At 44.0% G+C, this 57,671-nt stretch carries 59 protein-coding genes and 1 other annotated feature (2 of these 60 running past the window's edge); of the genes, 53 read left to right on the forward strand and 6 right to left on the reverse strand.

Features of this window, described 5'->3' with window-relative positions; genetic code table 11:
* The 8 genes from KYJ26_RS07730 to KYJ26_RS07765 form a co-directional block, all read left to right on the forward strand.
* Positions 1-139, forward strand: partial view of a pyridoxamine 5'-phosphate oxidase family protein gene (locus KYJ26_RS07730; protein WP_219166703.1) — the 3' portion only. The gene continues 305 nt to the left of window position 1, outside the view; the window shows 139 of its 444 coding nt (coding positions 306-444); the start codon falls outside the window, past its left edge; the stop codon is at positions 137-139.
* Positions 140-172: 33 nt separating this feature from the next.
* Positions 173-700 carry a chloramphenicol phosphotransferase CPT family protein gene (locus KYJ26_RS07735; protein ID WP_219166704.1) on the forward strand — a complete coding sequence of 176 codons (528 nt, stop codon included), beginning with the start codon at positions 173-175 and terminating at the stop codon, positions 698-700.
* Between the two features lie 22 nt (positions 701-722).
* Entirely contained in the window at positions 723-1,058 is a 336-nt protein-coding gene (locus KYJ26_RS07740; RefSeq protein ID WP_219166705.1) for a hypothetical protein, read from the forward strand.
* 32 nt (positions 1,059-1,090) lie between these two features.
* Positions 1,091-1,276, forward strand: a complete 186-nt coding sequence (locus KYJ26_RS07745) for a hypothetical protein (RefSeq protein ID WP_219166706.1) — start codon at positions 1,091-1,093, stop codon at positions 1,274-1,276.
* A gap of 138 nt (positions 1,277-1,414) precedes the next feature.
* Complete coding sequence (locus KYJ26_RS07750; protein ID WP_219166707.1) at positions 1,415-1,927, forward strand: hypothetical protein; 513 nt, start codon at positions 1,415-1,417, stop codon at positions 1,925-1,927.
* Positions 1,928-1,937: 10 nt separating this feature from the next.
* Positions 1,938-2,480: a sigma-70 family RNA polymerase sigma factor gene (locus KYJ26_RS07755; RefSeq protein ID WP_219166708.1), complete on the forward strand. Its 543-nt coding sequence runs from the start codon at positions 1,938-1,940 to the stop codon at positions 2,478-2,480.
* Positions 2,467-3,159, forward strand: coding sequence for a hypothetical protein (locus tag KYJ26_RS07760; RefSeq protein WP_219166709.1), 693 nt, complete (start codon positions 2,467-2,469; stop codon positions 3,157-3,159). Before KYJ26_RS07755 ends, KYJ26_RS07760 begins: the two co-directional genes overlap by 14 nt.
* A gap of 266 nt (positions 3,160-3,425) precedes the next feature.
* Complete coding sequence (locus KYJ26_RS07765; protein ID WP_219166710.1) at positions 3,426-3,878, forward strand: GNAT family N-acetyltransferase; 453 nt, start codon at positions 3,426-3,428, stop codon at positions 3,876-3,878.
* 43 nt (positions 3,879-3,921) lie between these two features.
* On the opposite strand, the gene KYJ26_RS07770 is transcribed toward KYJ26_RS07765, so the two are convergent.
* Positions 3,922-4,887 carry a quinone oxidoreductase family protein gene (locus tag KYJ26_RS07770; protein WP_219166913.1) on the reverse strand — a complete coding sequence of 322 codons (966 nt, stop codon included), beginning with the start codon at positions 4,885-4,887 and terminating at the stop codon, positions 3,922-3,924.
* 368 nt (positions 4,888-5,255) lie between these two features.
* Here KYJ26_RS07770 and KYJ26_RS07775 point away from each other — a divergent pair, with 368 nt between their 5' ends.
* From KYJ26_RS07775 to KYJ26_RS07825, 11 genes are all read left to right on the forward strand, one after another.
* A complete protein-coding gene (locus tag KYJ26_RS07775) occupies positions 5,256-6,461 on the forward strand; it encodes an MFS transporter (protein ID WP_219166711.1) in 1,206 nt (401 codons plus the stop codon).
* A gap of 13 nt (positions 6,462-6,474) precedes the next feature.
* Positions 6,475-6,642, forward strand: a complete 168-nt coding sequence (locus KYJ26_RS07780) for a hypothetical protein (protein ID WP_219166712.1) — start codon at positions 6,475-6,477, stop codon at positions 6,640-6,642.
* On the forward strand, positions 6,611-7,576 hold the full coding sequence (locus KYJ26_RS07785; RefSeq protein WP_219166713.1) for an LLM class oxidoreductase: 966 nt from the start codon (positions 6,611-6,613) through the stop codon (positions 7,574-7,576). Before KYJ26_RS07780 ends, KYJ26_RS07785 begins: the two co-directional genes overlap by 32 nt.
* A 152-nt stretch (positions 7,577-7,728) precedes the next feature.
* Positions 7,729-8,130, forward strand: a complete 402-nt coding sequence (locus KYJ26_RS07790) for a cytidine deaminase (protein WP_219166714.1) — start codon at positions 7,729-7,731, stop codon at positions 8,128-8,130.
* 85 nt (positions 8,131-8,215) lie between these two features.
* A complete protein-coding gene (locus KYJ26_RS07795) occupies positions 8,216-9,031 on the forward strand; it encodes a lipid II flippase Amj family protein (protein ID WP_219166715.1) in 816 nt (271 codons plus the stop codon).
* Between the two features lie 64 nt (positions 9,032-9,095).
* Entirely contained in the window at positions 9,096-10,142 is a 1,047-nt protein-coding gene (locus KYJ26_RS07800; protein ID WP_219166716.1) for a DUF4362 domain-containing protein, read from the forward strand.
* A 247-nt stretch (positions 10,143-10,389) separates the two neighbouring features.
* Positions 10,390-11,604 (forward strand): MFS transporter, encoded by a 1,215-nt coding sequence (locus KYJ26_RS07805; RefSeq protein WP_219166717.1) that lies wholly within the window; start codon positions 10,390-10,392, stop codon positions 11,602-11,604.
* A gap of 56 nt (positions 11,605-11,660) precedes the next feature.
* Positions 11,661-12,536 carry an alpha/beta fold hydrolase gene (locus KYJ26_RS07810; RefSeq protein ID WP_219166718.1) on the forward strand — a complete coding sequence of 292 codons (876 nt, stop codon included), beginning with the start codon at positions 11,661-11,663 and terminating at the stop codon, positions 12,534-12,536.
* Entirely contained in the window at positions 12,520-13,368 is an 849-nt protein-coding gene (locus tag KYJ26_RS07815; protein ID WP_219166719.1) for a phosphotransferase family protein, read from the forward strand. Before KYJ26_RS07810 ends, KYJ26_RS07815 begins: the two co-directional genes overlap by 17 nt.
* Positions 13,369-13,461: 93 nt before the next feature.
* Complete coding sequence (locus KYJ26_RS07820; protein ID WP_219166720.1) at positions 13,462-13,875, forward strand: GNAT family N-acetyltransferase; 414 nt, start codon at positions 13,462-13,464, stop codon at positions 13,873-13,875.
* 2 nt (positions 13,876-13,877) lie between these two features.
* Positions 13,878-14,720 carry an alpha/beta fold hydrolase gene (locus tag KYJ26_RS07825; RefSeq protein WP_219166721.1) on the forward strand — a complete coding sequence of 281 codons (843 nt, stop codon included), beginning with the start codon at positions 13,878-13,880 and terminating at the stop codon, positions 14,718-14,720.
* A 47-nt stretch (positions 14,721-14,767) separates the two neighbouring features.
* Here the strand turns inward: KYJ26_RS07825 and KYJ26_RS07830 are convergent, their stop codons facing one another.
* The 4 genes from KYJ26_RS07830 to ytrH all read right to left on the reverse strand — a co-directional run bounded on the left by KYJ26_RS07830 (position 14,768) and on the right by ytrH (position 17,556).
* On the reverse strand, positions 14,768-15,784 hold the full coding sequence (locus tag KYJ26_RS07830) for a DUF4179 domain-containing protein (protein WP_219166722.1): 1,017 nt from the start codon (positions 15,782-15,784) through the stop codon (positions 14,768-14,770).
* On the reverse strand, positions 15,781-16,344 hold the full coding sequence (locus KYJ26_RS07835; RefSeq protein ID WP_219166723.1) for a sigma-70 family RNA polymerase sigma factor: 564 nt from the start codon (positions 16,342-16,344) through the stop codon (positions 15,781-15,783). Before KYJ26_RS07835 ends, KYJ26_RS07830 begins: the two co-directional genes overlap by 4 nt.
* 373 nt (positions 16,345-16,717) lie before the next feature.
* Positions 16,718-17,224: a sporulation membrane protein YtrI gene (gene ytrI, locus KYJ26_RS07840; protein ID WP_219166724.1), complete on the reverse strand. Its 507-nt coding sequence runs from the start codon at positions 17,222-17,224 to the stop codon at positions 16,718-16,720.
* A complete protein-coding gene (gene ytrH, locus KYJ26_RS07845) occupies positions 17,221-17,556 on the reverse strand; it encodes a sporulation membrane protein YtrH (protein ID WP_034756917.1) in 336 nt (111 codons plus the stop codon). The genes ytrI and ytrH overlap by 4 nt, the downstream gene beginning before the upstream one ends.
* A gap of 137 nt (positions 17,557-17,693) precedes the next feature.
* On the opposite strand from ytrH, the gene dnaE reads away from it, so the two are divergent.
* The 8 genes from dnaE (at position 17,694) to KYJ26_RS07885 (ending at position 28,865) form a co-directional block, all read left to right on the forward strand.
* A complete protein-coding gene (gene dnaE / locus KYJ26_RS07850; protein WP_219166725.1) occupies positions 17,694-21,044 on the forward strand; it encodes a DNA polymerase III subunit alpha in 3,351 nt (1,116 codons plus the stop codon).
* 161 nt (positions 21,045-21,205) lie between these two features.
* The gene (gene ystJ, locus KYJ26_RS07855) at positions 21,206-22,444 is read left to right on the forward strand and encodes an NADP-dependent malic enzyme (RefSeq protein WP_219166726.1); all 1,239 of its coding nucleotides are present in this window, start codon (positions 21,206-21,208) and stop codon (positions 22,442-22,444) included.
* On the forward strand, positions 22,441-23,100 hold the full coding sequence (locus KYJ26_RS07860; RefSeq protein WP_219166727.1) for a FadR/GntR family transcriptional regulator: 660 nt from the start codon (positions 22,441-22,443) through the stop codon (positions 23,098-23,100). The genes ystJ and KYJ26_RS07860 overlap by 4 nt, the downstream gene beginning before the upstream one ends.
* Before the next feature lie 134 nt (positions 23,101-23,234).
* Positions 23,235-24,104 carry an acetyl-CoA carboxylase, carboxyltransferase subunit beta gene (accD, locus tag KYJ26_RS07865; protein ID WP_219166728.1) on the forward strand — a complete coding sequence of 290 codons (870 nt, stop codon included), beginning with the start codon at positions 23,235-23,237 and terminating at the stop codon, positions 24,102-24,104.
* Positions 24,098-25,078 (forward strand): acetyl-CoA carboxylase carboxyl transferase subunit alpha, encoded by a 981-nt coding sequence (gene accA, locus KYJ26_RS07870; protein WP_219166729.1) that lies wholly within the window; start codon positions 24,098-24,100, stop codon positions 25,076-25,078. Before accD ends, accA begins: the two co-directional genes overlap by 7 nt.
* 326 nt (positions 25,079-25,404) lie before the next feature.
* Positions 25,405-26,364: a 6-phosphofructokinase gene (pfkA, locus tag KYJ26_RS07875; RefSeq protein ID WP_219166730.1), complete on the forward strand. Its 960-nt coding sequence runs from the start codon at positions 25,405-25,407 to the stop codon at positions 26,362-26,364.
* Between the two features lie 30 nt (positions 26,365-26,394).
* Complete coding sequence (gene pyk / locus KYJ26_RS07880) at positions 26,395-28,155, forward strand: pyruvate kinase (protein ID WP_219166731.1); 1,761 nt, start codon at positions 26,395-26,397, stop codon at positions 28,153-28,155.
* A 323-nt stretch (positions 28,156-28,478) separates the two neighbouring features.
* Entirely contained in the window at positions 28,479-28,865 is a 387-nt protein-coding gene (locus KYJ26_RS07885) for an FxsA family protein (protein WP_219166732.1), read from the forward strand.
* A gap of 466 nt (positions 28,866-29,331) precedes the next feature.
* Here KYJ26_RS07885 and ytvI read toward each other — a convergent pair whose 3' ends face one another.
* Positions 29,332-30,438, reverse strand: coding sequence for a sporulation integral membrane protein YtvI (ytvI, locus tag KYJ26_RS07890; protein WP_219166733.1), 1,107 nt, complete (start codon positions 30,436-30,438; stop codon positions 29,332-29,334).
* Positions 30,439-30,596: 158 nt separating this feature from the next.
* On the opposite strand from ytvI, the gene KYJ26_RS07895 reads away from it, so the two are divergent.
* From KYJ26_RS07895 to KYJ26_RS08020, 26 genes are all read left to right on the forward strand, one after another.
* A complete protein-coding gene (locus KYJ26_RS07895; RefSeq protein ID WP_219166914.1) occupies positions 30,597-31,055 on the forward strand; it encodes a DUF441 domain-containing protein in 459 nt (152 codons plus the stop codon).
* A gap of 325 nt (positions 31,056-31,380) precedes the next feature.
* Positions 31,381-32,499: a citrate synthase gene (gene citZ / locus KYJ26_RS07900; RefSeq protein ID WP_219166734.1), complete on the forward strand. Its 1,119-nt coding sequence runs from the start codon at positions 31,381-31,383 to the stop codon at positions 32,497-32,499.
* 116 nt (positions 32,500-32,615) lie between these two features.
* Positions 32,616-33,890, forward strand: coding sequence for an NADP-dependent isocitrate dehydrogenase (icd, locus tag KYJ26_RS07905; protein ID WP_219166735.1), 1,275 nt, complete (start codon positions 32,616-32,618; stop codon positions 33,888-33,890).
* Positions 33,891-33,968: 78 nt separating this feature from the next.
* Entirely contained in the window at positions 33,969-34,907 is a 939-nt protein-coding gene (gene mdh, locus KYJ26_RS07910) for a malate dehydrogenase (protein ID WP_219166915.1), read from the forward strand.
* Between the two features lie 575 nt (positions 34,908-35,482).
* A complete protein-coding gene (locus KYJ26_RS07915; RefSeq protein ID WP_219166736.1) occupies positions 35,483-35,959 on the forward strand; it encodes a MaoC family dehydratase in 477 nt (158 codons plus the stop codon).
* Positions 35,960-36,169: 210 nt separating this feature from the next.
* Complete coding sequence (locus KYJ26_RS07920; protein ID WP_219166737.1) at positions 36,170-36,889, forward strand: response regulator transcription factor; 720 nt, start codon at positions 36,170-36,172, stop codon at positions 36,887-36,889.
* The gene (gene pnpS / locus KYJ26_RS07925) at positions 36,886-38,655 is read left to right on the forward strand and encodes a two-component system histidine kinase PnpS (RefSeq protein WP_219166738.1); all 1,770 of its coding nucleotides are present in this window, start codon (positions 36,886-36,888) and stop codon (positions 38,653-38,655) included. The genes KYJ26_RS07920 and pnpS overlap by 4 nt, the downstream gene beginning before the upstream one ends.
* Before the next feature lie 302 nt (positions 38,656-38,957).
* Positions 38,958-39,920, forward strand: a complete 963-nt coding sequence (gene hflK, locus KYJ26_RS07930; RefSeq protein WP_219166739.1) for an FtsH protease activity modulator HflK — start codon at positions 38,958-38,960, stop codon at positions 39,918-39,920.
* Positions 39,913-40,848 (forward strand): protease modulator HflC, encoded by a 936-nt coding sequence (gene hflC / locus KYJ26_RS07935; protein WP_219166740.1) that lies wholly within the window; start codon positions 39,913-39,915, stop codon positions 40,846-40,848. The genes hflK and hflC overlap by 8 nt, the downstream gene beginning before the upstream one ends.
* Before the next feature lie 352 nt (positions 40,849-41,200).
* Positions 41,201-43,831 (forward strand): DNA polymerase I, encoded by a 2,631-nt coding sequence (gene polA, locus KYJ26_RS07940; RefSeq protein ID WP_219166741.1) that lies wholly within the window; start codon positions 41,201-41,203, stop codon positions 43,829-43,831.
* 24 nt (positions 43,832-43,855) lie between these two features.
* Positions 43,856-44,680 (forward strand): DNA-formamidopyrimidine glycosylase, encoded by an 825-nt coding sequence (mutM, locus tag KYJ26_RS07945; protein ID WP_219166742.1) that lies wholly within the window; start codon positions 43,856-43,858, stop codon positions 44,678-44,680.
* 68 nt (positions 44,681-44,748) lie between these two features.
* Positions 44,749-45,381: a sporulation membrane protein YtaF gene (gene ytaF / locus KYJ26_RS07950; protein WP_219166743.1), complete on the forward strand. Its 633-nt coding sequence runs from the start codon at positions 44,749-44,751 to the stop codon at positions 45,379-45,381.
* Between the two features lie 24 nt (positions 45,382-45,405).
* Positions 45,406-46,011: a dephospho-CoA kinase gene (coaE, locus tag KYJ26_RS07955; protein WP_219166744.1), complete on the forward strand. Its 606-nt coding sequence runs from the start codon at positions 45,406-45,408 to the stop codon at positions 46,009-46,011.
* Positions 46,012-46,458: 447 nt separating this feature from the next.
* Positions 46,459-47,487 carry a glyceraldehyde-3-phosphate dehydrogenase gene (locus KYJ26_RS07960; RefSeq protein WP_219166745.1) on the forward strand — a complete coding sequence of 343 codons (1,029 nt, stop codon included), beginning with the start codon at positions 46,459-46,461 and terminating at the stop codon, positions 47,485-47,487.
* Positions 47,488-47,989: 502 nt separating this feature from the next.
* On the forward strand, positions 47,990-48,370 hold the full coding sequence (speD, locus tag KYJ26_RS07965; protein ID WP_034756998.1) for an adenosylmethionine decarboxylase: 381 nt from the start codon (positions 47,990-47,992) through the stop codon (positions 48,368-48,370).
* A gap of 133 nt (positions 48,371-48,503) precedes the next feature.
* On the forward strand, positions 48,504-48,884 hold the full coding sequence (locus KYJ26_RS07970; RefSeq protein WP_219166746.1) for a cytosolic protein: 381 nt from the start codon (positions 48,504-48,506) through the stop codon (positions 48,882-48,884).
* A gap of 82 nt (positions 48,885-48,966) precedes the next feature.
* Positions 48,967-49,422 carry a transcriptional regulator NrdR gene (nrdR, locus tag KYJ26_RS07975; RefSeq protein WP_219166747.1) on the forward strand — a complete coding sequence of 152 codons (456 nt, stop codon included), beginning with the start codon at positions 48,967-48,969 and terminating at the stop codon, positions 49,420-49,422.
* A 70-nt stretch (positions 49,423-49,492) separates the two neighbouring features.
* Complete coding sequence (locus KYJ26_RS07980; RefSeq protein ID WP_219166916.1) at positions 49,493-50,878, forward strand: replication initiation and membrane attachment family protein; 1,386 nt, start codon at positions 49,493-49,495, stop codon at positions 50,876-50,878.
* Between the two features lie 12 nt (positions 50,879-50,890).
* On the forward strand, positions 50,891-51,823 hold the full coding sequence (gene dnaI, locus KYJ26_RS07985; protein WP_219166748.1) for a primosomal protein DnaI: 933 nt from the start codon (positions 50,891-50,893) through the stop codon (positions 51,821-51,823).
* A gap of 480 nt (positions 51,824-52,303) precedes the next feature.
* Positions 52,304-53,170, forward strand: coding sequence for a sporulation protein YtxC (gene ytxC, locus KYJ26_RS07990; RefSeq protein ID WP_219166749.1), 867 nt, complete (start codon positions 52,304-52,306; stop codon positions 53,168-53,170).
* Positions 53,171-53,535: 365 nt separating this feature from the next.
* Positions 53,536-55,467, forward strand: a complete 1,932-nt coding sequence (thrS, locus tag KYJ26_RS07995; RefSeq protein WP_219166750.1) for a threonine--tRNA ligase — start codon at positions 53,536-53,538, stop codon at positions 55,465-55,467.
* 206 nt (positions 55,468-55,673) lie between these two features.
* Positions 55,674-55,813: a sequence feature (ribosomal protein L20 leader region), on the forward strand.
* A 73-nt stretch (positions 55,814-55,886) separates the two neighbouring features.
* Positions 55,887-56,405, forward strand: a complete 519-nt coding sequence (gene infC / locus KYJ26_RS08000) for a translation initiation factor IF-3 (RefSeq protein ID WP_167562127.1) — start codon at positions 55,887-55,889, stop codon at positions 56,403-56,405.
* 23 nt (positions 56,406-56,428) lie between these two features.
* A complete protein-coding gene (rpmI, locus tag KYJ26_RS08005; RefSeq protein WP_032087387.1) occupies positions 56,429-56,629 on the forward strand; it encodes a 50S ribosomal protein L35 in 201 nt (66 codons plus the stop codon).
* Positions 56,630-56,657: 28 nt separating this feature from the next.
* A complete protein-coding gene (rplT, locus tag KYJ26_RS08010; protein WP_034757014.1) occupies positions 56,658-57,017 on the forward strand; it encodes a 50S ribosomal protein L20 in 360 nt (119 codons plus the stop codon).
* 88 nt (positions 57,018-57,105) lie between these two features.
* On the forward strand, positions 57,106-57,384 hold the full coding sequence (locus KYJ26_RS08015; RefSeq protein WP_308807551.1) for a DUF1294 domain-containing protein: 279 nt from the start codon (positions 57,106-57,108) through the stop codon (positions 57,382-57,384).
* A 95-nt stretch (positions 57,385-57,479) separates the two neighbouring features.
* On the forward strand, positions 57,480-57,671 hold the beginning of the coding sequence (locus KYJ26_RS08020) for a TVP38/TMEM64 family protein (protein WP_219166751.1). 378 nt of this gene lie beyond the right edge of the window; the window shows 192 of its 570 coding nt (coding positions 1-192); its start codon is at positions 57,480-57,482; the stop codon falls past the right edge of the window.

The following is a 57,671-nucleotide window of genomic DNA, read 5'->3' on the forward strand; positions in this document are numbered from 1 at the left end:
ATTGCTTGAACGTTACCTAGGACCGGATGAAGAAAGATGGGATTCGAGATTTCAAGGTTTGGGGAACAGTAATGTCCTGATTAAATTCGTTCCTGAGACAGTGGTGGTCAGGGATCAGTCTTTTGCACCGAGTATTTGACTTTGGCTCTGCTACTTGAAAGGGGGAATACCCATGACCAACATCATCATCCTAAATGGAGGCTCAAGCTCCGGCAAAACAACGCTGGCGAAATATCTGCAAAAGGCCTTATCCGATCCATGGCTGCGATTCAGCATCGATGATCTAATCCAATCTATGCCTGAATCGATGTTAAAGAAAGACAGCGGTATCAAGTTCGATGAAGACGGCTCGGTCACTCCGGGTACGGAATTTCAAGAACTGGAGACTGCCTGGATGCACGGTATCGGAGAAATGGCCCGAAGAGGTGCCCGCATCATCATTGACGATGTTTTCTTAAGCGGAGTGAAAGGGCGTCAAAAATGGGAGACTGCCCTGGAAGGAACGCAGGTGTTCTGGGTCGGTGTATTCTGTGATCCGACCGTCGCGGCTGCCCGTGAGAAAGAACGGAGGGACCGTATTGGAGGAATGGCTTTATCACAGGCTGCGATTGTGCATGAAGGGATGAATTATGACGTGAAGGTAGATACATCCAGTTCAACGGCTGAAGGATGTATCCAATTGATTATTCAAAACATGTAAGCTGATTAAAGGTGGAATGGTGTTGTCAAAAAAGAGAATGGTTGTTTTAGGAATTATAGTATTCATCCTATTATTTGCTGTCATGGATTATACTTCTCCCACTAGTGAAGAAATGGAACAATGGATGTTGGATGAAAATGACATAGTTTGTACAAAAGATGGAGGGGTTAATTACTGTGAAAAAGACAATCAAGCCGTCTGGAGACGGTCCGGCCATTTTAGAAACGTTGGATTTTTTTCTTCATACGAAAGGAATTATGAGTATGATACGGGAGAACAACTGATCTATAGAACTTTTGGCTTTTTGGGCAAGATCATCCCGATGGAAGATGGTCGGGTTTGGAAAATAGTTAATTAACCTAAGATTAATATACTTCTGGAGGAAAAATCATGAACTATGTATCTAAAGGTATCCTATTTGTATTGGGAGGAGTTATCTTCTTGCTTTTATCATTTATTCTGCCTCTCCCGACGCCACTGTGGGCTGTCATCCTGAGTGCAAGCATTGTGCTAAACTGCACGGGGACAGTGTTTCTGGTCAGATTCGTTAAGAGTTCTGATGGAGAGAAAGATTAGGAATGGAAGAGATTCATTAAGAGCTTCACCCTTTTCATAGAGTGAGGCTCTTTATTTTTGAAAAAAATGGAATGATCATCGAACCCTTTTGTTCGTTTGCTGGTAATAGTAGTGAACGATAAAAAAGGGGGGATAGAGATGATTCATAATAGGGTTCTAGTGTTACTTGGATTACTGACCTTGATTCTTAGTGGCTGTGCAGCCTCAAAAAAAGACAGAGAAATTGCAGGGGATGTGAAGACGGTCGGCAATACGGTTTCAGTTAATGGCATCAGCACATTAGAAGAAGGTTCAGAGATTAAGGTAGAGTTGAGGGACATTGAAACGGATTCCGTTCTCGAGGAAACCATTGTAAAAGTGAATGGGGACCATACTTACGGTGCGAATTTTTCAAGGGATAAGAGGGAAGAGGATCAAAAATTAGTTGTGACGTTTAATCCAGAAGAACAACCTGCCGATATACAACAGATATACGGACGTAAAGGTGAAAATATCCGAGACGGTTCTCCGGGTTTGGTGAAAGACGGGGAATTTAACCGCATTCAAATGTTCGATTTTATTTATAAAGTTGTAAAAGGGAGTGTAGGGCAAAGGACCATTCTGCTCGATTCCTTTCATATCCCGAGCGATATCAATAGTGGAGGGGAGTGAAGTTTGTCCATTGTTTATTGAAGAGTCAAAAGCAGAAGAGATTTTTAGAAAGTATAGGGATTATGTGTATCGAACAGCTTTGCTATTAACGAAATCAAGAAGTTTAGCCGATGATATCACCCAAGAGACGTTCATTCGATTGTACAGCCATTATGACAGATTCGACGATTCAAGACCAATGAAACCATGGATTTACACCATTACCATGAATGTGACGAAGACGTTCATGAAGAAACAAAGAATTGTCAACTGTTTTTCGTTCTTTTCGGATGACATTGCCAATGATCAGGTCAATTCAGTAGAACAGAGCTTCTTGAAATCAAATGAGTTGATGGAATTGTGGAAGGCCGTTCACTCTCTTTCATGGAAAAGCAAGGAGATCATTGTTTTACACTTTTACTCAGAGTTCACGTTGAGAGAATGTTCCCAGATTCTAGGGATTCCTTTGGGCACAGCGAAATCCAGGTTAAATACGGCTCTTAAGCAATTAAGACATCTTGAATTGCAGGGGGAATTTGACTTAACGAAGGCGGGATTATATGAAGAAGGATAAGGTGAAGAAGTTATTTGATCATGTAGTGGATAATGAACAATCGGCGGTGGAATTCCAAACGGTATGGAGAAAGGCAAATAAAAGGAACTGGACAAGACGACTCTTCCAATCAGCCGGACCTAATGTAGCAATACTCATGATTATATTGGTTCTCACCCCACTTGCAGGCTTTTATTTCATCAATTCTGAGCACTCTTCACATTCAGCTCAGTCAACGTCCAAACTGAGTGATGGTGATTATGACATATCTGGGAAAGTGTACAATTTCCCTAACCAAATCGTCATAAAGGGGGAAACTGGATTACCGGAAGGGGCCATACTCACGATTGAGCATTTTATGAGAGATGGACAAACGCTGATCAGTAAAGATAAAGTGACAACGAATTCAGATGGGTATTTCCAATATGCGACTGACCGTCTTGAAAGAGATAAGGAATATATCGTCAAAGTCATGCTCTATCCCCATTTACAAAACGATTCGATTAAAGAACAAATTGGCAGCAAGGGAGAGAATTTGAAAAAGATAGAGAAAGAAGAACATATCTTTCAATACCATCGTAAACAAGATAAGTATACAGGTTTAAGGTTGATGGGGCTTGTGAACAAAACAGAGGATACGACGCAACAAGTATCAGCGGAATTTCTAATAAGCGAGCAAGAGTTTGAGGCTGTTCATTGACCCGGTTCCACACTTGTTGGTTTAAAGGTTGCCACCTTAATCCATTAGATGATTTTCAACAAAAAAATAGCTTACCCACAAAACAGGTAAGCCCAAAAAGGAATTTTTCAATTTACTAAGGGGTCCTAGCTTAAACCACTATCTTCAAGATGAAGAATATATACTTAGTATACTATGTAATTTAGGCGAGTAAAGGGGTTATGCTTAGATGAATATTTTTTCTTCCCCTGTTGTGGTGCCAACCATATATTTAAGGAGGTATAGATATGATTATCAGAAAACAAAATCCAGATGAAACACTTCCAATGGAGCTACTTCTTTTGGCAGATCCTTCAGAGAAGATTGTAAAGGAATACACTTCAAGGGGAGAATGCTATGTAGCCGAGCATGATCAGCGCATTATAGGAGTATATGTACTGCTCCCAACAAGACCTGAAACCATCGAGCTCGTGAATGTGGCTGTGGCAGAAGAGAGGCATGGCCAGGGAATTGGGAAACAGCTGGTCATGGATGCAGTGAAGGTGGCCAGTGAGAGAGGGTACAAAACCATCGAAGTGGGCACCGGTAACTCCGGCGTCGGTCAATTGGCCCTTTATCAGAAGTGTGGATTCAGGATTGTTGGGGTTGATGTGGACTTTTTCGTGAGGCATTATCCTGAAGAAATCTTTGAGAATGGGATCCAGTGCAGGGATATGATTCGGTTGGCACAGGATTTATAAAAGACCCAATCCCGTTTAGGGACTGGGTCTTTTATTGATTCCATTAAGGAATTAATAATATCTTTCCGGTACTCTTTCTGCTTTCCAAATACTCATGTGCTTTTGCACCCTCGCTTAAAGAAAAGACCGTCGGTTCAGACACCTTCAATTTTCCTTCCTGAATCCATCCGAATAATTCTTGTGAGCGGTTCACCCGTTCTTCGTGGGACGTCAATACATTCCATAAGTCCCCGCCTGTCAGGGTTTTTGAAGTGTCCATCAGCATCCTTGGATCAACAGAAACAGGATCTCCTCCCGCCATACCGAAGAAGACGACCGTCCCTCCGATGCGGGTTGATTCGAACGTGTCCATCAACGTTGAACCAACCGATTCGTATGCGACGTCCACGCCTTTACCATCTGTTACATTCTGTACGTTCTGTTTCCAATCTTCACTGTATAAAAACATGTGGTCAGCTCCCACCGCAAGTGCGGACTGCCTTTTTTCTTCCGAAGACGTTAATCCGATGACGGTGCCGCCCAATATCTTGATGATTTGGACAAGGAGCTGTCCGACCCCGCCTGCTGCAGCATGGACCAAAACAGTATCGCCTGCTTTTATGCTGTAACTGTCTTTCGTTAAGTAATGGGCCGTCAAGCCCTGCAGTAGAAGGGAGGCAGCTGTTTCAAACGAAATATCGTCTGGAAGAGATATGGCTTTCTCTTTAGGTACGGCCACAAGTTCAGCATTTGCATAAGGTACATCGGCAAAAGCGATGCGGTCGCCAGGCTCAATTCCTGTGACATTGCTTCCGGCACGTTTGACAATCCCAGTCCCTTCATAACCGCATATGTATGGCGGGTTTCCTGCTAAGTGATAATTTCCTTTTCTTCTATATACATCGGCGAAATTCAGGCCGATTGCCTTCATTTCAACTAAAACGTCATCCGGTCCGATTTCGGGAGCTTCAATCTCCTGAACATGCAGGACATCCGGTCCACCGAATGTTTCAAATACAAGTGCTTTCATCATCTACTCTCCTCTATCACATCATTGCTTTTTTAGTGTAACCACTTCCTCATCATTTGACTAGGAAAGAGCTTACCATTCATAGGTACTTCCAGGTGCCTATGCCACTTCAAAGTGCGTTCTTCCCAAAAAGTTAGCGATCCTTCATAATTCAGTTTAGCTTTTCAAACAGTACCTGCCGAATTTCGCAGAAGGGGTTTGAAAGGAATATAGGCACTTAGGAGTCCCTAGGTTACAAAAAAGTACCTACATGACTTTAAAGTGCGTACTTCTCATGACTAGTTGTACCCATTATCATAATGTGTACAGAGGAACGGAAGGCGCCTTCGTTTCTCAAATCACAAACATTTTAAGGAGGAAGTTTCGTTATGAGTTCAACTTCAGCTACTATAGATCAGTCAAAAACGAAAGGTGGCACACCGGCGTTACTTGCCCTTGCCATCAGTGCTTTTGGAATCGGGACGACAGAATTTGTTCCCGTTGGATTATTATCATCGATTGCTGATGATTTATCGATATCGATCACACTTGCAGGATTATTGATTTCAGGTTATGCCATTGGAGTCGCCATCGGAGCACCGGTGTTGACGGCATTGACCAGTAAGATAAGCCGAAAGTCGCTGCTTATGTCCTTGATGCTCTTATTCATTGTCGGAAACTCGGTTGCGGCCATGTCCACTAGCTTTGGATTATTACTTGTTGCCCGTTTTATCACAGCATTTTCACACGGGATTTTCTTCTCGATCGGATCGACGATTGCGGCCGATCTCGTGCCTGCTCATAAACGGGCCAGTGCGATTGCCTTCATGTTCACAGGATTGACGGTTGCGACCGTGACAGGGGTACCACTTGGAACATTCATCGGACAAGCTTTTGGATGGAGAGCAACCTTCTGGGGAGTTGCCCTCCTTGGTATTGTCGGAATCATTGCCAGTTCCATCCTTGTGCCGAAGAACTTGAAAAAAGCACCACCAGCCAAGTTCAGTGAACAATTGAAAATTTTAACGAATGGTCGATTATTACTAGCCTTTGCCATCACAGCCCTTGGGTATGGCGGAACGTTCGTCGCGTTCACATATTTAACACCGTTATTACAAGACGTAACAGGATTCAGTGCGAAATGGGTAAGTATCATCCTACTTGTATACGGAATTGCCGTTGCCATCGGAAATGTGGTCGGGGGGAAAGCATCCGACAAAAATCCGTTAAAAGCGTTATTCTGGATGTTTGTTATGCAAGCCATCATTCTGTTAGCTCTTACATTCGCAGCGCCATTCAAAGTGGCAGGACTTATCGCCATCTTCTTAATGGGGTTATTCGCCTTCATGAATGTGCCGGGACTGCAGATCCTGGTGGTAAACCTGGCTGAGAAATATGTCCCTTCAGCAGTCAATGTCGCATCTGCCCTGAACATCGCCGCATTCAACGTAGGGATTGCCATCGGTTCATTCGTAGGAGGACTCATCGTGGATGGAATCGGTTTGATTCATACCCCGTGGATCGGAGCCATCATGGTAGCAGGAGCTGTGCTATTAACAGCGTGGCTGCGAGGCATCGAACGAAAGTCAGCCTAAAGGAGACGGTAGAATGGTTCAGGTTTGGAAGGAAAGAGCGAATCAACGCAAGAAACATCGAGCTATTGAAAAAGGTGTTGTCATTACGATCTTGACCGGGGCGGCACTATTCGCCGTCTCCCGTCAAATGAAGAAAGGGAGAGGGAGAGATGAATCCATTTGCACATCACAAGTCGTATAACCGTATGTACAAAGAGGGAGAATTGACGCTGGGTCTTCACATCCCCCTCGAAAATTATCAGTTCGACACACCGACGATGGAAAAACAGGTCGAACTTGCCCAACTGTCAGAAAAACTTGGTTTCACCAGCCTGTGGTTCAGGGATGTTCTCCTGGAGGATCCAAACTTCGGAGATCCTGCTGTCGGACAGATTTATGACATGATGATTTACTTGACCTACCTTGCCAGTCAAACCAAGGATATTGCCCTCGGAACGGCTGCCGCGGTACTGCCGCTTCGACATCCGCTTCGGGTGGCAAAGGAAATCGCCACGATTGATCAACTGTTCCCGGGCAGGGTCCTTCTTGGGGTATCATCCGGCGATCGCCGGGCAGACTTTGCCGCAATGGGGGCATCTCATCCGGACCGTGGTCAGAAGTTCGTGGAAGCTTATCACTATCTGCAAGAAGCTCTGTACAAGGAGTTCCCTCACATAGAGTCATCGAGGGGGAATATCCGGGATGCCAATCTTGTACCAAAACCGACGACGCGCATCCCAACCTTCATCACAGGATATGCCCAGCAGGACATGAAGTGGTTTGCCGAACACGGGGATGGCTGGATGTACTATCCACGCAGTCCTCATGACCAGGAAGTGACGATCCAGCGTTGGAGAAGCCTGGTAGAGGAGTATCATCCAGGTGTCTTCAAACCATTCAGCCAGCCGATGCATCTGGACCTTGACCTTGCAGAGGATCCGAATGAAATCCCAAGACCGATCCGTCTGGGATTCCGGATCGGCCGGAACTATCTGATTGAATTATTGAATATCTACAAGCAGGCCGGAGTCAATCACCTCTTTTTTGCCCTGTTTGACAGTCAGCGACCGGCTGATGAAGTCATTCAGGAGCTGGGGGAGGAAGTGGTTCCTTATTTTCCGGCGGTTCAGGGATGAATGAATAGAGTGTGGCCCCAAGTCGTTGAATTTCATGACCTGGGGCCTTTTAGTGTTCATAATTATCATGAGCTTTCTCCTGGATTCATCTGGTAATTTGCACAGCTCCCCAGTAGTATTAAATTTATAGTATTGATAATGGGGGACAACAAATGAATATAGAACAATTTTTATTCAAAGCAGCAGTAGCATTAATAGAAAAAAGATATCCAACCGGCTGGGGAGGTGCCGCGGCCATGCATACCAAAAGCGGTGAAATCCTGACCAGCGTTTCCCCGGAAATCATTAATGCGTCCTCAGAACTTTGCATTGAAACCGGGGCAATATTGGAGGCACATAAACTGGATACGGAAGTGACTCATTCGATTTGTGTCGTACGGAATGATGAAAACTCAGAATACAAAGTTCTTACGCCTTGTGGGATTTGCCAGGAGAGGCTTTTCTATTGGGGAGAGAACGTGAAAGTGGGTATTTACCATCCAAAAGGTGATCTTCAATTTAAGACGTTGAAAGAAGTTCAGCCGTATCATTGGTATAAGGCTTATAGAAATTAACGAATTCAAGGAACATTTCAAAAATACGAAATGTTCCTTTTTTTAAATGCTATAATAGGATTGGATAAAAAAGGGAGTTGTCATCGTGGAATTCATATCGTTACCGGTTATTTCGATTGCACTATTCATTTTAATCATACATAGCATTGAAACACTCGCTTATGCGGTCAGGTTATCCGGTGCAAGGGTGAAGTTGATCGCTTCAGGCCTTTCCCTATTTAATATGATGGTGATTGTTTCACGGATGTCTAATATGATGCAGCAGCCTTTTACAGGTGGGCTCATCGATGCTGCGCCTGAAGGCAGAGAATTAGAAGTGATAGAAGGACAATTCAGGGTGCTGATTGGTGCTTCGACTTTAGGGACTATTATAGGAATCGTACTGTTACCTACCTTTGTTGCCTTGTTTTCCAGGGGAATAATCCACCTTTCAGAGCAGGGAGGTTCCGTTCCTCAACTAATCAAGGTTGGATTTAAAAATGATCTATATAAAAGAGGGATCAATCATTTCGCCAAACCGGGTCGAAGATATTTGACGGGAATCAATTTCAACGCCATTCCAAAGAGGTTGTTTTTCATTAATATGATGATTACAGCGGTTTACACGATTGGAGTACTATCAGCATTATATGCAGCAGTCATTGTGCCTGATAGAGGCCACAGTGCCACCATGGCCTCAGGGTTAATCAACGGGATTGCAACCATACTCCTAACTTTGTTCATTGACCCGAAGATATCCGTTCTGGCGGATGATGTGGCGAATGGGAAGGGGAAATATTCAGAGTTAAAAGGCCTTTCCATCATGATGGTCATCTCCCGACTGTTCGGAACAGTAATTGCACAACTTATCTTCATCCCGGGTTCATATTATGTTGCCTGGATGTCTCAGTTTTTTGTGTAATAGCAACCCGTATAAAGCGGGAAAATGTATGTAAGTCCATTATAGAATATATAGGGGGGAGTTTATGAAACATCAAAAATGGTTATGGATACTTGCCATAGTCTTGGTCTTTCTCACAGCATGCAATGAATCCAATCAGACCGCAGAACCTATCGCAGAACCTACTGAAGAAAACGATTCCGAGTTGAATCCAGATGTGGTGAATATGCATGGCGGGATATCAGGATTGGATAAAATGGAGAACTACTATCAGCAAGTAGAAAAACAGAAAGAAGGAGATTTGAGAGTCGTATCCTATACGATCGAGGGAGATCCCATAATCACGGATTTAGCTTACGATGGGAAGAAAATCAATGTGACACACGACTATACAAGAGACCAATATGGTAATGGTGAGGTTGATACCTTTCAATGCGGAAAACTGAAACGGGAAGAGAATCCTACCAATCTTTCATATTATCTGACAGATTGTGAAGGGGTAAAGGGGGGAATCTGGGGGGTTCTGGAGACTTCTTATGACGTCAACCGCCAGGATGTGTTTGAGGTGGAGTTAAGGTACGGCCCCAAAGAAGGAGAAAAACAAACAATCGAATTGAACGATGAGGATAAGCAGGAGGTCTACAAGCAGTTGGTGCTGGTAAATTATTTACAGTCCAAGCCTACAAGTGATGATTGTCCTAAAGGAAAACAGGTGGATAACTATTTGATGAAAGTGAAGATCAATGGGGGGAATCACACGCTAAACTGGAATGCCTGCGGATCTCATGAAAGCTCCAAGCCGTTCACTGATATTGCAGAGTACATCATCCATGCCTCCCAACATCCTGAGAAAAGCAACGAAAATGAAAATGTCGTCTATGGTTACATCATAGAGGTGAAAGAAAATCAGATCCTGATTGGAGAAGATTTGACGGCTGCCGATTTAGTGTCGCTGGAAAAGGTAAAAGAGGAAGATTTATCGAATTTAAACATTACCTTTTTATATGTAGAAACGGAAGATGCCAAAGAATTTTCGGAGGGAGACAAAATAGTTATGAAAGTCGATGAGGTGTTGGAGGAAGGTTCTCCTGGAAGAGTCGTGGCCAGTGATATTAAGAAGATAACTGAATAGATATGGTATATATTACATTCTTACAGCGGAGAAGTCCTGCCATTGCAGGGATGTTTTTTTAGGTTGAAGATTCGAAATATTTATGAAATAATTACCAATACTAGTATAAGAAAGGAAAGAAGCTATGATTCTCATACGTTTTCAAAATCCATTCGATCATTAGAACTCATTCATTGTGTGGAAACCGCCTTAAGGTTAGCGAATAACAACGGGTTATTTGCTAATCATTAAAGGAGGATTTTCATAAATGAATAAACAATTAATGATTCTGTTGACAGGCAGGATCATCACCAATTTTGCTGACAGCTTTTACATGATTGCGACGATCTGGTACGTGAAATCGACTACGTCTTCGCCTTTGTTAATCGGCTTGACAAGTGCAGTGGCCATTCTGCCCGTCACCATTCAATTTCTATACGGGCCCATTATTGACCGATTTTCAAAGAAAAAGATTCTTTATGTCGCCATGCTCGGGCAAGGGGTGCTGGTCAGCGCCATTTCTATCTTGTATTATACAAATCTCTTATGGCTGCCACTGTTATTCACATTGATGTTTGTTGCCCTTTCGTTATCGGAATGCACGTATCCGACTGAAAGTGCCCTCATTGAGAGCCTGACTCCCCGTGAACAGCTTACAAAAGTGAACTCGATTTTCGCCTTTTCTTATCAAACCCTCGATATCATATGTGATGCTGTATCGGGGATCTTGATCGCATTTGTTGGGTTGGGTTTAATTTATGTGACGAATAGCGTCTTATTGATCGGGACGGGAATGCTGTTTTTATTCTATCTAAGCGTCCCAAAGTCGAAAAAGGAAACGGAAGTACGAACCGTCCGTTTCATCAAGCTGTACAAGGAAGATTTCAAAGAAGGATTTCGGGTCGTGAAAGGACGCCAAACGCTTCTAAGTATGGTATTCGGCATTATCGTTATGAATGTGATGGCGACGATGGGGATGGCTATGCTTCCGGTCATTTCCGAATCTTCTGCGGAATACGGATTCTGGTTGACGGCCATGTCCTTAGGCACTCTGTCAGGGACCGCCTTATCCACTAAGGTAGAGAAAATTGCGCTAAATCGCATTCTGCCGCTACTGTCTCTATGGTCTGGCTTATGTTGGATGCTGGCGTTTACCTTGAAGGACTTTTCGATCATGCCTTATCTATTGTTTGCTTTATCATGGATGGGGATCGGCATCATCGGGATTTATGTGCAAACGTTGATTCAGGTCAATCTTCCAAAAGGATATATAGGAATCGGTTTTGCCTTCATTTCGTCGCTGCTCGGGTCATTGAGTCCTTTAGGGTTTCTGCTCGGCGGTGTGATCGGAGAGTTCACTTCCGGGAGATTCCTCTTGGTGATATCAGGTGTAGGTTACCTGATCTTTGCCTTGTACTTCAGGGTGAATCCTCTGTTGAGAAATCTGAACAAGCCTTTAAGCGTTCGATTTGAAGAATCGTGATCCATCAGGTTTCCCATTTCGGGAAGCCTTTTTTAAAGGTGAAAAGGGGTGTAAGGATGAAAGGATGGGAAAGAAAGTTACTGCATACATCACGAGCCGTATTTGAAATATTCATGAAGGGAGAGGGAGATCCTCTATGTGTCACCCACCATTATTCCGAGTTCAATGGGACGGGCGACTATTTCGCAGAGGCGTTCACAGGAACCAACCAGGTCTTCTTGATCAACTTAAGGGAAGCAGGTGGATCTGACAAAGCAAATGCATCTTATCAGCTAAGCATGCTGGAAACGATATATGATTTGGAGGCTGTTAGAGAAGCATTGGGGTTTCGTCATTGGGGATTTGCCGGACATTCTACCGGAGGGATGTTAGGGATCGTTTACGGAATTCATTTCTCTAAAAATCTAGATTTCACCGTGATTGTCGGAGGTGCTGCGAGAGAGTATATGACCTTCTCGAAGGACTGCATATACAACGAAGCGCACCCTGAATTTAGCAAGATGCAGGATTTGATTGAAGCGTTGAAGCAACCGGATTTATCCCTTGATAAGAGAAAAGAGCTTTCAGTAGAAAGAACGAAATTATCTTTACATCAACCTGAGAAATATCATGTGCTTTTTTCCCTGGGAATACATAAAGGGATGTCTGCGGCACGCATGAACTTTTTCATCCGTGAGCTGCAAGTATTTGATGTGACGAGAAAATTGGAGTTTATATCAGTCCCCACCCTGATCATGTGCGGCAGATTCGATGTTCAGTGCCCTTTGAAGTATTCAATCGAAATGGCTGAGGGTATACCAGATTCCAGATTGGTCATCTTCGAGGGGAGTAATCATTATCCGTTCCTTGAGGAAGCAGACCGGTTTAGGGATGAGTATGAATTGTTTTTAAATGAAAAAAATAGGAGGAGCACATATGGTTTCAACTTATGAAAAAAGAATAAAAGAAGTATACCCGGAGTTAATGATCACTCAAAGCGAAATGAATGAAATCGGTCAGAATAATGATGTGTTTATCGTGAACCGTTCTCTTGTGTTCAGATTTCCGAAATATATGGAGGGAATCAGGAAATTAAAGCATGAAACGAGCGTATTGGAAGGAATTCAGAGGAACGTTGGGTTAGCTGTTCCGTATCCTTTATATCAATCGCTGGAAAAGGAAGAAGTGGGGAAAGTGTTCACAGGATATGAGTTGATTGAGGGTGAACCCATGTGGCCGGAATCATTTAAAGAAAATGAGAACCACCATGAAAAAATCGCCTCCCAATTGGCAGGTTTTTTGTTGGAGTTGCATTCCCAGCCTGTTGATGATGTTGAGATTGATATCCGGGGTTCAATAGAGGATTTATACGAGCGATTCAAGGAAAATCTTTTCCCTCATATGAGTGAAAAAGCCAGGCTTGATGTATGCCATCATTTTGATTCGTTCCTATCGAAAAATGAATTGCTGGATTTTCAGCCGGTCCTCATTCATGGAGACTTTGGATCATCGAATATTTTATGGGATGCGAAACGATATGAAGTGACCGGGATCATTGATTTTGGTGAAGCGGGAGCGGGTGACCCTGCTTATGATTTCGCAGGTCTGTTATCCAGTTATGGGGAACACTTCGTCCGCATGTGCCTGAACATGTATCCGAATGGGGATCACATATTTGACAGAATCAATTTCTATCGAGGTACATTTGCTCTGCAGGAAGCGTTGCATGGTGTAGAAAATGATGATCCGGAAGCATTTGAGAATGGGATGAAAGGATACAAATGATGACATTCGAAGAGAATCATCTCAGTAAATGGAAGGTCGAGCAGGAAGTCATGAACTTCCATCCAGCCTACAATCTTTGTGAGGGGGCGGCTTATGGAGGAAATCACATATAGGTACATGCACCGGGATGTCAGGACATTATTATCCTTTGCGACTTCTGAAGAGAGAGTAGAAGGAGAATTTGATTTATACATTCAATCGCCTAATCGAAGACTTTTCGGTTTTACGACGGGGGTTGATCTGATTGGATACATAGGGGTTGAATTCCTGGAAGGTAATCGGTGTGAAGTGAAGCATATAGCCGTGATGCCGGAATACAGGGGAAAAGGCATTGGCAATAGAATGATAGATTATATCACCAATCTTTCTTCTTGTTCTTGTATAACGGCTGAAACGGATCGGGATGCCGTGTTGTTTTATAAGAAAATAGGGTTTGAGATTTTGAGTTTAGGTGAGAAGTATGTTGGTGTGGAGAGGTTTAGGTGTGTAAGGTTTATGGAGGGATGAACATGAGGGAATTGATAGTAACGGTAGGCGGCCACAGCTTTACAACATATGAAATAGGTGACAAACACTTACCCACTCTAGTATGTCTCCACGGAATGACAGGGGACTCCAAAAGTTTTATAGAACTCACAGGATATCTCCGCAACGATTTTCATCTCATTCTATTGGACCTTCCCGGACACGGTGAAACAAAGCCTCTTCCCCACGAAGAGGACTATCTGTTTACCACACTTGCCAAACGGATAATGGGTGTCATCAGACGGGCAGCGTCTAAACCAGTATATGTACTGGGTCATTCCTGGGGAGGAGACCTGTCATTGCATATGGCAAAGCTATTTCCGGAACAAATAGAGGGTCTTATTTTAATAGATGGAGGGTATGTTTTCCCGGAAATGGTTGAGGGATACACTAGGGGGAAAGCTCTTAGGGACTGGGAGGACTACATTGATTCGAGCACATATGAGACTTGGAATGATGTGGTGAAGACCTATCGTGAGTACACGACTAGGCAATGGAATCCGCAACTTGATGAGATCATTTCTTCAAACTTTGTGAAAGAGGATGACCATTTTCAGTTGAAAGCTGACAGGAAGAGTCTATTGGCAACGATCAAAGCGTTTTATCATGAACCATGTTCGACAACGTATCAATCGATTGAGTGCCCTGTTTTATTCTTTCATGCAACAGTCCCCGCCTCAGATCGCTCACGTCAGAACGGAATCGGGAAACTGCAGGGGGCAATTGAAGATGTGAAAGTGGTTGGGATTGATTATACCAAACATAACGTACACTGGGATTGTCCGGACCGGGTAGGGAGAGAGATACTAAATTGGATAAAATCATAACTCCCCTATTAAAGTCCGGCTATCAACTTAAATAGGGGAGGAATGGATTATTTTAAATCGATGACGATTGGTTCAAGTTCGATTTCCGTGTGACCTTTCCCATACATCAGGCTGGCGATTTCCACGGGCTTGATGATGAGCTGAGTGGCATCTTCCTGGATGGTACCAAAAGAAGTCGTTCCTTCAAATGTTTTACCGCCATCCGCTGAAAATCCGCTGCCACCCGTTCCATCCAGGTAAACATGACCCAAATTATCTGTCACGGTGAAGGCAGGTGTTACTTCGGACCACTCATCGAGAAGTTTGTCTGACACTGTCTGCTCGTAGGCGATGACCGTAGAAACATCGGTAAGCTCAACGGATTTTAACGTGAAGTGAATATCATCCGTCTGAACGGTTTCGTTTATGAGCCTGACATCTCCATTCACTCGTTGTAATGAAAAGTCGAAGGACCAGTCTCCATCCACCTCTACGTCATTGGACAGGCTGGAAAGCGTTTGGGGTTCCCAAGTGATTTCCACTTTATCCGGATAGTCACCGCCTTTAAAGCTCGGGGTGATGGTCGATATACCGACGTAGCGGTTATCACTGATCTTCGTGATTTCACTGCTTCCGCCGCTTCCGTTCGATCCGACGATGTCAAACCAATTGGCGCCGCTGTTCATGCTTTCGCCAAAGTCTTTATCCGTTTCAATCGCATAAGAGACCGTAATATTCGTGCCGTCATACACGGCGTTGTCGATCAGGACGGTCACCCCGTTACTCGTTTCTGCCAGACCGATATCGGTGGAGAACTCGTCAAACTCTTTATATGTCTCGTCATTGCTGAAATACTCTATGACATCATCCATGAAAGGGACCTGCGATGCCAGGGAAGGGTAGGCATAACCAGCAGCAGTGGAGATTCCGATCAACATTACGGATGCCACCGCGATATTCCTCCATATATGCTTCTTTTCCCGTTTCTTCAGTACATGCTGTTTGACTCGCTTTTTTTCCAACTCCGTCACTTCTTCAAGTTCAAGTGAATCGATATCTAAATCCAACCATTCCTTCATGCTCATACAAGCCGCTCCTTTAACTTTATGGTGGTCGCTAATTTTTTCTTTCCACGGTATAAACGGTTATCCACCGCTGCTTTCGAAAGGTTTAACTGATCCGCAATTTCCATATTGGTCAGCTCCAGGTAATACTTCATCATGAAGATGTCCCGGTCCAGCTCTTCCAGCCCACTGATCGCTGATAATAATTCGTTTTTTTCTTCCCGGCGCAATACGGATACATCGGGTCCAGGCGTACCTGATTTTGCAAGGAGGGATTCGTCCTGCTGTTCACGGGCATTCCGTTTCTCAGCCTGTCGGTAACGGTCGATTGCTTTATACTTGGCTATCATTCCAATCCATTTTTTGAAATCCTCTTTCTCGCCTTTAAATTGATGGGCATTCTGCCAGACTGTGAGGAAAACATCGTTGATACATTCATCGACATCCAGACGATTTCGATTGTGTAGAATTTTTGTAGCAATGGTTTTCACAAGTGGCATGTAAGCGTCGATTATATACTCCAATGCATCCTCTTTTTTCTTTTTTAACCTGGTAATGAAATTGGTCGGTGAACTTTTCATTGAATTCGCTCCTTATATGGTTGAAAGGCCTTTACATGATGTACAACGAATGGAAGTGGAAAGTATTCTCAAGTTAAATGGAATTTTTTTGATTAATTTTAGTATACAATGAAGATGGAATAGTTGTTGGGTTATGGATAATTATGTAAAAATACGCAATTGTCAATGGGAATGACGCAATCAAGGTCGGTTTTGACGTAATTATCAAAAAAATGACGCAATAAATTTAATTATGACGCAATCCCGAGGGAAAATGACGCAATCACCACACGAACCCAGGATGATGGACCATCACTAAGCCACTCAGCGAGGCTGAATGAACCGAAATATCTAAAAAAAAGAACCCGCCACCCGGCAGGTTCACCCAATCAATCTAATCCTCCTCATATTTCAACTCCAATGTAATCTGCGTCGTCGTAAAAAAGTACATTTCCTTCACTTTTAATCGAAAGTTCTTATCATTTAGCTTAACGGTTTTATTTTCGATTATTTTCTTGATGAGCTCCTTATTTCCGTACACCGTTTCAAGGTCCTTGGTCAGAAGGCTCCGCAAGTCCTCGCTCAGTTTGTCCTCGGTTTCATGGATACCCAGCAGTTCAACCTTCGTCTTGGTTGTATTAATGATCTTGATTTTGACTTCCTGGATCACGAGTTCATTTTCGTTTTCCTGATTCAATTGTTTATATTCTTCCTGTAAATAGGACAGGGTGTTCTTCAATTTACTGATGTCATTTTTCTGCTCTTCTATCTTCAGGGCCTGTTTTTCGTGCATGGTGCCGAACATGAAGAGAAAGATCATCCAGCTGATGATGCCTCCAACGACCATTCCGGCGAAGAACCGCTGCCAGGAGGGGAGCCGGTAGAAAGGGGGAATCCTCATGACGGCATATGTTCCTGTGTCAGCCAGGTAATGATCATGGCAGCCGTGTTAGCTCCGCCGAGGGCAGAGAGGATCCACAGGAATTGTTTGAAGAGCTCTTTCGTTTCCCCGTTCAGGAAGCCTTTTTCAAAGCTGTAGACTGTATCGAATGTGCCGCCGATCGCTGCGATGATGGCCCAGATGCGCAGGAAATCGGATAGTCGTCTCATTTCAATGAATAGAGGTTGCCCCATGGCGAAAGAGGCCAATCCTCCGAGCAGTGATCCTCCAAGCAGTACACCCATAGCAATAAAGAAGCTTTTGAATAATTCCGGAAAGAAAGCTTCTGCCATTTCATCATCTCCATCTATTACGTGTCTTTACGATAACTATATGGGATTCGGGGACAAGATATGAGGGAGAACATATTTTCTTTTTTTCGGTTTCTTTCTTATAATAAAGGTATATTGAGAAAAAGGTTGTGCATAGTATGTCATTTGTTCATTTACAAATAGCGAGTGCCTATAGTCTCTTGTCTAGCACGATATCGATAAATGGACTTGTACATAAAGCGAAGGAATCAGGCTACAAGGCGCTTGCCTTGACGGATAAAAATATGATGTATGCCGCGATCCCTTTTTATAAGGCGTGTTTAAAAGAAAAGATAAAGCCGATCATCGGATTGACCGCAGATATCGCCTCGGAGGAAGGTTCCCATCCCCTCATTCTCCTCGTGAAAGATCAAAGTGGCTACCAGAATCTATTGAAAATCTCCAGTGCCATCGGGGCAAAATCGAAAGAAGGATTACCGCTGAAGTGGCTCTCATCCTACAGTAAGGGATTGATCGCCATCACTCCAGGCGTCAAGGGTGAAATCGAGAGCCTGTTACTGAGTGGTGAAAAAGAAAAAGCGAAGGAGTGCATCCGCACCTATCAGCAGATGTTCGGACGGGATTCCTTTTATGTAAGCATCCAAAACCACGGGACTTCGTCTGAAGATACGCTTATCCCCATGCTTCAGCAGGTGGCAAATGAAACAGGCGCGGAATTGGTGGCGACCAATGATGTGCAGTACCTCGAACAGGAGGACCATTTTGCCCATGAATGCATGGGGGCGATCCGTGACGGGGTGAAACTGTCTGAGGATGACCGGGACGTACTGGAATCGCAGGAGTATTACTTTAAGGGAAAAGAGCAGATGGTGGAATTATTCACCGATCACATCACGGCCCTTGAAAATACAATGAAGATTGCGGACCGCTGCAACTTGACAATTCCTTTCCATCAGCAGCTCCTTCCGAAATATCCATTGCCAGAAGGAGTGTCTGCCCTTCAGGAATTGACTCATCTTTGCGAAAAAGGATTAAGTGAGCGGGTACATACCATTTCCGATGAATACATCGAGCGTCTGGATTACGAGCTTGACGTCATCGGCAGGATGGGTTTTAGCGATTACTTCCTGATCGTATGGGATTTCATGAAATACGCGAAGGAAAGAGGGATCCTGACAGGGCCGGGACGTGGGTCGGCAGCCGGTTCCCTCGTGTCGTACGCATTGAATATCACGGATGTGGATCCGATTGAGCATCATTTACTGTTTGAGCGATTCCTCAATCCTGAACGTGTGTCCATGCCCGATATCGATATTGATTTCCCGGATCACAGGCGTGATGAAGTGATCGAATATGTGGAAGGGAAGTACGGCAGCCTCCATGTCGCCCAGATCATTACGTTCGGGACGTTTGCAGCGAAAGCGGCGCTCCGGGATACGGGTCGTGTGTTCGGATTGAATATGAAGGAGCAGGAGCAATTATCCAAGCTAGTTCCGAATCAGCTGGGGATCTCTTTGAAGGAAGCGTATGAAAAATCGAAGGGATTCCGCGAATTTGTGATGAGCTCCGATCATTATAAGAAATTGTTACAGACGGCTCTTAAACTCGAAGGACTTCCGAGGCACACCTCCACTCATGCGGCAGGAGTCGTGATGAGTGAAGACCCTTTAGTGCAGTGGATACCGATCCAGGGGAGTTCATCGGGAATTCATTTGACCCAATATTCTATGGATATTTTAGAAGAAATCGGGTTGCTGAAAATGGATTTCCTTGGTCTTCGCAACTTAAGCATCTTGGAAAGAATCGTGAAAAACGTACAAATGGGAAGCAATAAATCGTTCGCCATCGAGACGATCCCGATGAATGATGCCAAAACGTTCGAGTTATTGAGTAAAGGTCAAACCAATGGGATCTTCCAGCTTGAATCGGATGGAATGAGGAATGTGCTAAAAAGGCTTAAACCCAATTCCTTTGAAGACATCGTCGCGGTAAATGCCTTGTATCGTCCGGGTCCGATGGAGAATATCCCGACCTATATCAAACGGAAGCATGGGGCGGAACAGGTGGAGTATCCCCATCCTGATTTGAAACCGATACTTGAAATGACATATGGCGTCATCGTGTATCAGGAGCAGATCATGCAGATTGCTTCGAAAATGGCGGGATTCTCCCTCGGGGAAGCAGATCTCCTCAGAAGGGCCGTTTCCAAGAAGAAGAAGGATGTCCTCGATCAGGAGAGGGAGCATTTTGTTTCCGGTTCCATCCGGAAAGGTTATAAGGAAGAAGTCGCTCATACGATTTATGATTTGATTGTCCGTTTTGCCGACTACGGTTTCAACCGGTCACATGCGGTTGCCTATAGTATGATCGCCTATCAGCTTGCTTACTTGAAAGCCCATTATCCTGCATTTTTCCTGTCATCACTCCTGACTTCTGCCGTAGGGAATGAAACGAAGGTGGCTCAGTACATACGGGAAGCTACACAGTATGGGATTGAAATTTTACCTCCGTCCATCAATAGCAGTCAGTTTGTGTTTACGGTCGAAGGAAAAAATCGGATTCGCTACAGTATCGGTGCGATTAAGGGTATCGGCGCGGCTGCTTTAAAGGAAATCATCCGCGCGAGAAAGGAAAAGCCTTTTCAGGATCTGTTCGATTTTTGCATGAGGGTTTCAACGAAGACGATCAACCGGAAGATCTTAGAGAATCTGGTGTTATCGGGGGCGTTTGATGAATTCGGAATCGATCGTGCTACATTGCTTGCGAGCCTGGACGTTGCGGCTCAGCATGCGGAACTTGTGAATCCTGACGACGACCTTGACCTGTTCCATGAAGAAGAAGCGTTTATGTTGAAGCCTAAATATGTGGAAGTGGATGATATGACCATCGACACAAAGCTTCAGTTTGAGAAGCAGGTCCTAGGCCTTTACTTATCGGATCATCCTGTTTCATCCTATCGTCCTTTATTTGAGGGACTTGGATTGCTACAGATAGCCGATCTTCAGAAAGGATCGAAAATCTCACTTGGCGCTTATATTACCGGGGTGAAGTCGATCCGGACCAAAAAAGGGGAAGTGATGGCTTTCCTTGAAATCGGCGACGAGAGCGGGGAGATGGAAGCGGTGGTGTTCCCTAATGTTTACAAGAATAACATGCCGCTGCTGAAAGAAGGGAATATTATCCTATTCGGAGGAAATGTAGAAGACCGCAACGACAAGCTTCAATTCATTGTGAACCAGTTGGAAACGATGGAAAGTGTACAGTCAAGGGTGAAAGAGAGCAGCCAAAAACTCTATTTGAAAATCGCAGTAAATCAGGATGATGAAGCGTGTATGGAGGGGATCCATCAAACGATTCAACGGTTTAAAGGCAAGAATCATGTCATCGTTTACTATGAAAATGCGAAGAAGAGTGTAAGACTTCCGGACCATCTTCGCATCACCCCGTCACAGGAGGCACTAAAGGAATTGTCCCGGATTCTTGGCGAGGCAAATGTCATATTACAATAACATACTTTACTAAAACCATATTTTATATTATTGTTTAATAGAAAAAGGTGGTCTGACCACCTCTGAACTTATTATTTTACTTATACCATTTTACATTTAGAAGATCCGTCAGAGTCCGGATCGATCCATAGCATGTAAAAGAATAGAAGGAGTGAGTCAATTTGTCATTACGTGAAGAAGCTCTGCATATGCATCGAGTGAATAAAGGGAAATTAGAGTCTAAGTCCAAAGTGGAAGTCCGAAACGCGGATGACTTGAGTCTAGCTTACTCCCCGGGGGTGGCGGAACCCTGCAAGGTGATTTATGACAAGCCTGAAACCGTCTATGATTACACGATGAAAGGGAATATGGTCGCAGTCGTGTCCGATGGTACGGCTGTACTGGGTCTTGGAAATATCGGACCTGAAGCGGCTCTTCCCGTTATGGAAGGAAAAGCGGTTCTATTCAAGAGCTTTGCCGGGGTGGATGCATTTCCGATTTGCTTGAATACAACGGATGTGGACAAGATCGTTGAAACCGTCAAGCTTCTTGAACCGACATTCGGAGGAGTGAACTTAGAAGACATCGCTGCACCGAACTGCTTTGAAATTGAAGAGCGCTTGAAGAAAGAAACCAATATCCCTGTGTTTCACGATGATCAACATGGTACAGCGATTGTAACCGTGGCGGGACTTGTGAACGCTCTCAAGATTGTCGGAAAGAAAATGTCCGAGATCAAAGTCGTGGCGAACGGTGCCGGTGCTGCCGGTATGGCCATCATCAAACTCCTTTACCGTTACGGCGTAAGGGATATCATCATGTGTGATTCCAAAGGTGCGATTTACGAAGGTCGTCCTGAAGGAATGAACTCGACGAAAGACGAAGTGGCGAAGTTTACGAATCGTGATCACATCAAGGGCGGCCTTGCAGAAGTATTGAAGGATGCCGATGTGTTCATCGGAGTGTCCGTTGCAGGTGCTTTAACGGAAGAAATGGTTTCTTCCATGAAGCAGGATCCGATCATCTTTGCCATGGCGAACCCGGTTCCTGAAATTATGCCGGAACTTGCGAAAGCAGCTGGAGCCAAGGTAGTGGGGACAGGTCGTTCCGATTTCCCTAACCAGGTGAATAATGTCCTTGCCTTCCCGGGAATCTTCAGGGGTGCACTGGATGTCCGTGCGACTCACATCAATGAAAAAATGAAGCAGGCTGCCGTTGAAGCGATCGCAGCACTTATTACAGAAGACGAATTGAATGCGGATTATGTCATTCCTGCACCTTTCGATAAGCGTGTCGCTCCGGCCGTTGCTGCAGCAGTTGCGAAGACAGCGATGGAAACAGGGGTTGCCCGCTTAAAGGTAGATCCGGAAGAAATCCGTAAGAAAACGGAAGATTTAGCGGTTATCGGGAAGAGTGAATGATGACAGAAGTGAACTCTCTCCATACACACGCTAAAGTATATATTGGAATTGTTCACCAGTTGAGAGAAATGATATCGAAGGACTGCCTCAAGCCGGGAGATAAGATTCCATCAGAGAGAGAACTGTCCGAGCGTTTGAACGTTGGACGGTCCTCTGTGAGGGAAGCACTCCGGGCCCTTGAATTGTTGGGGCTGATCGAGACACGCCGCGGAGAAGGAACCTTTCTGAGGGATTTCAGGGATCATCACCTGATCGACCTTCTCGGCATGTTCATCCTGCAGGACGACATGGCTCAGGAAGATATCCTTCAAACGAAGATGATGATTGAAAAAGAAGCGCTGAAAGCTTTGTTTATAGATAAAAAGAATACAGATTCCTTACAAGTGTTGGTTTCTGAATGTGAGAATCTGGACGACGTGTTCAGGGAAATTGTGATGATCAGTTCGAATTTTTTATCGCAACGGATCTGGAATATCCTGAATGATTTCGAAACCTTGATCTGCGGTGAAAAGAAGCTCACTGAAGATATGAGGAAAGAATTGATCAGAATGCTCCACGGCATCGATGATGGAGAGAAAGAGACTGTGCAAGAGACATATAGAAGGGTTAGGAAAATTGTCGATGAAGATGCGACAATTTCCAACATCTTTTTTTAAACACTTCCATTAAACTGATAGTCAAGCAGTTTTATACCATGCATTTACTATAGAGAAGCGAATGGGCAGCTGTCGTGTCAGGGGATATTTCCCCGCTGAAGTAAGCTACTGTCATTCGGTAAGGAGGTTTCACCTTGCTAAAGGAACTTTTTAACAAATCGAAAAAGAAAAAATATGCAACGATTCCTTCTGAAGCGGCTAAACATGACGTTCCGGAAGGCATCATGACAAAATGTCCTGATTGCAAAAAAATCATGTATACGAAAGAACTTCAAAAGAACTTAAAGGTGTGCATCCATTGCGGATATCATCATAGTATGAGCTCACCAGAGAGAGTCGATAGTTTTATAGATGAAGGCACGTTCAAGGAACTGGATCAGGACCTGACTTCGGCGAACCCTCTGAACTTTCCTGATTATGAGAGTAAAGTGGACAAGGACCGTAAGAAAACGGGTATGAATGAAGCCGTGCTGACCGGATCAGGAAAAGTAAACGGCATTGAAGTCGTGACAGCCATCATGGATTCCCGATTCAGAATGGGAAGCATGGGGTCCGTTGTCGGAGAGAAAATCACGAGAGCCATCGAAGAAGCCGATAAACGGAAAGTTCCGTTCATCATCTTCACTGCTTCAGGCGGGGCCAGGATGCAGGAAGGTGTCCTCAGCTTAATGCAGATGGCGAAGACCAGTGTAGCCCTGAACCGTTTGAGCGAAAACGGGGGACTCTTCATTTCGATCATGACCCACCCGACAACTGGTGGTGTATCGGCAAGCTTCGCGTCCGTAGGCGACTATAACTTCGCCGAACCGGGAGCATTGATTGGCTTCGCGGGCAGACGGATCATCGAGCAGACGATTCGTGAGGACCTGCCTGAGGATTTCCAGACTTCCGAATTTTTATTGAAACATGGACAACTTGATGGAGTCATTTCAAGACTCGAGTTAAAGGAAAAGATCGGGACAGTACTTGATATACATCAGTGGGACGGTGAGCTGCCATGGTAAATGAGATGGAATTTGAAAAGCCGGTACTGGAGCTTAAGAAGAAGATTGCCGAACTGAGGGAATTCACTCAGAACTCAGATGTCGATTTATCAAAAGAAATCGAGAAGCTGGAGACTCGGCTTACAAAGCTTCAAAATGATATTTATGAAAACATGAAGCCGTGGGAAAGGGTTCAGGTTGCCCGTCATCCTGAGCGTCCGACCACGCTTGATTACATTGGATATCTCTTTACGGACTTTATCGAAATGCACGGGGATCGTCTGTATGGGGATGACGAAGCGATTGTTTCAGGCGTCGGGAAGTTTCACGATGTCCCCGTGACAATCATCGGTCACCAACGAGGGAAAGACACGAAAGAAAACATTCGCAGGAATTTCGGGATGCCACACCCTGAAGGATATCGTAAAGCGTTACGCTTGATGAAACAGGCGGACAAGTTTAACCGCCCGATCATCTGCTTTATCGATACAAAGGGTGCGTACCCCGGGAAAGCCGCGGAAGAGCGTGGTCAAAGTGAAGCCATTGCACGGAACCTTGTTGAAATGGCCGGCCTGACCGTTCCCGTCATCTGCGTCGTCATCGGTGAAGGGGGAAGTGGCGGTGCATTGGCCCTTGGAGTCGGAAATCATATTCTTATGCTTGAAAACTCCACATACTCCGTCATCTCTCCTGAAGGGGCAGCTGCGATCCTCTGGAAGGATTCGACTCAGGCGAAACGAGCGGCTGAATCCATGAAGATCACGGCTCCTGATTTAAAGGAGCTTGGAATCATCGATGAAATCATTACGGAAGTAAAAGGTGGAGCCCATAAAGATGTCGAAGAACAGGCGAAATATATCAACGACGTCCTTAAGGGCTCATTGAAAGAGTTGATCCCGATGAAAAAGGACGAATTGATTCAACATCGCTACGAAAAATTCAAGGCGATGGGTGAATATTCCGTTTTAAATGATCTAATCGGGGTAAAATCATAAAGAATGATGGACTGACAAATAGGAAATACCTTTTGTCAGTCTTTTTCATTCAATCCTTAAGAATATACGGTTTGTGACGATATTTTGAAGGTTTTAACAATTAAAACGCTTCCATTTAATAGATTATTTCGTCTTTTGCGTTTCCATCTAGTAACTTGTTGAGAACCTTGAACCTTCGTGTTATTTTAGAAATAATCCAAAGTCTATTGGTCCATAATAATGTAATGAATGCAAACCGGGAATTTCCTTTTCTTTAATTTATGTGAAACGATTAACAATACCATTCATTTACATATAAAGGCATATTTCTTAATGAGGTGATCGTAGTGAAAAAGATTGGTGTATTAACAAGTGGTGGAGATTCACCAGGAATGAATGCAGCCGTCCGTGCAGTTGTGCGTAAAGCAATCTTCATGGATATAGAAGTATACGGAATATATCAAGGGTATAATGGATTAATCAACGGGAACATCAAGAAGCTCGAGCTTGGTTCTGTCGGTGATATCATTCACCGCGGCGGAACGATGCTGTATACAGCCCGTTGTGAAGAATTCAAAACAAAAGAAGGTCAGAAAAAAGGGATCGAGCAATTAGAAAAACACGGCATCGAAGGACTTGTCGTCATTGGTGGAGACGGATCTTACCAAGGGGCAAAAGCCCTGACTGAATGGGGTTACCCATGTGTCGGTGTACCTGGTACAATTGATAATGATATTCCAGGGACAGAGTATACGATCGGTTTCGATACAGCTCTTAACACAGTTATCGATGCCATCGATAAAATCCGTGATACGGCGACATCCCATGAGAGAACGTTCATCATCGAAGTAATGGGACGAAACGCAGGAGATATCGCTCTTTGGGCAGGACTTGCCGGTGGAGCTGAAACGATTCTCATCCCTGAAGAAAAATTCGACCTTGATGACGTCGTGAACCGTTTGAAAAAAGGACAGGAACGCGGCAAAAAGCACAGTGTCATCATTGTCGCAGAAGGTGTCATGTCCGGAAATGAATTCGCGAACCGTTTCACGGAAGCAACGGGAATGGATACGCGTGTTTCCGTTCTTGGTCACATTCAGCGCGGTGGAACGCCGACTGCTGCAGACCGAGTATTAGCTAGCCGCTTAGGGGCTCATGCCGTTGAATTATTGGCTGCAGGAAAAGGCGGCAGAGCGGTAGGAATTGAGAAAAATCAATTAGTTGATTACGATATTATAGAAGCACTTGCCAAGCCACATGTCATTGATTTAAATATGTACAGACTTTCCAAAGAGCTTTCAATCTAAATTGTTGTAAGATTTCAGGAGGTAAAGAAAATGAGAAAAACGAAAATAGTATGTACGATCGGTCCTGCCAGTGAAAGTGTAGAGAAGTTATCACAACTGATCGAAGCAGGAATGAACGTTTCCCGCTTGAACTTTTCACATGGTGACCATGAAGAACACGGACAGCGTATCGTCAATATCCGCGAAGCAGCCGAAAAAGCCGGCAAGACAGTCGGTATCCTGCTTGATACAAAAGGTCCGGAAATCCGTACGAACAACATGGAAGGTGGGGCGATTGAACTGACTCAAGGTTCAAACGTCATCGTTTCCATGAAAGAAGTACAGGGAACAACAGAAAAATTCTCCGTTACATACGAAGGATTAATCGATGATGTTCATGTTGGTTCTAAAATTCTTCTGGATGACGGATTAATCGGTTTGGAAGTAACGGAAATCGACAAAGCGAACGGTGAAATCCACACATACGTTGCCAACAGTGGAACACTTAAAAATAAAAAAGGTGTTAACGTACCTGGTGTATCGGTGAACCTTCCTGGTATCACGGATAAAGATGCAAGTGATATCGTATTCGGGATCGGACAAGGCGTAGACTTTATTGCGGCTTCGTTCGTCCGTCGTGCATCCGACGTCTTGGAAATCCGTCAATTATTGGAAGAGCACAATGCGTCTCATATCCAAATCATCCCTAAGATCGAGAACCAAGAGGGTGTCGACAATATCGATGAAATCCTTGAAGTGTCCGATGGGTTGATGGTTGCTCGTGGAGACCTTGGTGTTGAAATCCCTGCGGAAGAAGTACCACTGGTTCAAAAGATGCTGATCAAGAAATGCAACTCTTTAGGGAAGCCTGTCATCACAGCAACTCAAATGCTTGATTCTATGCAGCGCAACCCAAGACCGACAAGAGCGGAAGCAAGTGACGTTGCCAACGCCATCTTTGATGGTACGGACGCGATCATGCTTTCTGGTGAAACGGCAGCAGGTTCATACCCTGTAGAAGCTGTTCAAACGATGCATAACATCGCATCAAGAGCAGAAACGGCGCTTGATTACAACGCGATCCTATCTTCACGCAGCAAAGACAGCGAGCACAATATGACGGATGCCATCGGGCAATCAGTTGCATACACGGCTCTTAATCTTGATGTGAATGCGATCGTCGCTCCGACCGAGAGTGGTCACACGGCACGCATGATCTCTAAATATCGTCCGAAAGCACCAATCGTTGCTGTGACGGGTACAGATTCTGTATCACGCCGTCTGGCACTTGTCTGGGGCGTACATCCAACACTTGGACGTAAAGTGACGACGACTGATGAAATGCTTGACATGGCTGTTGAAGAGAGCGTCAATTCAGGTATGACGAAGCACGGAGACCGCATCGTTATCACAGCGGGTGTTCCGATCGGTGAATCTGGAACGACGAACTTGATGAAGATCCATGTAGTGGGCGACGTCGTAGCTAAAGGTCAAGGAATCGGCCGCAGATCTGCTTACGGTAAAGCAGTAGTAGCGACAACAGCTGAAGAAGCGGTAAAGAACACTACTGAGGGATCTGTCCTTGTGACGATCGGTACGGATAAAGAAATGATGCCTGCTCTTGAGAAGTGCTCTGCACTGATCGTAGAAGAAGGCGGACTTACTAGTCATGCAGCCGTAGTAGGAATCAACCTTGGAATTCCTGTAGTGGTTGGTGTTGACCATGCCACTTCATTATTCAAGAATGGCCAGGAAATCACAGTGGATGCTACTCATGGCGTGATTTATAATGGGTATGCTAGTGTACTGTAAGTAGATATTTGTTAGGAACCAGAGTCTTTTGTGGCTCTGGTTTTTTTATGCTAATGGGGATGGATGTGAATTTTAGGCTTTGGCACAAGTTTTGGTGAAAGTGGCACAAGTTTGGTTGGACGCTGTTGAACAGATTGGTCAAGGTGCCGCAATCAACGCTGATATTGCAAAAAAAAACAACAAAATTACCCCAACCAACCTCCCCCTCCTACAACCATAAAACAATATCAAAACAGACCCAATCCCTTCACATAATACATAAAATCTCTAATATGCTATAATAGAAAGAAGCAAGCACTCTAAAACAAATGGAGGAATCCATCATGAGATATATGCTTTTACTATTGATTATCATACCGGCCCTTGAAATTGGCTTATTGGTTCTTTCCGGACAGGCCATTGGTCTTGTTCCGACAGTGTTATTGATCATTACGACCGGGATCCTGGGTGCGTACCTTGCGAAGAAGCAGGGGATCGAGACAATTAGAAAAGCGCAGCGGGATATGCAGTATGGCCAGCTTCCCGGCGATGCCATCATGGATGGATTGTGCATCCTTGTAGGAGGGGTCGTTCTATTGACGCCAGGCTTCATTACCGATGCCATTGGTTTCCTATTACTTCTGCCGGCCACAAGAAAAATGTTCAAACCTTTCATCTACCGATTATTCAAACGATGGATCAATAATGGGAATGTCATCATATACAGATAATACAAAGCACTGCACAGTGAAGATAACGGGTTTACTTGTGAGATGCAATACGGTAAAATTCACAATTAAAAAAGGCTTAGAGATAGCACTATCTCTAAGCCTTTTTTGATAGAAACCACTTGTAAGTTGTATAAGAGCAGGAGATGCTAAAGCATGTCCGACTAAAATAAGCGGAGAAATTCCGCTTATTGAGAAAATAATCCTGAATATAAGTTGAATAGACGGAATTATTCCGGCTATTTACTCAAAAAAGCCGGAATAGTGGGATTTTCCTTTACTTAAACGGAAAAATCCCGCCTATTTACCCCGATTCAATCTCGATTCTGAAGGTTAACCTTACTTCCTCCGCTTATTCTATCTCTCGAAATAACCCACTGACGAGATCTCCAAACTCGAGCATACTTTCTAATCATTATTCCATATCCTGGGATGATGCACAGCACATCTAATGTAATCGGGTTAAAAGCTATTTTACACCCATAATGAATTTCCACGTATCTTCAAACACTCCTGCACGCTTCAAAGTGGAAAGGATCACGAGCACCACTGGTCCTACAATCAAACCTAAAAATCCAATCAACTTAAAACCGACAAACAGTGCAATCAAGGTGGCAAGGGGATCGAGCCCGATGCTTGAAGATAATACTTTCGGTTCCATGATCTGACGTTGGACGACGACGACCATGTAGAGAACCGACAAACCGATTCCGAGGCCGACGTTGCCTGTGATGAACTCATAGGCGATCCAAGGGACGAATACCGCACCGGTTCCGAGATAAGGCAGGATGTCAACGAGACCAGTCACGAGGGCGATGGTTATTGCGTAATCTACTCTCAGGATGATCAATCCGATCAGTACGATGATCGCGGTGATCGAGATGAGGGTGAATTGAGCCCGGATGAAACCGAACAGGGCACGCTTTAAGTCGATGAATACTTTTCTTCCACTGCTCATGGCTTTCCCTGGAATGATTTTTTCTGCTTTAGCAGATAATGTATACCAATCCTTACTGATGAAGAACGTGGCCAGTGCAGCGAATATCAAGACAGATGCGGCATTTGGGATCCACGAGATCAGCTGAGGCAGTTTGGTGAAAAAGTTTTGCAGGAAATCGCCTGCGGATGTGGCAATTTTAGTTCCGGCTGTCTGGATATTTTCAAGTATCGTATCCTGTTGTCCGGCTTCAAGGTTTTTAAATAAACCGGCGAGTTGATTATAAAGCGGGATGACCTGTCCGACGATGATGTCCTCTGCATATGTAACAAGGGTTTGAACATGCTTGGGCAGTTCTTCTGCTAAGTAATTGGCTCCGGAGACGATTTCGGCAATCAATAATGTGATGAGTCCTGCAAATATGGCGACGATCAGAATGAGGGACAGGGTCACTGCCCATATCCTCGGAAGCCATTTTTCAAGTCCGTTCACCAGGGGATTGATCAGTAAGGCGATGGCAACGGCAATGATGAATGGATAGGCAAGCTTCCATATGTAATAGAGTGAAATCAATGAGAGAATGATGATCGCTACCACGACCAGGAAACGGATCGTACGATAAACATAGTCTAAATTCAAGGGCTTCCCTCCTACCGAGTCTAGTAATTCTATTTTATCGGAGACAGGAAATGAAAGGAAGATTTATTTACGGTGGTTTCAGTATTTTGTGAAAGATGGATAAAGTTGATATGGTAGGATAATGATTGGAGTACATAAAGGGGAGGCAGATGAAGGATATGACACAGCCGTTCATGTTTTTACTGCTTTTATTAGGAATCGGTTTGATTGCAAAAAATCAATCCATTATTATAGCCGTAGCATTTTTGATTGTTTTAAAGGTACTGGGAATGGATGAAAAAGTATTCGCGTCGATCCAGTCGAAAGGGATTAATTGGGGTGTTACCGTCATCACGATTGCGGTACTCGCACCGATTGCAACGGGAGAAATCGGTTTTAAGGATCTCTTTGATTCGTTGAAGTCCCCATATGCCTGGATTGCTCTTGCCTCTGGTATGGCCGTGGCATTGATCGCAAAGAACGGGTTAATCCTATTGGAGGATGATCCTCATCTCACGACGGCACTGGTTCTCGGAACGGTCCTCGCTGTGGCTTTATTTAGAGGGGTTGCCGTGGGACCTCTGATTGGCGCAGGCATCGCCTATCTCGCAATGAAAGTGTATGAATTTTTCCTTTGAAGCGTCGCTTTGGATCACACCGGGCGATTCCTTTTTTGTTATGGTTTATTTTTCTAGAAAAATAATTTTTATAGAAATTGGTGCGTTTTCATTCACAAAAGTCAGATAATTGTTTATAATAGGAAATGTAAGCGCATCCCAAGCTCTCGTGTTATCATAGGAGGAGCCGGGAATCATTTTTTGTATAGGAATTGAGCAATCGCTCAACGTGTTTATTTACGTTCTTTTTAAACAAGCCTACTAGATTTAATAGATCGTTTTGTAGGGTTTTATACTCATATGAAAATGGGTAAAAGAGAAATAACTATCAAAAGGAGAGGTTATTATGACAGCAACTCGCGGATTAGAAGGAGTTGTAGCAACAACATCATCTATCAGTTCGATCATTGACGACACTCTTACATATGTTGGCTACAACATTGATGATTTAGCAAACAATGCAAGTTTCGAAGAGGTAATCTACCTATTATGGCATCTGAAATTACCTAACGCATCGGAACTTCAGGAATTCACAGAGCTATTAGCAGCCAACGCTGAACTGCCTAAAGAAGTGCTCGAGCACTTCAAGATGTATAACATTAAGGAAGTTCATCCAATGGCCGCTTTACGTTCTGCCGTTTCCTTACTGGGCTTATATGATGACAAAGCGGATGTAATGGAAGACAAGGAAAACTACTTGAAAGCCGTTCGTCTTCAAGCGAAGATCCCGACGATCGTCACAAGCTTTGCCCGCATCCGCAACGGTCAGGAACCGGTTGCACCACGTAAGGACCTGGGGTTTGCCGCTAATTTCTTATACATGCTGACAGGAAAAGATCCAGAGCCTGTTGAAGTTGAAGCATTCAATAAAGCGCTTGTCCTTCATGCGGATCATGAGTTAAACGCTTCCACGTTCACAGCACGTGTATGTGTGGCGACTCTATCAGACGTCTACTCAGGTGTTACCGCTGCAATTGGAGCTTTAAAAGGGCCTCTTCACGGTGGTGCGAATGAGCAGGTTATGAAGATGCTTACTGAAATCGGTTCTGTCGATAAAGCAGAAGAATATATCCTGGACAAGTTAGAAAAGAAAGAAAAAATCATGGGCTTCGGTCACCGCGTATACCGTCAAGGGGACCCACGTGCGAAGCATCTTAAAGAAATGTCCAAAAAATTAACTGAATTAACAGGACAAAGTAAATACTACGAAATGTCCGTTAAGGTAGAAGACGTATTTACGTCTAACAAAGGCTTGCCGCCAAATGTTGATTTCTACTCAGCATCTGTCTACCACAGCTTAGGCATCGATCATGATCTATTCACTCCGATCTTTGCTGTAAGCCGTGTATCCGGCTGGTTGGCGCATATTCTTGAACAATATTCCAACAACCGCCTGATCCGCCCGCGTGCTGATTATGTAGGGCCTGGCAAGCAGGAATATGTACCTGTTGATCAAAGAGGTTAATCATCAATATTTACAAATAGTAAAAATATTGGTGTAATAATAAGAGAAGGGGAATGACTCAACATGCTTAACTAATGGGTCATCCCCTTTGATAATGAAAAAATGGAGGTTACATAATGACACAAGGTGAAAAAATTACAAACCAGAATGGCCAACTTAATGTGCCTAACAATCCAATCGTCCCATTCATTGAAGGTGACGGAACGGGTCCAGATATTTGGGCAGCAGCTCAACGCGTCCTCGATGCTTCTGTAGAGAAAGCATACAAAGGCGAACGCAAGATTTCCTGGAAAGAAGTATATGCTGGGGAAAAAGCATTCAACAAAACAGGCGAATGGCTTCCGAACGATACGCTTGAAGCAATCCGTGAATATTTCATCGCAATCAAAGGTCCACTTACGACTCCTGTCGGCGGCGGAATCCGTTCATTGAACGTGGCGCTTCGCCAGGAATTGGATCTATTCACATGCCTGCGTCCAGTACGTTACTTCGAAGGTGTTCCTTCACCGGTTAAGCGTCCTGAAGATACTGATATGGTCATCTTCCGTGAAAACACTGAAGATATCTATGCAGGTATCGAGTACGCTAAAGGTTCTGATGAAGTGAAAAAATTAATCAGCTTCCTGCAAGATGAAATGGGCGTTAACAAAATCCGTTTCCCTGAAACATCAGGTATCGGAATCAAGCCTGTATCTGAAGAAGGGACAAGCCGTCTTGTACGTGCAGCAATCAACTATGCGATCACTGAAGGCCGTAAATCAGTAACGCTTGTTCACAAAGGAAACATCATGAAGTTCACTGAAGGAGCTTTCAAAAACTGGGGTTACGAGCTTGCTGAGAAAGAATTCGGCGACAAAGTATTCACTTGGGCTCAATATGACAAGATCAAGGAAGCTGACGGATTGGAAGCGGCTAATAAAGCTCAATCCGATGCTGAAGCAGCAGGTAAGATCATCGTGAAGGATTCAATCGCTGATATCTTCTTACAACAAATCCTTACTCGTCCAGCTGAGTTTGATGTAGTAGCTACAATGAACCTAAACGGAGATTACATCTCTGATGCACTTGCAGCTCAAGTAGGTGGAATCGGTATTGCTCCTGGAGCAAACATCAACTACGAAACAGGACATGCGATCTTTGAGGCGACTCATGGAACGGCTCCTAAATATGCAGGTATGGATAAAGTGAATCCATCTTCTGTTATCCTTTCAGGTGTGCTAATGCTTGAACACCTTGGCTGGACAGAAGCTGCTAACCTGATCACAAAATCAATGGAAAAAACAATCGCTTCTAAAGTAGTAACATATGACTTTGCCCGTCTGATGGATGGCGCAACAGAAGTGAAATGCTCTGAGTTCGGTTCTGCTTTAATCGAAAACATGGAAGCATAATAATTTGACATAAGGATGGGGTGCTTCGTAAAGGGGCACTCCTTCCTTTACATAATGACATGAATAGGAGGAATCATGATGGCCATTAAACGTAGAAAAGTATCTGTTATTGGTGGAGGTTTCACCGGGGCGACAACGGCACTGATGCTCGCTCAGAAAGAACTTGGAGATGTGGTATTGGTTGATATTCCGCAAAACGAGGATCCAACGAAAGGGAAAGCGCTGGATATGCTTGAAGCGAGCCCTGTACAGGGATTTGATTCAAACATCATCGGTACGTCCAATTACGAGGATACAAAGGATTCGGATATCGTTGTCATCACTGCAGGGATTGCCCGGAAACCGGGTATGAGCCGGGATGATCTCGTTCAGACCAATCAAAAGGTCATGAAATCAGTTACGCAACAAATCGTCAAGCACTCACCTCACTGCTACATCATCGTCTTGACCAATCCCGTGGATGCCATGACCTATACCGTGTTCAAGGAATCCGGGTTCCCGAAAGAACGCGTAATCGGCCAATCGGGCGTATTGGATACAGCCCGCTTCCGTACGTTCGTCGCTCAGGAGCTGAACCTCTCTGTGAAGGATATCACCGGATTCGTACTCGGTGGCCACGGAGATGACATGGTTCCTCTTATTCGCTACTCTTATGCAGGAGGCATCCCGCTAGAGACGTTGATCCCTAAAGACCGCCTTGACGCCATCGTTGAGCGTACCCGTAAAGGAGGGGGCGAGATCGTAGGACTTCTCGGTAACGGAAGTGCCTACTATGCTCCAGCAGCCTCACTCGTCCAAATGGTCGAAGCCATCCTTAAAGACCAGCGCCGCGTCATCCCAGCCATCGCCTACTTAGAAGGCGAATACGGATTCGAAGGCATCTATCTAGGTGTCCCGACAATCCTCGGCGGAAACGGCCTCGAAAAAATCATCGAACTCGAACTGACCGAAGACGAAAAAGCTGCACTGGCCAACTCCGCTGACGCTGTTAAAAACGTGATGTCTTCATTGGCTTAACGACATAATCAAAACTGGCTTCCATTATGGAGGTCAGTTTTTTTTGTTGTTTTGACTCTTTACCAATGACTGTGCCTATAATTAGGATTCAATAATCAGGAAATGCGCTGTAAATAAATAATAGAAGAGGAGAGGGGACTTCTCCACTTGAAGATAGCGTTTGGCAATCTTTATCTCCAACGACCAGTGTAGATCTTCTTAGAAGAAGTTGTGGTTATAATAGATTTTGAAGTAGTGAAAAATATACCCCGATAGTTGATTGGAGCGGAAGGATGCTCGACTCCTGCGGGAAAAGCTGGACAGGTGAGACCCCGCAGGCGCAGCCGAGGAGGCTCACCGCCAGCCCCGCGGAAAGCGAGCATCCTGGAGCGGAAATCAACCAGCACTCTCTCCGTTTTCAACAGCTACCATCCTAATCCCAAACGAGATTTTAAAGAGAAAATGAAATTGTCTTTCCCTGCGTAAAAACTCTTTGTATGGAAACCCTAAAAATGATAAAATACTAATAGACAGACAATAAAAACAATTTTTATTATTTAAAATTGTAATCGTTTACATACTCGGAGGTGCTTCTTATGCTATTGGGGAAAAAGAGAAAACTCGGAAGAAAAATCGAAGAAATGACAGTGGGAGAAAAACTGACCCTGACAGAAAAAATTGAAGACAACGAATTGCTTCTATATCTTGGGCTCACGAACGATGCCAATCCATTATACATTCAACACGATTACGCTTCACAAACACCTTTTAAAAAGCCAATCGTTCCATCGATCATGCTGACAGGAATCATTACATCGGCCGTTTCGAAATATTTACCGGGGCCGGGCTCTCATATTGTAGAGCAAAACATTGAGTTCCCTAAACCGGTCTATCATTATGCTACTGTTCAATTTCTTTTTGAGGTGACAGAAGTAAATCCGAGTAACCACCTCGTAACCATTCAAGTTTCGGCTACGAATGAAGAGGATGAGAAAGTCATTAACGGGACCATCAAAGTTTGTCCACCTCATCACTTAGAAAAAATGAATAGCCATGCGTTAGAGAACTTCTAATGCGGAAAGAGAGCTGTGGTCGCATAGCTCTCTTTTTTATGCATGTAAATGATAATTATAAAAGACAAAGTGTATCCTATAAAAGAAAACTAATAAGTGTTAAATCTTCTTAAATGATGGTAACCCTGAAGATTTATATTATAATGAAAGTACAATTACATAAACGTTTGGATGTTGGGGTTAATTTTCTTTTGTATGGAGGCACATGATATGAGCAAAAAAATCTTGGTAGTGGATGATGAACAATCTATCGCAACACTCTTAAAGTATAATCTTGAGCAATCAGGTTATTCGGTTACAACGGTCCATGATGGTGAAGAAGGAAGGGATGCAGCGCTTGAACAGTCCCCGGACCTGATCATCCTTGACCTGATGCTTCCTTCTATGGACGGAGTAGAGGTATGCAAGGATTTACGACAGCGAAAGATCAATATTCCCATCCTGATGTTGACGGCCAAGGATGATGAATTCGACAAGGTTCTGGGCTTGGAGCTTGGTGCGGATGATTATATGACAAAGCCGTTCAGCCCACGTGAAGTGGTGGCAAGGGTGAAAGCGATCCTCAGACGAAGTCAGGCAATCCAGGAAGCGGCGGATACAGTTGTTCAAGAACCGACGGATTACAAGGAAGTCGGGGAACTAAAGGTGTATCCGGAGCAATATGAAGCATATTTCCAAGGTGAACTGCTGGAACTTACACCGAAGGAATTCGAGCTCCTCTTATACTTAACGGATAATAAAGGCAGAGTGTTGACGAGAGATCAGCTCTTAAGTGCGGTTTGGAACTATGATTTCGCCGGTGATACGAGAATTGTGGACGTTCACATCAGCCACTTACGGGAAAAAATTGAATCAAATACGAAGAAACCGACCTACATTAAGACCATTCGCGGCCTCGGATATAAATTGGAGGAGCCAAAAACTCGATGACCAAATTTAGAACAAAGCTCCTATTTGCTTTAATTACCTTGATCATCGCTGTTTTGATAGGGCTTGGGCTGCTTTTGGGACAAATTTTCAAGAACTTTTACTTAGATACATTCAACTCAAGGATCGAAAAAGAGGCGAGGCTTCTCGCAAGCTCCATTGAAGAGAACGGAACACCGAAAGAAATCAATCCGGACATGATCCAGGAATTGAGTGACATATTGGATGTTAGGATCACGATCCTTGATCAAGCAGGCAATGTGGTTCATGATACAGAAGCGTTGGAATCGTTTGTCGGCCCGCAGCAAGAGAGAATCGTAAAGGAAATCCATAAGAATTGGGATGTTAAGCATAAGCATAAAAAGCTGGTCACGTCAGAAAACGAATTTAGGTTTTATTGGTATCCGTTAAAGGATGCCAATGATCAGATGAAGGGACTCCTCGTCATGAGTGCAGAGGTGGATGCCCTTGAGAAAGGGACCCAGCAAATCTGGTTTGTTTTATCCATTTCCCTGGGACTCGCTTTGGTCCTCATCATAATCCTGGGATCCAGGATTACAGTGAGGTATACTAAACCCATCGAGTCTGCCACCAATGTTGCCATTGAGCTGGCCAAAGGGAATTACCGGGCCAGGACATACGAAGACCGGTTGGATGAAACGAGTATGCTAAGTACTTCCATCAATATTCTGGCAAGAAATCTTCAAGAGATGGTGAATGCCCAGGATATGCAGCAGAATCGGTTAACGACCCTCATCGAAAACATGGGAAGCGCCCTACTTCTAATCGATCATCGGGGTTTTGTCGTATTGACCAACAAGACGTTCAGGGATTTCTTTAATCTGAAGGAAAGTCAATTGAAGAAAGTACGATATCATGAGGTCATTCACTATCAGGAAGTGAATAAGCTCGTGGAGGAAATCTTCATGACGGAAGAACGACTACGTAAACAGATCCTCCTTCCTCATAAGCTTGATCGAAAGCATTATGAAGTGTACGGTGCCCCGATCATCGGGAACAATGACGAATGGAAAGGGATTGTCGTTGTATTTCATGACATAACCGAACTTAAAAAGCTCGAACAGATGCGTAAAGACTTCGTGGCGAATGTTTCACACGAACTGAAAACGCCGATCACTTCGATCAAAGGATTCTCTGAAACGTTGTTGGACGGAGCGATGAATGATCCAGAAACATTGAAGTCATTTTTAGACATCATCTTGAAAGAAAGTGACAGGCTGCAATCCCTCATCAAGGATCTGCTGGAACTGTCCAAGATTGAGAAACAGGGATTTGAGCTGGCCGTGGAGGAAGTGGAAGTAGCAGGGTTGATTGAAGATGTGATGCCTATTTTAAAAGAAAAGGCGAAGCCGAAAGAGATATCGCTTCAATCCGATTTCGAGTCAAGGGGACTGGCTGAAGTGGATTCATATCGTTTGAAGCAGGTCTTCATCAACTTGATCAGCAATGCCATTGTATATACGCCTAAAGGCGGGAATGTGTGGATCACGCTTCAGGAAGATCAAGACAAAGTATACGTAAAAGTGAAGGATGATGGCATGGGCATCAGTCCTGAAGAGTTGCCCCGTATCTTTGAACGGTTTTATCGGGTCGATAAAGCGAGAAGCCGTAACTCCGGTGGGACCGGTCTTGGGCTTGCCATTGTCAAACATATCATTGAAGCTCATGAAGGAGATATAGAAGTGGAAAGTGAATTGAATCAAGGAACGATTTTCACTGTCTCGCTGAATAAGCAGTTTTTATCCTGATGTGCTAATCTGAGGGAATACTTAGTTTGTTTTCACTTATTTTACATTGTTTTTACAATAGCTTTAAATACAATTAACAATCAGGTGGTACGATACTAAGTGAAACCCCTTCATCCAAGGTGTTAAGAAAAGGCGAGAACCAACCCCGTTCTCGTCTTTTCGCTTTTTTATTTTTGAAAGCGCTATTATTACCCGGTCCGAATTGTCACCTTCTTTTAATATTCTTGAAACCTTTTTACCTTATGTCCGTATATCTTAGTAGGCAGAAAATAAGATATAGAGATAGAAAAGGGAGGGTGCATATGAGTTTGAAGCGTGTTTATACTGTGGCAGGAATGGTGCTTGCAGCCATTATTTTAATTGTTGTACTTCTTACGTCCTGGTATACCGTTGATGAATCCGAGCAGGCACTTGTGTTGACGTTCGGGGAAGCAGGGGAGCCGATCGTTGAACCGGGACTTCATTTCAAGATGCCATGGCCGATGCAGTCGGTGGAGGTATTGTCCAAAGAAACCTTCAGTCTTCAATTTGGATATGAAGAAAAAGACGGGAAGATCAAAGACTTTCCGAAAGAAACCAAAATGATTACGGGGGATGAGTACATCGTCCTCGCCGATCTCGTCGTACAATGGAAAATCACAGATCCGGAAAGCTATTTATTCAATTCGGATGACCCAAAGGAAATTCTGTATGATGCGACTTCTTCTTCATTAAGAAGCATCATTGGAAGTTCGTTGATCGATGATGCCTTGACGTCTGGAAAGGCAGAAATCGAAGCGGATGTCAGAGATTTGTTAACTGAGTTGATTGACGATTACGATATCGGTATTTCCATTCTTGCCGTGAAATTACAGGATGTTGAACTGCCAAACTCAGAAGTTCGTTCAGCCTTTACGGCGGTTACGGATGCCAGGGAAACGATGAACACGAAAATCAATGAAGCGAAGAAATATCGTAATCAGCGGACCAACGAAGCCCAAGGGGAAAAGGATGCGATCATTTCCAGGGCCAAAGGGGATAAAATCGCTCGTGTCGAGCAGGCGCGTGGGGACGTCGCCGTATTTGATAAATTGTACAACGAGTATAAATCCAATCCTGAAATCACCAGGAAACGACTTGTATTGGAAACCCTTGAAAATGTGTTGCCCAATGCAGAAATATACATCATGAAAGATAGTGGGGAAACGCTGAAGTATTTCCCTATCAGACAGATGGAGAATCAGAATCCTCCGGCGAAGCAGGAAGGAAGTGAAGAGAATGAGTGATCAAAACGTGTTTGATATTAATTCTAAGAAGAATGAGCCCATTGAGTGGAGACGCTATACTAAATTAGGGATCTTTCTTGTGATTCTCATTGCCGTACTTTTGCTCCTGTTCACGAGTCTTTTCATTGTAAAAGAAGGGGAATACAAAGTCGTCCGTCAGTTTGGGGAAGTGGTCAGAATCGATAAAGATCCGGGATTGAAATATAAGATCCCGTTCATCCAGTCAGTAACGACGCTGCCGAAGCATCAAATGACGTATGACGTAACAGAAGCCGAGATAAATACGAAAGATAAAAAGCGTATGCTCATCGATAATTATGCCGTATGGCGCATTGAAGATCCCTTGAAAATGATCAAAAATGCACGGACGGTAATCAATGCCGAGACGAAGATGGAGGAGTTCATCTACTCGGTCGTTCGTTCAGAGCTCGGTCGATTGGAGTATGACGAGATCATCAATGATGAAAAATCGTCACGGGGAAGCTTGAACGATAAAGTGACAGATAAAGTGAATGAGTTGTTGAAGCGTGACGGATACGGCATCGTCGTTCAGGATGTCCGCATGAAACGAACGGATTTACCTGAAGCAAATGAAAACTCCGTCTACACACGAATGATTTCCGAGCGTGAATCCAAAGCGCAGGAATACCTGTCCATGGGAGATGCCGAGAAACAAAGGGTTACAGCGGAAACTGACCGTGAAGTGAAGGAACTGCTTGCAAAGGCAGGAGCGGATGCCAACGTGATCCGTGCCGAAGGAGAAGCAGAAGCTGCGCAGGTGTATAACAAATCGTTCTCGAAAGATCCTAGTTTCTATGATTTGTATAAGACGCTTGAAACGTATAAGAAAACCGTCGATGATAAAACAGTTATCATTCTACCATCTGATTCTCCGTACGCGAGGTTATTGATGGGGTATACGGAATAACAATCAGTACTCTTGGAGGGTGGCGTGGTCCATTCTTCAAGGGTTTTTTGGTTTTCTAAGCGTGGGATGGGAATGTTTGCAGGGCGTTCTCGTTGTTCATCACATTTTGGCACAAGTTATTGTAAGGGTGGCACGAGTTCCATTAGAAGTGACACAAGTTATGCCGACCTCATAGAATCTCACACCGAATTGTACGTTAAGATACACCGAACAATGATGTCCAGCCCCCATCTACTAGCCCGATCTCCAATCACTCTCTTCCTCGATGAAATAAGTGCCCCGTTTTTCCTTTCATTCCTCAACGTGATAGAATAAACCTATAGAATCAGAAGCCTTTACAGGAGGTACTTACATGTCCAAAAAATTAGTCTTGATTGACGGTAACAGTATTGCTTACCGTGCATTCTTTGCCCTTCCTTTATTAAATAACGACAAGGGTGTACATACAAACGCGGTGTATGGCTTCACGACCATGCTGCAAAAAATATTGGAAGATGAAAAACCATCACATATCCTTGTCGCATTTGACGCTGGTAAAACGACCTTCAGACATAAGACATTCACGGAATACAAAGGCGGCAGGCAGAAAACTCCGCCGGAACTATCTGAGCAATTCCCTTATATCCGGGAACTGTTGGATGCATATGGCATCAAACGGTATGAAAAGGAAAATTATGAAGCGGATGATATCATCGGCACCCTTTCCCTGCAGGCGGAATCAGACGGGTTTGAAGTGAAGGTCTATTCCGGGGATAAAGATTTGACCCAGCTGAGCTCGAAAGACACCACGGTCTGCATCACGAGAAAAGGGATCACGGATATTGAAGTATATACTCCGGAGCACATTAAAGAAAAATGGGAGATCACTCCTGACAGGATCATCGATATGAAAGGCTTGATGGGGGACAGCTCTGATAACATCCCAGGGGTACCTGGTGTAGGAGAAAAAACGGCCATCAAGCTCCTGAAGGAATTCGATTCCCTTGAAAAGCTTCTGGAGTCCATTGACAAAGTGAGCGGAAAGAAACTGAAAGAGAAGCTCGAAGAAAATAAAGAGCAGGCCATCATGAGTAAAGAACTGGCTACGATCCTCCGGGAAGCTCCTATTGAAGTTACGGTTGAAGAGTTGAATTATGAAGGCTGGGATGAAGGGAAGCTGAAGGAAGTTTACAGGGATCTTGGATTCAATTCCCTGCTAGAAAAAATGGGGGAATCCACACAAGCTGAACCTGAGGAGCTGGATGATATCTCCTTTGACGTGGTGGACACCATTAAAGAAGAACATCTATCAGACGAAAGTTCTCTTTATATCGAAATGCTTGAAGAGAATTATCATCTTGGGGACGTCATCGGGTTAAGCCTCCATAATGAAAAAGGGACGGTTTTCTTCACTCTGGAAACAGCGGTGAATTCAGATGCCTTTAAGAAGTGGGCAGAGGACGAATCTGCGATGAAGTATGTGTACAACTCGAAGGAGACTGTTGTTGCCCTGAAACGACAGGGTATCGATATCAAAGGGATCGAGTTCGATCTATTGCTCGCTTCCTATATCATCAATCCTTCTGAATCAAGTGAAGACTTCGCATCCATTTCAAAAGGGCACGGTCAGCCTTCCATCGAGTCGGATGAAGCGGTTTATGGAAAAGGGGCGAAGCAGAAAGTCCCTGCCACTGAGATTCTATCCGAGCATCTTGCACGTAAGGCATTCATCCTGCATGAGTTAAAGAATACGTGCATGAAGGAACTGGAAGAGAACGAACTGTATGACTTATATATGAAGCTTGAATTACCACTCGCTTTGATTCTTGCTGAAATGGAATTCACAGGTGTGAAAGTCGACCAGGAGCGTCTTAAGACCATGAAGGAAGAGCTTGCTCATCGTTTGGAAGAATTGGAAAAGAACATTCATGAACTGGCGGGGGAAAGTTTCAATATCAATTCGCCTAAACAGCTGGGTGTCATCCTATTTGAAAAACTGGGTCTTCCGGTTGTGAAGAAAACAAAAACGGGATACTCCACTTCGGCAGACGTATTAGAAAAACTGCAATCGAAGCATGAGATCATTGATCATATCCTTCATTACCGTCAATTAGGGAAGCTGCAGTCCACTTACCTTGAAGGGTTATTGAAGGTCGTCCATAAAGATTCAAGCAAGATCCATACCCGTTTCAACCAGGCCCTCACCCAAACAGGACGACTGAGTTCAACGGACCCGAACCTTCAGAACATCCCGATCCGACTTGAAGAAGGGCGGAAGATCCGTCAGGCTTTCATTCCTTCTGAAAAGGGATGGGTCATGTTCGCTGCCGATTATTCTCAGATCGAACTAAGGGTACTCGCCCACATTGCAGGTGACGAGAAGTTGGTAGAAGCATTCAGAAACGATATGGACATTCACACGAAGACCGCCATGGACGTCTTTGGAGTGAGCAAGGACGAGGTAACGTCCAATATGAGAAGGCATGCGAAAGCCGTCAACTTCGGTATTGTGTATGGAATCAGTGATTACGGCTTATCACAAAGCCTTGATATCACACGGAAAGAAGCAGGGGAATTCATTAAGAAATACTTGGAAAGCTTCCCCGGCGTAAAAGAATATATGGATGATATCGTCCAGGATGCGAAACAGAAGGGGTATGTGACAACTCTGTTGAATCGTCGCCGTTACCTTCCTGAAATCACGAGCCGTAATTTCAATTTACGAAGTTTTGCAGAACGTACAGCGATGAATACACCGATCCAGGGAAGTGCAGCGGATATCATCAAGAAAGCCATGATTGATATGGCGGCCAGATTGAAGGAAGAGAATCTTCAATCCAGAATGTTATTACAGGTGCATGATGAATTGATCTTCGAGGCTCCTGAGGAAGAAATCGAAACCTTGAAGAAGATCGTACCTGAAGTGATGGAGAATGCCATGGAGCTTGAAGTTCCGCTGAAGGTTGATTATTCGTATGGACAAACATGGTACGACGCGAAGTAGTTTTATGCAGAAGGAGGTGCCACATTGCCTGAATTGCCTGAAGTAGAAACGGTCAGAAAGACATTGGAGCTCCTGGTCCTCGGAAAGAAGATTAAAGATGTCAGTGTCTATTGGCCGAAAATGATCAAAAATCCCATTGAAACGGATGAATTCACTGATAGTCTGAAAGGTCAGGAAATCCTTGAAATGAGGAGAAGAGGGAAGTTTCTCATCTTCTACTTGAATGATGTTGCCCTCGTTTCCCATTTAAGAATGGAAGGGAAGTATAACTTAGCGGAACATCAGGATCCCATTGAAAAACATACTCATGTCATCTTTCACTTTACGGACGGGACGGAGCTCAGATACCGCGATGTCCGGAAGTTTGGTACGATGCATCTGTTCAAGAAAGGGGAGGAACTGCTTCACCTTCCCCTTCTTCAATTGGGACCAGAGCCTTTCCTTTCTGAATTCACAGTGGATTACCTGGCTGAAAAGCTTGGCAGGACGGACAGGATCGTGAAGGCGACCTTATTGGATCAGACGGTTCTTGTGGGCCTTGGGAATATTTACGTGGATGAAGCCTTATTCCGTGCCGGCATTCATCCTGACCGGAAGTCGAAGTCCCTGTCACAAGATGAAATCAAACAACTGCACAGGGAAATCATTCACACGTTGACCGAAGCCGTGGAAATGGGTGGCAGTACGATCCGGTCATACGTGAACTCCCAGGGGCAGATGGGGATGTTCCAGCAGAATCTTTATGTTTACAGCAGGAAAGAAGAGCCTTGCCGTAACTGCGGGACGCCCATCGAGAAGAAAGTATCAGCCGGGAGAGGGACTCATTATTGTCCCCGATGTCAGCGGTAGAAAGAAGGTTTAACATTTGATAAGCCCTTACCATATAGTATTGTAATGATTTTTGGGAGGGCTATTAGATGAGTGAAACAATCTCCTTATTACTGCTGGCGTTTGCTGTGAGTCTCGATAGTTTTAGCACTGGTTTGACTTATGGATTGCGAAAAGTGAAAATCCCTACAAAATCAATCAGCATCATATCGATCTGTTCAGCGAGCTCATTATTGCTGGCCATGTTACTCGGTCAAACCATCGGATCCGTCATTACCCCGGTCTGGGCAGGGAGGATCGGCGGACTGATCCTTGTCGTGATCGGCGCAGCCGTTCTTTACCAGTTTTTCAGACCGGAAAAGGAAACGGTGTTATCACATGAAAAAACATTGATCAATTTTGAAATCAAATCCATAGGTTTAGTGATACAAATATTAAGAAGACCGCTTACGGCGGACTTTGATAAATCCGGTACGATTACGGGTATCGAAGCGTTCATGCTGGGGATTGCCCTGTCACTGGATGCCTTCGGTGCCGGGATCGGTGCCGCATTATTACATTTCTCACCAGTCATGCTCACCCTTGCGATCTTTGTGATGAGCTTTTCGTTCTTATTTTCCGGATTGAAAATGGGGGAATTCTTCTCACATCTTCGCTGGATTCACCGCGTCTCGTTTCTTCCGGGCGTCCTGCTCATCCTCATTGGGATCCTGCGGTTTTAATGGCTGGTACGAAAGGATTCGATCATGGCAACTATTATAGGATTGACAGGTGGTATTGCGAGCGGTAAAAGCACCGTTTCCACCATGTTAAATGAAAAAGGATATACAATCATCGATGCAGACCTGGCTTCCCGCATGGTCGTAGAAGTCGGCCAGCCGGCCTACCTTGCCATTGTGGAGGAATTTGGTGACACCATCCTTCACGAAAACGATTCAACCATCAACCGTGAAAAACTCGGTCAAATCATCTTCAACTCCGAAGAAAAACGAAAAAAACTGAACAGCATCGTCCATCCAGCGGTAAGAAGCATGATGCTGCAGCACAAGGATGAAGCCATAGCTGCCGGCAAACATACAATATTCCTGGATATACCCTTACTATTCGAGAGCGACCTGACGTGGATGGTGGAACGCACCCTCCTGGTCTACGTGAACGAGGAAACACAGCTATCACGCTTAATGGAACGAAATCATTTTAATCGTGAAGATGCAGAAGCACGAATCGCTTCCCAATTTCCATTAAAAGACAAAGTCAATCTAGCCGACGCCGTCATCGACAACAACGGATCACTGCAAGAAACTAAAGAACAGCTTGAAGCCCTATTAGCAGAATGGGATTTACAACCATAGTATAATAAATGACCGACAAGAAAATTCTTGTCGGTCATTTTGTTTTTTAGATTGACTATTGCTGTAGAGTTATATGTTGTTTTAATTGGTCCCATCATGATATCAATGGTTGAGTGTAGAGGAAGGTTGCTCGACTCCTGCGGGAAAAGTGGGACAGGTGAGACCCCACAGGCGCAGCCGAGGAGGCTCACCGCCCACCCCGCGGAAAGCGAGCAACCTGGAGCGGAACTCAACCCAGCACATATCCCTACAAATTATTAAACGGGGTAATTTGAAAACACGTATGTTTCCAAACCACAAAAATATACATACAATAAGCACATTTGTCAGAATTATAAAACATTTAAAATCCGCAAAATACTTATTAACTAATTCTCTAAATATGTTATACTATTTTTAGCAAATAAACATATAAGTATAACATTAATATAGAGGGGAGCCGGATTTATGAAGGCGAAAATTGCAATCAATGGTTTTGGACGTATTGGGAGAATGGTTTTCAGAAAAGCGATCTTAGAGGATGAATTAGAGGTTGTAGCCATCAATGCAAGCTACCCGGCTGAAACGTTAGCCCATTTAATAAAGTATGACACAAATCATGGTACTTTCCAGGCAGACGTAGTGACAGAAGATGATGCACTCATCGTCAACGGTAAACGTGTCCTGTTATTAAGCAATCGTGATCCTAAAGCATTACCTTGGAACGAGTTGGATATCGATATCGTGATCGAAGCGACTGGTAAATTCAATTCAAAGGATAAAGCAAGCCTTCATTTAGAAGCCGGAGCCAAAAAAGTCATCCTGACGGCCCCTGGTAAAAATGAAGACGTAACGATTGTGATGGGTGTAAATGAAAGCGCATTAAATATAGAAGAACACAGCGTCATCTCAAACGCTTCCTGCACGACGAACTGCTTAGCGCCTGTTGCAAAAGTGCTGGATGAACAGTTTGGAATTGAAAACGGTCTCATGACAACCGTACACGCTTATACAAATGATCAAAAAAATATCGACAATCCACATAAAGACTTACGAAGAGCAAGAGCGTGCGGACAATCGATCATCCCGACCACGACGGGTGCTGCAAAAGCATTATCATTGGTCCTTCCGCAATTGAACGGAAAGCTTCACGGAATGGCACTGCGTGTTCCGACTCCAAACGTTTCATTGGTTGATTTAGTCGTGGATGTGAAAAGGGACGTAACCGTGGAAGAAATCAATGAAGCATTCATCACCGCATCCCTCGGTTCCCTGCACGGTGTGCTTCAATACACAACAGAACCATTGGTATCGATCGACTTTAATACAAACCCTCATTCAGCCATCATCGACGGATTGTCCACGATGGTCATGGGCAGCCGTAAAGTGAAGGTGCTCGCATGGTACGACAATGAATGGGGCTACTCATGCCGCGTCGTCGACCTTGCTAAATTCGTAGCAAACAAAATGAACGCCAAACAAGAAGTCAACGTTTGAAAGAACCAACATAAACAATAAATCAAATTATTAGAACGTACCTGTCGGGTGCGTTCTTTTCTTTATTTACCTAATGAAAAGTTGGCATTGGGTAGTTTTTATGGCTTTTGTATCTAGGAGTTCCATTGGCAAAAGATTTGTTTAGGGTCTGCCAGTGCTATTTTTAAAGCCGTATGGTGAGTAATAGTGTAGAACCACAGAGTGGAGCGGAAAGGAACGGTCTCCGATGAGGAGGTGAAATTTCTACAAATTGTTTGTATATCAGAAGGTGAGAAGGATTATCACTTTACAGGGTTAAAAAACTTGAAAAAATTTATTGCAAAAGAGTTTTAAACAAAGTATACTATTTTTCGTGAACTTCTTATTAGCAAATGAATACTGATTTAGCTACTTAAAGGGTTAGGACCTCTTCGGACTAACTTTCCCCCGTGGTAGTTAAGATTTTGCCAAAGGATTCGTTCATTTTGACGAAAAAAATCATGTCAAAGGGGGAAATACGAAAATGGAAACAATGGGACGTCATGTAATCTCTGAATTATGGGGTTGCGATTTTGAAAAATTAAACGATGTAGTTGGAATTGAGAAAACATTCGTAGATGCTGCGCTTAAGTCAGGTGCAGAAGTACGTGAGGTAGCTTTTCACAAGTTTGCGCCTCAAGGTGTGAGTGGAGTGGTGATCATCTCAGAATCACATTTAACTATCCACAGCTTTCCTGAACATGGTTATGCCAGTATTGATGTATATACTTGCGGTGATTTAGATCCTAATATCGCTGCTGAATATATTGCAGATGCTCTTGGTGCTGACACACGCGAAACGATTGAATTGCCGCGTGGAATGGGTCCTGTACAAGTGAAGAAGTCTCAGGCTCAAGCCCTTTAATTCATAATAACTCAGAAGAGATGCGTGTTTCATGCATCTCTTTTTTTGTGCGCATTTTTCACCTGTACACTTTTGGGTTTTTCAATTGTGACATTTCGTGTAAAATAAGGATAACTAAAGGGAGGAACTTGATATGAGTGGAATACGAACCCTATTGAAGCGATTTCAATCAGAATGCGAAACATCCGATCAACATGAAGATAAAGAGCTGAAATCCCGCTATTATAAATCAATGCATCAAAGTGCATTCAATGCAGTACTCGGATTATTCTCATCCTCAGAGTATGAGGTGATCTCACAGTCCAAGGACAGAGGGGAAATCACAGTCCGAAAAAACGGGACGCCCCAATTGTTCATCGTGGCCACTGTGATTACAGTAAGGCCGCTTGAAACGGCAGTGGACTTCAAGGTCAGTGCCGATAAAGGGAAGATTTTTGGTACATACACGGTTTTAAAAGCGCAGATCAGCCATTATTATCACCAGCTTGATAGTGAATTGACCAAAGTGAAATAACGGTAAATCCTTCAGATGCTTGTGAAAGTCGCCGCTTTTTTATATGATGAAGGTAATAGTTTGTAATAACGGAGCTGATATTATGAAATGCCCGTCTTGCCAGCATAATGGTACACGAGTAGTGGACTCCCGTCCTGCTGATGAAGGACGTTCGATCAGAAGAAGAAGGGAATGTGAAGTGTGTAATTTTCGCTTTACAACGTTCGAGAAGGTTGAGGAGCTTCCTTTAATTGTGGTCAAAAAAGAAGGGGTAAGAGAAGAGTTTAGTCGAGAAAAGATTTTGAGAGGGCTGATTAAGGCCTGCGAGAAACGCCCTGTGCCTCTTGAAAGATTAGAAAAGATCTCAACAGACATTGAGAAGGACCTGCGGAATCAAGGTTCCTCTGAAGTGGAATCTGTCAAGATCGGAGAAATGGTCATGGATCATCTTGCAAAAGTAGATGAAGTGGCATATGTCCGTTTTGCATCCGTATATCGACAATTTAAAGATATTAATGTATTTATAGATGAATTAAAAGAATTGATAAAAAAAGAGTAGAAGAATGAGCTGAAGATAGTATTCTTTAGCTCTTTTCTCTTTATGTATTGAAAGGTAGAATCCAACTATGATGAAGAAGCATTGGAATGAAATACAGCCGATCGATCACTATACGGTAGGGACTAATGGGATGCTTCAGGAATATGACCGTAAAATCATCACATTTTTGTACCAGCCTCTAATCGGTTCTGTGTGCTACAGCCTCTATATGAGTTTGTGGGGGGAAGTAGAGGAAAATCGTCTATGGTCGACGGATTCCACCCATTACCATCTCATGAACGTTCTTTCCGTCAACCTTCAGGACGTCTATGAAGCCAGGATGAAGCTTGAAGGGATCGGGCTGTTGAAGGTATATGAAAAAAAGGATGATGAAGACCGGCAATTTCTATATGAACTGCAGCCGCCCCTTTCCCCTCGGGAATTCTTTCATGATGGAATGCTGAATGTATATCTATACCGCAAGATCGGACGCACCCATTATCTTCGTTTAAAGAAGTTTTTTACGGATGTGTCCGTTGATATGAATCAGTACACCAACATTACCCGTTCGTTTCAGGATGTGTTTACGTCGGAACAGATCAACTTCCTTCATCATGATGCCAATGTGGATTCAGAAACCGGCACTGGTGAACAATATATGAAATACGGTAAAAATGATGGACTTGCCTTGGACGAAGTCGATTTTGATTTTCAACTGTTGCTTGCCGGTTTATCCGAATCCATGGTCCCGCGGAAAGCTTTTACACAGAATGTGAAAGAAACGGTGTTGAAGCTGAGCTATCTTTATGGAATCAATCCTCTTCAAATGAAGAACATCGTATTAAGCTCACTGGATGCAGATGATGCAATCGATATCGAATTACTGCGGAAAACCGCCCGGGACTGGTACGGCATGCAAACGGGAGATCAGCTGCCGGACCTGACGACGAGAATGGAAGCGAAGAAACCTGCCGTTCGGGATAAACCTCTCTCTCAGGAAGAGGAGCTCATTGACTATTTGGAAACGACATCCCCAAAGGACGTTCTTTCTGATATTTCCAATGGCGGTTCTCCTTCAAAGGCGGATCTGCAGGCTGTGGAAGAAGTGCTCATGTCACAGAAGCTGCCGATAGGCGTCATGAATGTGCTGATTCAATACGTGTTATTGAAAACGGACATGAAGTTGACAAAAGGATATATGGAGAAGATTGCTTCCCATTGGTCCAGGAAAAAGGTGACGTCGGCTAGTGAAGCGATGATACTTGCGAAGAATGAACATAAGCAGTATCTCGAGTGGGCGGAAGGTAAAAAAGAAACCAAATCGAACAGGCGGAGAAAGCCGATTCGTACTGAAAAGCTTCCCGACTGGTTCAAGGAAGAGGAAGCTCCTGAAGAATCTGATTCCCCTTCTGACGGATACGATTTCGAAGCAGAAAAGAAAAAACTCGAAGAAGAGCTTAAAAATTTTCGGAAGTAGGTGAACATAACGGTGGAGAAAATCAATAACACCTTAAAAAGGTTGGCGACTTCTGGTTCGTTTCAACAGAGATATGAGCAAATGAAAAAAGAGATCTTAGAGAACAATGATGTGAAAGATTTTATCCGCAGGAACGAAGGCCTTGTAACTAGTGAAATGGTCAATGAAAGCTTGATGAAGCTGTATGAATACATTTCCCAAAGCAAGGAGTGTCGTTACTGCCCTTCTTTGCAGGAATGTAAGAACATGATGGAAGGATATGACCCTCACTTGGTGATCAGGGGCAATACCATCGACATCGACTATCATCGCTGCCCGCGTAAAGTCATCCATGATGAAAGAACGAGTGCCCAGCGTCTGATCAAAAGTCTTTATGTACCCAAAGATATTTTACAAGCGTCGTTCCAGACCCTGGAACTTGATTCGAAAAGCCGTCTCGAAGCTGTGCGTTTGGCGAAAAATTTCGTGGAGACCTATACAGAAGGAACAAAAATGAAGGGTCTTTATTTTTACGGGAAGTTCGGTGTCGGGAAATCCTATCTGTTAGGGGCTATGGCTAATGAACTTGCCGAGAAAAAGATCGGGTCTTTGATTGTATATGTACCGGAGTTCTTCAGGGAAATCAAGCAGTCACTCGGTGATAATTCCGTGAATGAAAAGCTTGAAATGGTGAAATCGGCACCGATCCTCATGCTGGATGATATCGGAGCGGAAACGATGTCGAGTTGGGGAAGGGACGAAATCCTCGGGACGATTCTCCAGTATCGGATGCTCGAGAACCTGCCGACATTCTTTACTTCCAACTTTAATTTCAACGAACTGACCCATCACTTGACCTATAGCCAGCGTGGGGAAGAAGAGAAATTGAAGGCTGCGCGGATCATGGAGCGGATTAAATATTTGTCCAAGCCTGTGTTGATTGACGGCAGGAATAGAAGAGAATAGATTGATGGAGAGGAGATCGCATGCGGTTTCCTTTCTTTTTTTTGTGGAACTGGTTGAGGTGGTGCGGTTGTATTTTACATTTTTTGTTAAACGGCTGAATTTTGTAGGATATCGGCTGGATTCTCACAGAAAACCGCTGGATTATATTAAGTTTCGGCTGGATTTTCGTGCTAAACGGCTTGTTTCACAGTGAAATCGGCTGGATTTGCTGTAACGAACGACCGGACCAACGCCAATCCAGACGAGACTGCCTCACTTAAGAGACGAATCCGCAACAATCCAGACGAGACTGCCTCCAGAAGCCTCTGTAATTATCCCAACCACTGCATCCCCCCAAGCCCCTGACGGAAACGAAACCTTTTCCATCACATCTTCCACAAACCCTGCCCCACGGAAAAGAAATTCCCTCATCAACTTCTAATTTATACAAGCCTCCCATATATATAAATCAGGGAATTGGGTTTAAGGAGGCGAGAAAGTTTGATTGAATTTATTTTCAAGCAAAAAAACGATGCGATAAAGCTTCAAGGATACCTCAATAAAGAATTCATCCAATCATGGTTCCATGAAACGCTCTTTCAACATAAAGCGCACTATAATCTGACGATAGACGTTTCCCCCTTCTTTAAGGAAAGAGAAAAGCTGTTCAAGGGTGTTTCTAAATTCGTCATCAATGATAAATGCATGGACTGGTCCGAATCAGTCCTAAGGGAAAACTATTTCTATGAAGATGTGGATGAAATCAATCAGATATTAGAAATCGTATCAGAATTGAGAATGGGGGAACGGCCGGAATTGATGGAGTTGATCGGGGAATGGGATGAAGCCGGCTACGTCCTTGAAAGTTTGGAGCCATTGATGGAAGGGAAAGCCCCCATATCATTCGATTCCTTTAGTAAATTCAGGCTGAAGAAGCTTCAGGAAAGACTGAAGTTGATGGTGGACCTCGCCATAGATGAATATAAGATGGAGCAGGAATATCAAATGTTTGTTCATATGCTTCGGGAGTATCTGGCATCAAGGGAGCAGAAGATGCGCACGATTCATTTATACTCGACGGGCTATGGTTTTCGCTTTTTTGATGAAGATATGAAGGAAGTGGCTCGCGGGGATTTGACGAAGCTAATTGATAAACGTCTTCTGACGAATCACCCGTTATACGTTGATTCATTCACCATTGCGCCGTTATTATCCCTTGCTCCTGAGAAGATACTCGTTTACGGGCAAAGCGACCATCAATTGATCAGGACCCTTCAAAATATTTTTGAAGAGCGGATCGACCTTTTGCCGTCGAGTTATTTTCCCGATACCCTCTTGTATCCTTCATGGGATATCGCGAATGAATAGGCTTGCTTTTCAAACCATAACCGATTATAATACCTACATAATAAGTCAATAAATAAAGGTTATGATGAGGACAACAATATTTCTATTCCATTCACAGAGAGGGAAGTCACCAGGCTGCAAGCTTCCTAATTCGGTAGTGATATTTACCGCCTCGGAACTTCAATCATGAACGGGATCATAAAGGATCCACAGTATTGATTGACGGCTAAATGTCGTTATTCGTTTTCAATGAAGTCATTGGGTGCTCCGGCACACAGTGAGAAGTTGGGTGGAACCACGAGTTTACTTATTAACCTCGTCCCTTCAAACGTGAAGGGGCGGGGTTTTTTTATGTTTTATAACGATACTTTAAGGAGTGAAATCACATGTCAGAAGTAGTGAAAATGCAGTTCCCTGATGGAAATGTCAAGGAGTTTCCTAAAGGGACAACAACAGAAGAGATTGCTGCGTCCATCAGTCCAGGACTGAAGAAGAAGGCGCTGGCTGGTAAAATAAATGGTGAAATGATCGACCTGCGTACAGGGATTCAGGAAGATGGAGCGATTGAAATTGTTACAGCTCCTTCAGCGGATGCCCTTGAAGTCCTTCGTCACAGTACAGCCCATTTAATGGCACAGGCGATCAAACGTTTATATCCTGAAACGAAACTTGGAATCGGTCCGGTCATTGAAGGCGGATTCTACTACGATATCGATTCGGAGCACACATTCACTCCGGAAGATCTTCCGGTGATCGAGAAGGAAATGAAGAAGATCACAGGTGAAAATCTGGAAGTGGTACGTAAAGAAGTGAGCCGAGATGAAGCGCAGAAAATGTACGAAGAAATCGGTGACGAATATAAGCTTGAACTGCTTGAAGCCATTCCTGAAGGGGAGCAGGTTTCCATATATGAGCAGGGTGAATTCTTCGACCTGTGCCGTGGAGTCCACATCCCTTCTACAAATAAAATCAAGGAATTCAAGCTGTTAAGTATCGCCGGTGCTTACTGGCGAGGAAACAGCGATAATAAAATGCTTCAACGTATTTACGGTACGGCTTTCTTCAAGAAGGAAGACCTGGAAGAGCATCTTCGTCTCTTAGAAGAAGCGAAAGAGCGTGATCACCGTAAAATCGGTAAAGAATTGAACCTGTTCATGAACTCGCAAAAAGTGGGACAAGGTCTTCCAATGTGGCTGCCAAAAGGTGCAACGATTCGTCGTATCATCGAGCGTTACATCGTTGATAAAGAAGAGCGTCTGGGCTATGACCACGTCTACACTCCAATCATGGGTAGCGTTGAGTTGTACAAAACAAGCGGTCACTGGGATCACTATCAGGAAAACATGTTCCCGGTCATGGAAATGGACAATGAAGATCTTGTCCTTCGCCCGATGAACTGCCCTCACCATATGATGATTTACAAAAACGGCATCCACAGCTACCGTGAGCTTCCGATCCGTATCGCCGAGCTGGGTACGATGCACCGTTATGAATTATCTGGTGCTCTTTCTGGTCTGCAGCGTGTACGAGGAATGACTCTGAATGATGCCCATATCTTCGTCCGTCCTGATCAAATCAAGGAAGAATTCAAGCGTGTCGTGCGTCTTGTTCAGGAAGTATACAAGGACTTTGATCTGAATGACTATTCGTTCCGTCTTTCGTACCGCGATCCTGAAGATACTGAGAAGTACTTTGATGACGATGAGATGTGGAACCGTGCACAAGGTATGATCAAGGAAGCGATGGATGAACTGGATGTCGAGTACTTCGAAGCAGAAGGAGAAGCGGCATTCTATGGACCTAAACTGGATGTGCAAGTGAAGACGGCACTGGGTAAAGAAGAAACACTATCCACTGTTCAATTGGACTTCTTACTTCCAGAGCGCTTTGACTTAACATACGTTGGGGAAGACGGGAAGCAGCATCGTCCGGTTGTTATCCACCGTGGTGTTGTATCCACAATGGAACGATTCGTGGCATTCTTGATCGAAGAGTACAAAGGAGCCTTCCCGACATGGCTCGCTCCAACGCAGGTTCAAGTGATCCCGGTTTCTCCGGATGTCCACTTCGATTATGCGAAAGAAGTGAAAGAAAAGCTTCAGGCTGAAGGGCTTCGTGTCGACATCGATGACCGTAATGAAAAAATCGGCTATAAGATCCGTGAAGCACAGATGAGTAAAGTCCCTTACATGCTTGTCGTGGGAGACAATGAAATCAAGGAAACGGCCGTCAACGTCCGTAAATACGGCGAGCAAAAATCCGAAACGATTTCCCTTGACGCATTCATCGCCCACATCACAAAAGAAGCGAATCGCTAATAATAGAAGAGGGACGGACCTCCCGATGGTCATTAAGGTTTACAATAATCTTTCCGTTGGAGGTCCGTCCCTCCCCAATAAATTTCAAAAAAACTGTTGCACTCTCCTTAGATGTCTGATATTATGAAATACGTTGTGATATTAAATGATTATTTGACAGCGGTATTGTCATGTGATATAGTATCTAAGGTGAATTGAATACAGTTTGGTACAAGCAGGAGCTACCCGCTTCTCACCTGAATAACGCGTTAAAGCTGTTTACAGGTATGTGATTGACTATTAAAGCCATTTATATATGCTTAATAATCAGGTGCGGGTGTTTCGACACTCGCATCTTTTTTTGTGTGTTATACACAAAAAGGGAAGCGAGTACGTCAACCAAAGCCGTGTATTCTTTTAATAAACCTTGGAGGTGGCTAATTATTAGCAAAGACATGATCTTAAACGAAACGATTCGTGCCCGTGAAGTACGTCTTATCGATCAAAACGGTGAGCAGCTTGGGATTAAATCCAAGAATGAAGCTCTTGAAATTGCTGAACGTGTAAACCTTGATCTTGTTCTTGTTGCTCCAAATGCAAAACCACCCGTTGCTCGTATCATGGACTACGGTAAGTTTAAATTTGAACAACAGAAGAAAGAAAAAGAAGCACGTAAGAATCAGAAGATCATCAATCTTAAAGAGGTGCGTTTAAGCCCGACGATTGATGAACATGATTTCAACACTAAGCTTCGTAATGCTCGTAAGTTCCTTGAAAAAGGAGACAAAGTTAAAGCGTCAATCCGATTTAAAGGTCGTGCGATCACGCACAAAGAAATTGGTCAACGCGTTCTGGATCGCTTCAGTGATGAGTGTAAAGATGTAGCAACCGTTGAATCAAAACCAAAAATGGATGGTCGTAGTATGTTCTTGGTGCTTGCACCAGTCAACGAAAAATAAAGGACCCGAGGAGGAAAAGCATCATGCCAAAAATGAAAACTCACCGCGGCTCAGCTAAGCGTTTCAAGAAAACAGGTTCTGGTAAACTTAAACGTTCACACGCTTACACAAGCCACTTATTCGCAAACAAATCTACTAAAGCAAAGCGTAAGCTACGTAAAGCGGCTGTTGTCTCTAAAGGAGATTTCAAACGCATTCGTCATATGCTTGACAACCTAAAATAAGAAGTAATAGAAACAGGAGGGAATTATTATGCCACGCGTAAAAGGCGGAACAGTAACACGCAGACGTCGTAAAAAAGTTCTTAAATTAGCCAAAGGTTATTTCGGTTCAAAACATACTTTATATAAAGTAGCAAATCAACAGGTTATGAAATCATACATGTATGCTTATCGTGACCGTCGCCAAAAGAAACGTGATTTCCGTAAACTATGGATCACACGTATCAATGCGGCTGCACGTATGAACGGTCTTTCTTACAGCCGTTTAATGCACGGATTGAAACTTGCTGGTATCGAAGTAAACCGCAAAATGCTTGCTGAGCTTGCGATTTCTGACGAAAAAGCATTCAACCAATTAGCTGACGCTGCTAAAGCTCAACTAAACAAATAATACCTGCTGACTCTGTTAGCAGATAAAAGGACTGGCCCCCGGCCGGTCCTTTCTTATATCATCAAAAAATAGAAAGCAGGTAGATTACGTGGATTCACTAACCGGTATCTTATATATCTATGCCGTCGTCATGAATATCATCGGTTTTATCATCATGGGAAGGGATAAAAAGAAAGCGAAGAAACACGAATACCGCATCAGTGAGCGGGTACTGTGGCAGGTGGCCATCGTTGGGGGAAGCGTCGGAGCGTATTTGGGTATGAAGGTGTTCAGGCATAAAACCAAGCACAAACAGTTTGCCCTTGGCTTTCCGCTGCTTGTCATGCTCCACTGCGTGCTGTTCATCTGGTTGAATGCGAATCTCTGAAATCAAAGTTTTCATTCTTTAACCCGTCTCTTCTACATACTATATAGAGAGTGTGTAGAAACAGCTTAGAAAAGCAGAAGGAGGTCGCGTTAGCCATGGACGAACGGTTGGTAGCTGCATTCGCCCTGATGGAATCAAGCGGATATATGGCTCCTGTTCTGTTTATCTTGTTTCACGTCCTGAGGCAGTTTTTGTTCATTCCCGTCGCCCTTGTCTGCATGGCGGGAGGGGTACTGTTCGGCAGCCTCTTCGGCACGGTGTATTCATTGATCGGATTAACGCTCTTA

The organism is Rossellomorea orangium (assembly GCF_019334305.1).
In the GTDB taxonomy this organism is placed as follows: domain Bacteria; phylum Bacillota; class Bacilli; order Bacillales; family Bacillaceae_B; genus Rossellomorea.

What these genes read in the sequence shown, in the direction of transcription:
- KYJ26_RS07735 (WP_219166704.1), top strand. Translation starts at nt 173, where the DNA reads ATGACCAACATCATCATCCTAAATGGAGGCTCAAGCTCCGGCAAAACA.
- KYJ26_RS07745 (WP_219166706.1), top strand. Translation starts at nt 1,091, where the DNA reads ATGAACTATGTATCTAAAGGTATCCTATTTGTATTGGGAGGAGTTATC.
- KYJ26_RS07750 (WP_219166707.1), top strand. Translation starts at nt 1,415, where the DNA reads ATGATTCATAATAGGGTTCTAGTGTTACTTGGATTACTGACCTTGATT.
- KYJ26_RS07760 (WP_219166709.1), top strand. Translation starts at nt 2,467, where the DNA reads ATGAAGAAGGATAAGGTGAAGAAGTTATTTGATCATGTAGTGGATAAT.
- KYJ26_RS07765 (WP_219166710.1), top strand. Translation starts at nt 3,426, where the DNA reads ATGATTATCAGAAAACAAAATCCAGATGAAACACTTCCAATGGAGCTA.
- KYJ26_RS07770 (WP_219166913.1), bottom strand. Translation starts at nt 4,887, where the DNA reads ATGAAAGCACTTGTATTTGAAACATTCGGTGGACCGGATGTCCTGCAT.
- KYJ26_RS07775 (WP_219166711.1), top strand. Translation starts at nt 5,256, where the DNA reads ATGAGTTCAACTTCAGCTACTATAGATCAGTCAAAAACGAAAGGTGGC.
- KYJ26_RS07780 (WP_219166712.1), top strand. Translation starts at nt 6,475, where the DNA reads ATGGTTCAGGTTTGGAAGGAAAGAGCGAATCAACGCAAGAAACATCGA.
- KYJ26_RS07785 (WP_219166713.1), top strand. Translation starts at nt 6,611, where the DNA reads ATGAATCCATTTGCACATCACAAGTCGTATAACCGTATGTACAAAGAG.
- KYJ26_RS07790 (WP_219166714.1), top strand. Translation starts at nt 7,729, where the DNA reads ATGAATATAGAACAATTTTTATTCAAAGCAGCAGTAGCATTAATAGAA.
- KYJ26_RS07800 (WP_219166716.1), top strand. Translation starts at nt 9,096, where the DNA reads ATGAAACATCAAAAATGGTTATGGATACTTGCCATAGTCTTGGTCTTT.
- KYJ26_RS07805 (WP_219166717.1), top strand. Translation starts at nt 10,390, where the DNA reads ATGAATAAACAATTAATGATTCTGTTGACAGGCAGGATCATCACCAAT.
- KYJ26_RS07810 (WP_219166718.1), top strand. Translation starts at nt 11,661, where the DNA reads ATGAAAGGATGGGAAAGAAAGTTACTGCATACATCACGAGCCGTATTT.
- KYJ26_RS07815 (WP_219166719.1), top strand. Translation starts at nt 12,520, where the DNA reads ATGGTTTCAACTTATGAAAAAAGAATAAAAGAAGTATACCCGGAGTTA.
- KYJ26_RS07820 (WP_219166720.1), top strand. Translation starts at nt 13,462, where the DNA reads ATGGAGGAAATCACATATAGGTACATGCACCGGGATGTCAGGACATTA.
- KYJ26_RS07825 (WP_219166721.1), top strand. Translation starts at nt 13,878, where the DNA reads ATGAGGGAATTGATAGTAACGGTAGGCGGCCACAGCTTTACAACATAT.
- KYJ26_RS07830 (WP_219166722.1), bottom strand. Translation starts at nt 15,784, where the DNA reads ATGAGCATGAAGGAATGGTTGGATTTAGATATCGATTCACTTGAACTT.
- KYJ26_RS07835 (WP_219166723.1), bottom strand. Translation starts at nt 16,344, where the DNA reads ATGAAAAGTTCACCGACCAATTTCATTACCAGGTTAAAAAAGAAAAAA.
- ytrI (WP_219166724.1), bottom strand. Translation starts at nt 17,224, where the DNA reads ATGAGGATTCCCCCTTTCTACCGGCTCCCCTCCTGGCAGCGGTTCTTC.
- ytrH (WP_034756917.1), bottom strand. Translation starts at nt 17,556, where the DNA reads ATGGCAGAAGCTTTCTTTCCGGAATTATTCAAAAGCTTCTTTATTGCT.
- dnaE (WP_219166725.1), top strand. Translation starts at nt 17,694, where the DNA reads ATGTCATTTGTTCATTTACAAATAGCGAGTGCCTATAGTCTCTTGTCT.
- KYJ26_RS07860 (WP_219166727.1), top strand. Translation starts at nt 22,441, where the DNA reads ATGATGACAGAAGTGAACTCTCTCCATACACACGCTAAAGTATATATT.
- accA (WP_219166729.1), top strand. Translation starts at nt 24,098, where the DNA reads ATGGTAAATGAGATGGAATTTGAAAAGCCGGTACTGGAGCTTAAGAAG.
- pyk (WP_219166731.1), top strand. Translation starts at nt 26,395, where the DNA reads ATGAGAAAAACGAAAATAGTATGTACGATCGGTCCTGCCAGTGAAAGT.
- KYJ26_RS07885 (WP_219166732.1), top strand. Translation starts at nt 28,479, where the DNA reads ATGAGATATATGCTTTTACTATTGATTATCATACCGGCCCTTGAAATT.
- KYJ26_RS07895 (WP_219166914.1), top strand. Translation starts at nt 30,597, where the DNA reads ATGACACAGCCGTTCATGTTTTTACTGCTTTTATTAGGAATCGGTTTG.
- citZ (WP_219166734.1), top strand. Translation starts at nt 31,381, where the DNA reads ATGACAGCAACTCGCGGATTAGAAGGAGTTGTAGCAACAACATCATCT.
- icd (WP_219166735.1), top strand. Translation starts at nt 32,616, where the DNA reads ATGACACAAGGTGAAAAAATTACAAACCAGAATGGCCAACTTAATGTG.
- mdh (WP_219166915.1), top strand. Translation starts at nt 33,969, where the DNA reads ATGGCCATTAAACGTAGAAAAGTATCTGTTATTGGTGGAGGTTTCACC.
- KYJ26_RS07915 (WP_219166736.1), top strand. Translation starts at nt 35,483, where the DNA reads ATGCTATTGGGGAAAAAGAGAAAACTCGGAAGAAAAATCGAAGAAATG.
- KYJ26_RS07920 (WP_219166737.1), top strand. Translation starts at nt 36,170, where the DNA reads ATGAGCAAAAAAATCTTGGTAGTGGATGATGAACAATCTATCGCAACA.
- pnpS (WP_219166738.1), top strand. Translation starts at nt 36,886, where the DNA reads ATGACCAAATTTAGAACAAAGCTCCTATTTGCTTTAATTACCTTGATC.
- hflK (WP_219166739.1), top strand. Translation starts at nt 38,958, where the DNA reads ATGAGTTTGAAGCGTGTTTATACTGTGGCAGGAATGGTGCTTGCAGCC.
- hflC (WP_219166740.1), top strand. Translation starts at nt 39,913, where the DNA reads ATGAGTGATCAAAACGTGTTTGATATTAATTCTAAGAAGAATGAGCCC.
- polA (WP_219166741.1), top strand. Translation starts at nt 41,201, where the DNA reads ATGTCCAAAAAATTAGTCTTGATTGACGGTAACAGTATTGCTTACCGT.
- ytaF (WP_219166743.1), top strand. Translation starts at nt 44,749, where the DNA reads ATGAGTGAAACAATCTCCTTATTACTGCTGGCGTTTGCTGTGAGTCTC.
- coaE (WP_219166744.1), top strand. Translation starts at nt 45,406, where the DNA reads ATGGCAACTATTATAGGATTGACAGGTGGTATTGCGAGCGGTAAAAGC.
- KYJ26_RS07960 (WP_219166745.1), top strand. Translation starts at nt 46,459, where the DNA reads ATGAAGGCGAAAATTGCAATCAATGGTTTTGGACGTATTGGGAGAATG.
- speD (WP_034756998.1), top strand. Translation starts at nt 47,990, where the DNA reads ATGGAAACAATGGGACGTCATGTAATCTCTGAATTATGGGGTTGCGAT.
- KYJ26_RS07970 (WP_219166746.1), top strand. Translation starts at nt 48,504, where the DNA reads ATGAGTGGAATACGAACCCTATTGAAGCGATTTCAATCAGAATGCGAA.
- nrdR (WP_219166747.1), top strand. Translation starts at nt 48,967, where the DNA reads ATGAAATGCCCGTCTTGCCAGCATAATGGTACACGAGTAGTGGACTCC.
- KYJ26_RS07980 (WP_219166916.1), top strand. Translation starts at nt 49,493, where the DNA reads ATGAAGAAGCATTGGAATGAAATACAGCCGATCGATCACTATACGGTA.
- thrS (WP_219166750.1), top strand. Translation starts at nt 53,536, where the DNA reads ATGTCAGAAGTAGTGAAAATGCAGTTCCCTGATGGAAATGTCAAGGAG.
- rpmI (WP_032087387.1), top strand. Translation starts at nt 56,429, where the DNA reads ATGCCAAAAATGAAAACTCACCGCGGCTCAGCTAAGCGTTTCAAGAAA.
- rplT (WP_034757014.1), top strand. Translation starts at nt 56,658, where the DNA reads ATGCCACGCGTAAAAGGCGGAACAGTAACACGCAGACGTCGTAAAAAA.